We start from the raw sequence: 46,740 nt of genomic DNA, 5'->3' as shown, positions 1-46,740 counted from the left end.
GTGTTGGGCGTCGACCCAATCTTTAGCAGACGCAGGCAATACACTGGTACGGCGATGACTCCTTGCGGATTATTTAAAGCAATGTGCCGGGCGCAATTCTCAAAACACGCATGTTCGAAGATGAGCGCGTTCGGCGAAGGATTCAAGTGATTTAATTATGCAAACTTAAAAGCGCCCTCGGGCGCTTTTAAGTTTAGGAATTAGCTCCGTCTACAATCAACTTACGAGCCTTACTTTCTTCCTTATAGAATTCCAGAATATCTCCTTCTTCAATCTTGGTCTTACCGACATATTGCACGCCTCCCTCGGAGCCCTTGCGTAAATCTTTGACCACCGACTTTCCAACACGAATTTCTTTAATCCCTCCCTCTCCAATCAACTGCTCCTCACGCCATACGCGGACTTTGCATCCCGTCTCCACCACACCCTCGGTGACCTTTCCTCCCACAATCCATCCCTTCTCAATCTTATTAAAGACCGCGAGTACCTCCATCTTTCCAAGCTCTACGAGCATAATCTCGTCCGTGAGCATCTCTTGCAACCGATCCACCACTTCCTCAAACATCTTGTAGATGACATCAAATTTGAGTACCTCCACCTTCTTCTCACGCGCCTGCATCTCCACATTACTTGGAACCTGCACACCAAAAGCAATTATAACCGCGTCTGTTCCTTCCGCACGACTCACGTCTGCCTCGGTAACATTACCAAGGGCTTTAGACACCACGTGCAATCCAACGCCTTCATGTTTTACTTTTTCAAAGAGTCCCAAAATAGCTTCCACAGATCCAAGCACATCGGCCTTTAAGATGACATTAAGAATCTTCTTTCCGCTGTCCTCGCCTTCTTTCTCAACTTGTCGTACCGTCGCACCCACATTCTGCAATGACCCCGTACGCATTTTTGATTTAGTGGTCTTAGCAAGGTCGAGAGCATTGGCAACTTCCATTACATCTCCAACAAACGGTGCCACCTTCCATCCCAACACACGTACCGGAACTGAGGGACCCGCCGACTCCAAATTGTCTGCATTCCAATCCTGCATGGCACGCACGCGACCATAGTTCTCTCCACGCACACCTAGCGTATCTCCCGAATGGAGGGTTCCACTTTGAATCAACACGGTTGCCACAGGACCTGCACCCTTGTCGATATGAGATTCAATGATCGTTCCCATAGCCGTACGATTTGGATTGGCCGTAATGTGCTCCTTCTCCATTTCATACATCAACAACACTGCATCCAATAACTGATCGATGTTCTGTTCTTGTTTTGCACTGATAGGCACCATAATCACCTTGCCGCCCCAATCCTCTGGCAGCACATTCAACTCGGACAGCTCACGTTTAACACGCTCTGGGTCCGCACCTTCTTTGTCGATTTTATTAATCGCGACAACCATGGGAATCTCCGCGGCCTTAATGATCTCCACCGCTTCGCGCGTCTGCGGTTGTACACCATCGTCAGCGGCTACCACAAGAATCGCAATGTCTGCTACCTTGGCACCACGCGATCGCATAACCGTAAACGCCTCATGCCCTGGCGTGTCGATGAACGTCATTTGTTGATCATGTCGAATCGCCTGGTACGCACCAATGTGCTGTGTGATTCCACCAGCTTCCGTGTCAATCACGTGTGTGTTGCGGATTGCATCCAACAAACGCGTTTTTCCGTGATCCACATGTCCCATTACCACAATCACCGGCGGACGTGTGTCGCCCTTGTCGTCACGCAAGACTTCTTCCAATCGTGAAAGTTCTTCTTCCTGTTTAACATCTCCCATCTCATCCACGTTGGTCACGTGGAATCCAAGGTCCCCTGCCACAATCGCAGCTGTCTCAAAATCCAAGCGCTCATTCATGCTCGCAAAAATACCGGCACGCATGAGCTCGCGCATCACTTCAGAGATTGGCAGATCCAACAACTCGGCAAACACACGCACGGTGAGCACACTTGGCAACTCAATGGCATTGTCCTTTGTAGCTTCCAATCGCGCCTTGCGGCGCTCTTCCAACTCCTTTTGCTCGGCATGACGTTTTCGCACGGCCTCCTGACGCTTAAATTCACGCCATGCACGCATGATGTCGCTCGCCTCACGATCGTTCACTTTAATGGCACGTTTTCCCAAGCTAAAACCAAGCTCTGGGAGCTTTTCGAGTAAAACCGTGGTAGGAACACGGAGACGACGAGCGAGTTCGGTGACGTTCATGGATGTAAAAGGAGAGTTATGTGGCCTTAAGATAGCGGTTTTTACCAGTTTCGTCAATGCGTGTGTTACTATTTTGTGTATGGAGAACAAAACGACAGGATTTTTACTTGTAGACAAGCCCGCCGGATGGACCAGTTTTGACGTGGTTGCCAAGCTCCGATCCATTACAGGAATCAGGAAAATCGGCCATGCGGGTACCTTGGACCCCTTTGCCACGGGATTATTGGTGGTAGCCATTGGACGCGAGGCAACAAAGCGGATTGACCAATTTGTAAAACAGAGCAAAACCTACGAGACGCAATTTAAAATTGGAGAAACCAGCACCACAGGAGACCCAGAGGGTGAAATAAAACCGGTAGATGACGGTGGCAAGTACGACGCCTGGCCCAATCAAGAGCGTATAGAACAGGCGATTCAGAAAGCATTTTTGGGAGAGATTCAACAAAAGCCGCCCATGCACTCGGCGATTAAAATTGGTGGACAAAAATTGTATACGCTCGCACGGCAAGGCAAAGAAATTGATCGGCCATATCGCACGGTGACGATTCATCGATTTGATGTGATCAGCTACAAAGACGCCATCCTCACGGCTGTGATCGATGTCTCCAGCGGCACCTACGTCCGCGTGATTGCGCAAGATCTTGGAGAATACTTTGGTCTGGGTGCGTACTGTTTGCAATTGCGCAGAACACGCATCGGCGACTTTTTTGTAAAAGACGCCCACGCGATTGATCAGATCTCAAAAGACAACTGGCAGTCGTTTTTGATCAACACCGACGTTCTTGTCAATTAATAACTGTTTTTGTAAAAAGCGTTTAAAAAAAATGAGCGAGCCCAGGACGGGCTCGTTTTCGTTCAGACGAATCTACCAGATCACGCACAGACCCAGAGGCGCTACCACGGTCCGACGCCGAAGAGGAGCTGCTCGGAAGGCACCGACTGCGTCGATGCGGAGTCGTCATCATCTCCCGTGTCGGAGTTCATCACGGTGCTCACCCAGAGCCAAGTGATTGCCGATATCGTGGCGATCAGGAATACCACGACCACGAGCCGGCTCGAACCGTCATCATTGCGTCCATCCGGCAAATACACCGCCGCGCGCGGAGTAATCGCCGGCGCGTTCCTGGGAACAGGCTGCGATGGCTTGCGAGACTGGTACCTATGACGCTTCCGCCGGCGTGCTTCCTCGAGCATCTTCTTCCACTCATCGGTACCCTCCTTGGGCAGCACAGGTTGAGGGCCCCGCCAACGACTCGTCGACTCCTTCCATATCCGTGTGCTGCGTTCGTATTCCTCCCTCACCATGCGCTTTTCAGACCGGCTCGGCCTAAAAGCCTTGCGCTTCTTTCCATTTCCCGAACCGTAATTTTGTGCCATGTGGCCTCCTTCCGCGCCATAGAACCACAAACCCCCGCAAGATCAAGAAGAGGACCTTCTTACCATTGCCGTTCAACCACCCAAAACACATTGACATTTGCCCTTTCTGGCAGTACGCTTAGAGCAGTTATTACTATTGCACCTGCTGGTATGGATGTTCTGCAAATGGATTTCTCTTTCTACTTGGAGTATTTAGCGAAGGTTAGCCGCTCACATTGGGCAAAACGGTAGGATTTTAGATCCGTTTCTTGACGTTTATCCAGAAGGTTTACTACACCTATGGATTTTACTTTTATTTATGTCATCTTAGGAATATTGGCCGGAAGTGCCGGTGGATTCCTTGTTCGGGCACGATTGGCAACGTACCGAACCGGTCAGGCAGAGGGACAGGCCGAAAAAATCATTGCAGACGCCAAAAGCAAACAGCAAGAATTATTGCTAGATGCCAAGCAAAAATCGGTTCAAGTGATTAACGACGCGACAGCCGAGGCCAAGGAATTGCGCCAAGAGGTCAAAAAGCTTCAGGAACGCGTAGAGCAACGAGAGAATACGTTCGATCAAAAACTCCTCGATTTGGAGGGAAAATACGATCGATTAGAGGAAGAAAAGGAGCGTTTACGTAAAATCAAGGCACGCTTGGAGGTATTGGACACAGAGGCTATGGAAAAGCTTCAGACCATCGCCGGCATGACACGTGAGCAAGCGTTGGAGGAGTTAATGAAGGAAATCGAGGCCGACGAGGCAGAGGCGTTAGAGAGCCGTCTGCGAAAACTCGATCAATCCGTGGAGGAAGAACTTGGGCGCAAGGCCAATAAAATGCTCGCCCTTGTGATTGAACGTTACGCGTCGGGCCATGCAACGGAGACCACCACGTCTACTGTGCAATTGCCGTCCGACGAGATGAAGGGACGCATTATTGGAAAAGAAGGTCGCAATATTCGCACGCTTGAGACCATTACCGGAACGGAGATTATTGTGGATGACACACCAATGGCCGTCACAGTAAGCTCCTTCTCCCCTGTTCGCAGACAAGTCGCCAAGCGCGCCATTGAGATGTTAGTCAAGGATGGTCGTGTACAACCAGCCCGCATTGAGGAGGCCGTAAAACTTGCCAAAAAGGAATTAGCTGTTGAGATGAAGAAGGCCGGAGAGGATGCGTTGTCTGAGTTAGCCATCCCAGTGTCTTCCGTGGATCCAAAACTCGTGCAGATTCTTGGACGGCTCAAGTTCCGCACCAGCTACGGACAAAATCAATTGCAACACGCCATGGAGGTTGCAACCATCGCCCGCATGTTGGCCGAGGAGCTGGGCGCCGACGTGCACGTGTGTACCAAGGGCGGGCTCTTCCATGATATTGGAAAAGCTGTGGACCATGACATGCAAGGTAGTCACCCGGAGATTGGCTACAATATCATGAAGAAATTTGGATTCCCCGAGGAGATCGCTTATCAATCCATTGGTCACCACGTGGACAAACCAAAGACGTTAGAGGCAGTGATTGTAAAGGCGGCCGACGCCATCTCAGGTGCACGTCCCGGCGCGCGTAAGAATACCTTTGAACAATACATTCAACGATTAGAAGAGTTGGAGCGAACCGCCACAAGTTTTGAGGAAGTGGAAAAGGCGTATGCCATCCAAGCCGGTCGTGAGGTGCGTGTGTTTGTGAACCCAACCAACATCGACGATTTACAGTCCTATCAACTCGCCAAGAACATCGCCAAGAAGATTGAAAGCGAGCTCCGCTATCCGGGAGAAGTTAAGGTGACGTTGATTCGAGAGACACGCATTACCGAGTACGCACGTTAAGTGCCCAAGCAAAACCCCCGCCAAACAGGCAGGGGTTTTTGGTTTACAAGGTAGACGAGGGAGCAGGTGAAGAAGCATTGCTTGGCGCCGGTGGTTTTTGTGCCGCTTTCAATGCATCTTTAAGCGCCTTTCCCGCTTTAAACTTGGGAACAAGCACTTCTGGGATGCGAATGCGCTCTGACGGTTTTTGTGGATTGACGCCCATGCGCGCAGAACGAATCCGTGAGGAAAAGGTTCCAAACCCTGCGATTGTCACTTCATCCTGCCGCGCAAGCGACTCTGTAACCAATGATTGAAAGGTATCAACCACATCCTCTCCTTGTTTTTTGGTAAGTCCGAGCCGGTCCGCAATACGTCCGGCGAGATCCGCTTTGTTCATAGGCATGAGTTCGTTATAGAAAAAGTATAGACCGAGTGCAAAAAAGCCGCAAGGTTGGCCACAAGTTTGATCTCATTCCCCCATGCGCCTGTTGACAGTTTCCCTGGGAATGATAGGTTGAGATTGGATTGCGAATAAACCCGCTCGTAGAGTTTCTCTCGAGCAATTGGAGGGCCCCCATAATGGGATACCTGCTGGCATTGTTGATGGGTATTGGTTTGATGTTCGCGTGGCAGCGCTGGGGACAACCCCAGTTCATGGGGCGCACGGCCGCGGCTGGCCGCCGCACGCCGAGCAATCAGGTCGAAGAACGCAGGCTGGACTTCTCCAGCGGGAACGAGGTGGAGGATCCCAACGAGCCCATGGGCCTCGCGCTCAAGCTGGGACAGGGTCCTCACACCGTTCGTGGGCAAGGAACACGACTTGTCGAGCACATCCCGGCGTTCGTGGGACGTGTCGACAGTTCGGCAGGCATGGCGACCAGCGCCGCTGGTCTGGAGCACGTCGTGCTCATCTTCACGGGAGACGTGGAGCGTGATCTGCGGAATCGTCTCCAAGGCAACGCGGGTCGCACGGATCCGGCCATGTTCCTGTTCATCATCGGTCTTTTTCTCTCGGAAGCCTACCTCTACTTGCAGAGCAGTGGAGCGGGTGTCTGGGGAAAGGTTTTGTACAACGCGAACGGTCAGTTGGATTGGAACCGATTCACGGCCAACCTGCTCTCCGCCTTGCAGCACAAGGCCTATGGCGAACGGCTGGCGTGGGAGGCATCTGCTCACTCACTGGCCCCCGAGATGGCCAGGGCATGGCTTGAGATGAGCGCCGGCGTCACCTACATGATCCAGCACGGCGTAGAGAGGCACTTTCTCGGCAACGCCCTTCAGAACGTGATCGAGCCCCTGCAGGTTGCTCTGGGAGATCAGGCAGCCCTCGTGTCCGGCATGCGAGCGCACTCCTCCGGACTCGGCCAAGGTCATCGCACGTCCTTCCTCGGCACGGTTCGCTCGGCTCAGCTCGGACGGCACGGCTCCAACGACGACGACGCCGCCTGACCACCACGATCGCTCCATGACGCTCGCCCTTCCTCCATCCTGGAGGCTCTGGGGCGGGCGCACATTTTTTTAAATATTGTTTTATCTCTCCTTTTTAGCAAAACAAAAAGAAGGAAGAAAACCATGCTATACTCCCCTATATGACAGATTTCCTCACCGGCATTCGCCCAACCAACCTTTTACACATCGGAAACTACTTTGGCTCGGTCAAGCAGCTTGTCGATTTTCAGGTCAATTATAACGGTGTTGTGATGATCGTGGATTATCATGCCATGGACACCGAGTCCGACCCCGCCCTCCTGCGTAAAAATATTCTCGCGCTTGCGGCCACCTATCTCGCCGCTGGAATCAACGTGGAACAAAATATTTTGTTCCAACAATCCGCCGTCTCAGAGCACACAGAACTCGCATGGATTTTTTCTACCCTCATGCGCATGAGCGAGATTGAGCGTATGACACAATACAAAGATAAAGCCATCATGCAGGGCGAGAACGTCCCCGTGGCACTGTTTACGTATCCGATTCTCATGGCGGCCGACATCCTTCTCTACGACGCACGTATGGTGCCCGTGGGTTACGATCAAAAGCAGCACGTGGAATTAGCACGCACGATTGCCGAACGATTTAATCGTATTTACGGCGAGACATTTCATGTACCCGAGGTAAAACTCAAAGAAGTTGGCGCCAAGATTCTCGGCCTCGACGATCCCACAAAAAAAATGAGCAAGAGTGCAAACAGCGAGAAAAATTACATCTCGCTCATGGATAGCTCCGACGTGATTCACAAAAAAATCATGTCTGCAGTGACGGATGACAAAGGCGCCATCAACTATTCAGACGACCAGCCAGGGATTAAAAACTTGATCGACATTTACAGCTTAGCGAGCGATCAAACCACGGAGCAGATACTGCAGGCCTACCAAGGTAAGGGCTATGGCGATCTTAAAAAGGATACGGCCGCAGCGCTTATTGGCTACCTAAGTCCCCTACAGAAAAGAATCGGTGAGTATTTGGCAGACGAGGCGGAGCTTATTCGTGTGTTAGACGCCGGTGCGGCGCGGGCGCGAGAGATTGCCGCCGCAAAGATGGCGATCGTCAGAAAGAAGGTTGGCGTTTCCCTAAAGTAACTAAACACCTCCCTGGCGGAGGTGTTTTAAAAAGACCACGACCCCGGTGCAGAAAGTGCACACGGGGCCGTAGAGATCGTTCACTCCGTTTCGGTGGAGTCTACCGTGGTGGAACGGGGGCGGAACACACGAGACGGGTGACGGAGCTTGCGCAACGCCATCGCCTCGATCTGCCGGATACGCTCACGCGTTCTGGATTCCTCCGACGCCGGAACACCGTCGCTGCTGCCTGCATTGATTCCGAACCGGATCCGCAGGACGCACTGCTGCGGCTCAGTGAGCGAGACCAGAACCCCAAGGGCCAGCTCGCTCGGACTACGATCGACGACCGGATCGCGCCGCGCCGCAGTACGCACGTCCGGCGCCGACTGACCCTCGATGTCCGCATAGAACATCCGCACAGCACCATCAACTCCGCTAGGCAGTTCCTTGGGCATGACCACGGGGCCCTGCTCCATATCCGCTACCTGTGACGCGAGGAGCTCCCTGAGCTCATCTTCTCGATTTGCCTTCTTTGCCATGTTCTCTCCCGAGATAGAGTGGCGTCTCTCATGAGGCGTCGTCTTTCGACCCTTAGCTTATAGTATAAAAACAGCCTGCTGTCAAGACAAATAGCGGATATACAGCTAATACTAGCCTACTGAGGCCTCAATACGGTTGACAAAAGCTTACTTTTCCTGTATCTTTATCCCGTTCTTATCCTTTACAGGAGCACCGGACCGCGGCCCAGGTTACTGGGAGGAAAGTCCGAACACCTCTGCGACAGCAATGTCCAGAACAAGGGATGTCGTTAACGGCGACCGGGTATACGTGGATCGTTCACTCATTGGATTCCTGTGAGTGAGAGATGCACAAAGCCTAGGGAAAGTGCCACAGAGACAATACGGCCGCTCACGGCTTAAGGTGAAAAGTGCTGCGATACGGTGTGCGACTTCGGTTGTACATCACGCAACTCGTCCTCTGGTGACAGAGTGACGTGGTAAACCCATCCCGGTGCAAGTGCAAATTTGGTAGCACGCTCGAGCCCAACAGCAATGTTGTGCCCAGATAGATCGCGGTCTCCCACGTAGCTCCTTGGAGCTTTACGTGGCTAGACAGAATTCGGCTTACAGGTGTCCCAAGGCTTATACCTTTGGGAAGAACACAGACAACCCCCTTGGGGGTTTTTTGTTTGCGTTATACATCGCGTGTTCTGTCATCCTTGTGGGCGAGCTGGTATAATCCAATCACATGAAACGACTTGACTTGTTTTTTGCTGGAATCCGCGTTCCGATTGATGCTGCCATGATTGTTCTTGCCGGCTGGACTGCATATTGGATTCGTATTCACCCACGCGTCGCCGAAGTCCTCCCGGTTCGATTCAACATCGACGTCAACGAACTTTTGCGCGTGGTCCTGGGCGTGGCCGTATTTTGGATTCTTATTTTTGCTGCCAATCGTCTCTACAGCATTAAGCGCAGGTCTGTCCGAGAAGAAATCGGCCGCGTGATCTACGCTGTCTCCACAGGCATGATGCTGGTATTTACGGTCATCTTTTTTAGCCGCGAAATTTTTGATTCACGTTTTATTGTATTGGTCGCATGGGTGCTCGCCATGTGTTTTGTGATTCTGGCGCGTTTACTCTTGCGACTCGCGCAACGCTCCTTGTTGGCGCGCGGATACGGTCAACGCCACGTGGTATTAATCGGTCCAAAAGAAGAAACGCTCCCGCTTATGAACGCGTTCCGCACAAACCCAGGATTGGGATTCCACGTCATTGGCACCCGCACACAGTTTAATCAGGAGACGCAGAGTTGGATTATCCGCAAAAAATCACGCGGAGCGGTAGACGAGGTCATGTTTGCCAATCCAGACGCCAGCAGAAAAGAAGCGCTCACACTGCTCGCTTTCTGCGAACAACAACACATCAATTTTTACTATACGGCAGACTTATTAGAGGCGTCGACATCCAAGTTAGAACCACATACCTTTGCCGGCATCCCACTTTTTGAAGTCAAACAAACCCCATTGGATGGCTGGGGACGTATCTATAAACGTGCGTTTGATTTAATTGTCTCGCTCCTGTTAATTCTTCTCAGTTCCCCAATTCAGCTGATCGTTGCCATTGTCCTCCTCGTCGAACGGCAAGGCGGGATTCTTTTCCGTAAACTGCCAAACGGAAAACCTGTGCAACGCGTGGGAGAAGGTGGCAAGCCGTTTACGTTTATTAAATTCCGTTCCATGGTTAAAGATGCGCACAAGTTGCGATTTGATAAAGACTTTCTCGCCGAGCATGGAAATGATCGCGCAGGGACTCCCCTCTTTAAGTTAGAACACGACCCACGTATTACGCGGTTTGGGCAGTTTATGCGACGCACAAGTATTGATGAGATTCCTCAGCTCTACCTCGCGTTGTTTGGAAAAATGAGTCTTGTGGGACCGCGACCGCATTTTCCAGAAGAAGTCGCACAGTACAAACCAGAGCATTTAAAAGTGCTCACGATCAAGCCCGGGATCACCGGCATGGCGCAGGTCTCCGGCCGCGCTGATCTGGATTTTAACGACGAAGTTCGACTGGACACCTACTATATTGAAAACTGGAGCCCTTTGCTGGATCTCCAAATTCTCGCAAAAACCGCATGGGTTGTTCTCCTCTCCCGCGGCGCAAAATAGACAGAGAATTGCTTTTGTGTGCCTTCCGAATTTTTCAAATATACGACGATCGTCGGTGTTTTGAAAAATATCTCTCCAACGCCCACGTACCTACCAATCCATTTGCCGAAGGGTCTTCTAAAGTGCTAAGATCAGCACATGCAAGATTCCGAGCCAAAAATTGCTCTCGTTCACGATCACCTCACCCAAGACGGAGGCGCAGAGCGCGTACTCCGTGTTTTATCTTCACTCTACCCAAACGCGCCCATTTATACGCTTGCCTATAAACCGGAGCGCTTTGATCCGCCTATTCTGGGCACCGTCCGCACCTCTTTTTTAAATCGTTTTCCCTTTACGCTCCTCCCCTTCCAATGGCTCCTTCCACTCATGCCACATGCTACGGAGCAATACGATCTACGCGAGTATGACATTGTAATTTCCAGCGTCAGCTCGCTCGCTAAGGGAATCATTACACGACAAGACGCGGTGCACCTTTGCTACTGTCACACGCCCACACGCTACCTTTGGACAGAGATGCATGAGTACGTGGACAACCTTAACGTGCCCGTGATGGTAAAAAAACTGTTGCCGCTTTATCTTTCTCGCCTGCGCGAATGGGACAGGCACGCGGCGGATCGCGTGGATCAATTTTTGGCAAACTCGGCCACGGTACGACAACGTATTCTTAAATATTACCGATCCGACGCGCGCGTGGTGTTCCCGCCCGTAGACACAGAAGCGTTTTCTCTCTCCGACGCACCCAAGACCTACTTCCTCGCAGGCGGTCGGATCATGGCATACAAAAAATTTGATCTCATTGTAGAGACGTTTAATCGACTCCGTTTGCCGCTCAAGATTTTTGGCAGCGGCCCGATGGTGGACGAGCTTAAAGCCATCGCAAAAGACAACATCCAATTCTTGGGACGCGTGAGCGACGAGGAAAAAGCGCGACTTTACCAAGACTGTATTGCCTATCTTAATCCACAAGAGGAGGACTTTGGAATTACGGTTGTGGAGGCTATGGCGTGCGGTCGACCGGTGATTGCCTACAACAAAGGCGGAGCCACGGAGACGATTATCGATGGTAAAACAGGAGCGTTTTTTGACGAGCAAACCTGGGAGAGTCTCGCCGACGCGTTGATTCGATTTGACCACACACAGTTTGATCCGCAGGCGATTAGGGCGCACAGCGAACAGTTTTCACACAAAGCGTTTACGAATCAAATACAAGAAATGGTCTCTATGATTCATAGCGCCAATACAGACACCCATGAAGATCGCGATTGATATTCAAAGTCTCTATGGCACCACACCAAGCGGCGTGGGTCATTATGTGTTGGAAACAATACAAGCCATGCACCCCGACGAGCACACACAACTCGTCTTTTTTTCGCGCGGATGGAAACCGCTTGCACTCCCCTCTTCCCTCCAGTTGCTTCCCCACGTTCGTCATATTCATCGCCGCATTCCCAATAAACTCATCAACTCGGCAATTGCTCTTGGATTCGTTTCGCTCGAGCATCTGCTGGGCGAGTCGGTAGATGTTGTTTGGTATCCTAACACCGGGTACTTGCCGCGCACGCAGATTCCAACCGTGGTGACCGTGCATGATCTTGCCTGGGTTTTGCTCTCAGAAACCTATAATCAGCTCCACCACGTGCGGTATAGGATCACGCGTGCGCGCACAACGCTGCAACATGCCACCAAGGTCATCGCCGTGTCCGACCATAGCCAGCACGATCTCTTTACCGCATTTGGTCGATCACCCCAAAACTGCAAAACTATTTTACACGGGCTAGACCACACACAATTTCAAGAACGAAAACGGCCGGATGATACAACACGTAAACAACGACTTGGCATTACACACCCCTATCTCCTCTCACTCGCCACGTGCGAACCACGCAAAAATCTTGTGTCCCTTGTGGAAAGCTATAATCAGCTCCGCACGCAGGGACACACAGAGCACCTTGTCCTCGCGGGCGGCCGTGGATGGAAACGTCGCGCACTTGATTCTGCTATCAACCGCTCCCCCTACAAACAAGATATTCATGTACTTGGGTTTGTAGACGATACGGATAGACCTGCGCTGCTCCGTGGGGCAACGGCGCTTGTGTTGCCATCGCGCTACGAAGGATTTGGGATGCAGATTACCGAGGCCATGGCTTGCGGAACGCCTGTGATTACCGCACGCAACAGTAGTTTATTAGAGGTAGGGTCCGATGCGGTCCTCTCGGTACGCGCGATGAATGCAAATGAGCTCACGCAAACGATTGATCAACTTCTACGCGATCCGCAACTACAGGCCGAGCTACGCACACGCGGGATTGAGCAAGCCAAACAATTTACCTGGAACCTCTGCGCGCAAGAGACGTTGAATTATTTAAAACAAGAACCGCCCACCAAGTGACCGCCACCTCCTTTCGAAGTGGATGGTTCTTGCTGGGCGGCACGTTGCGCTACCGCCGGTTGTGGTTCTCGAACCCCTTCGGGATGGCGAGTTCATCGTAGAGGACCCATCCCCCACGCTCGAGCTCGTCGAGCACGACTACCACGTCCTCGTCCCGATCTGCGAGGCAGGCCGGGCACGGGACAGACGGCAGGTAGTGCTTCTCGCACACCCCAAGTCGCTCATCCCAATACGGGCTTTCCAATCGAGCCATTACTCCTCCGAATGGTTGCCGCTTACGGCGGTAGCGGTCTTTATGACACGCCCTAAATACCATAAAATCGGCACTTTGTCAAGGATGTGGGGAGGAATGTTAGAAGGAAGTACCTGACCCCCTTTTTATAAAATAATTGAGCCGCCCCAGAGATAGAGCGGTTCATGCGTTCGTGTAGACGTAGTCCGACCAGGCGGCCTTGATGGGCGAGGCGACGCTCGGACCAAAGGCCGCGACCAACTTGTTGTAGCCTCCAACGCGCGTACGTAGACGTCCGTTAGAATCCTTCACGCGGATGCGGAACCGCGCCGTCCGGAACTTCTGTTCCTCGGGTGACGATTCCTTATGCATCACCACACTCACCAACTCAACCTGACACGTGGGTACGTCGTTCATCACGCACCTCCTTTCCCCTCCATGCTATACTAAATGTATGCGAATAGGAATCGACGCCCGGATGTACGGGCCAAAAATAGGAGGAGCGGGCGTTGGGCGCTACGTAGAAGAAATCGTCACGCATTTGCAACAACTCGACACAGAAAACGAGTATGTGCTTTTTTTGCGTCGAGCAAATTTTGACGATTGTGCCATTCCTCCGGCACTCAAATCCCGTTGGACAAAGGTCGTGGCCGACATTCCCTGGTATTCCCTCGCCGAGCAGCTCTACATGCCACGGATCATCTACAAACAGAAGTTGGACCTCATCCATTACCCCCACTTTAACGTTCCCTTACGTGCAAAAACACCTTTCGTGTGTACGATTCATGACCTCATCATGCTCGATCAAACGTGGGCGTCCAGAGCCACCACCCTTGCCCCGTGGAAGTATCAACTTAAACAGTTCGGGCAACAAAAAATCCTCGCCCACATTGCACAACACGCGCGCAACATCATCACGGTGAGCGATTATGCAAAAGGACAAATCATCCACAGGTTAAACATCTCCCCAGACCGGGTACATGTGGTGTATAATGGTGTTGAAAGCGCAGCAATCTTAGCGCAAAAACAAAACAAACAGACCGCGCGCTCCTTGCCATTACCGCCAGGCGTTCAAACACCGTTTTTTCTCAACGTCGGCAACCCGTATCCTCATAAAAATATCGAAACGCTACTCCATGCGTTTAGCTTTTTTGTGAAGGAACACCCCGAAGCGCATCTCGTCCTCGTTGGACCTCGCAACTCCTTTACGCAACAATTAGAAGCCGAGGCACGAGAAATAGAGATTCCAAGCAACCGTGTGCATTTTCTCGGTTTTGTCGACGACACCATGCTCTCCAACCTGTATTCGCAGGCGAGCGTGTACGTGATCCCTTCAAAACTCGAAGGATTCGGCATCCCTCCCCTGGAGGCACTGAGTCACGGAACACCTGTAGCAGCGTCTCGTGCAAGTTCGATCCCAGAAATCTTGGGACCGGCAGCCACCTATTTTGATCCAAACGATATCGAAGATTTGTTTGCAGCCATGGAGACATTGCTCACAAACAAGCAAGAGCGCATTCGCGTTCTCAGTGCCAGTCATGACGTGCTCAAGAAATATTCTTGGGACGATCACGCTCGCGCCCTTATGGATCTCTACACCATCTCAAGATCCTGAAAACACAGATCCACATGCCAAAACAGACTCCCCGATCGTATCCATCACTGAATCCGATCGCCCACACCTATTTTGAAGACCCAACCGTGCAAGACGAGCAGGTTCTTTCTGTTTTGGAGACAGGCGCTGTGCAATACCCCGTTATTACAACCAACGTCTCACATCCAACGTCCGAATATGTAATCAGGCTTGAGCTCGAGGAATCAGAGGACGCACCAGCCATTGTGGGGTCCAACCTCCTCACCGCGCAATCGCTAAAGCCCGAAATTGCGCAGGACACAACCGGTCACTTAATCATGCACACATCTGAGGCGCTTACACAGGTCGGTGAATCTGCGATTGTGTCTCTCCCCTCCCACGCGCCTCGTACGTTTAATGCTGCGCCCGTTACCGACATCGCGGTAGACGATTTGATTCAGCAATTTGAATATTTTACAGACGCCGAGTCAGACCAGCCCATAGAGGTAGAACTTATTGGGCAGGAACCGCTTGTTACATTTGACGAGTTGATCGACGACATTGCTCTCGCGGAAGCGCTTGCCGACCTCCCCGCCGAGCCTGCCGCACGAGCCTCAAAAACTCGCAAGGCCAAACAAACCACACGTCGTATATTGCCGGTTGGATGGACCAAGACTCTTGCGGTGTTTGTGGGCCTTTCCTTTGCTGTTGTGTTGCCAATTCACGCCGTTACCACCATTCACACCGTGGAGAATACGCAGGGATCAATCGTTGCGCGTGGTCTTGCGGCAGTAGAGGCAATCGGAAGCGGTGCATCTGCCACGGCAGATCAAGATTTTCAGGGTGCGGCCGTCTCCTTTTCTCAAGCAGCCGATTCTCTTGAACAGGCACAGAAAGAATTGAGCCACGCAGAAACGCAGCTCTTCGGAATTGCCGACATGCTCCCTTCCACAGGAGGAGAGATTAAACTCGCACAACGTATGCTCTCGGCTGGCGAGTCTCTTTCTCGGTCCGCTGCCACGCTTAGCAACGGAATGCAGGCTGTTGCCAATCGAACTACAGAAAGCCCCGCGGCAGCTGTGGGACTGTTTGATGTCTATGCAGAAGATGCGCTCCCAGATCTTTGGGAAGCAAACGATACCCTTAACTCAATCAAAATCACCTCTGTCCCCGCAGAACATCGCGGCACCGTGCGTGATATTCAACAGCTCATCTCAGGAACCGCACAGTCTTTGCAAACGTTTCACGATTCATCGAACGCCATCGCCACCCTATTGGGTGACAAGCACCGTCAACGTTACCTCGTGCTTTTTCAAAACAATACCGAGCTCCGACCAACGGGTGGCTTTTGGGGGTCCTTTGCAGAGATCGACATCTTAGACGGTAAATTAGATCAAATCACCATCCCCGGCGGTGGAACCTACGACGTCCAAGGTCAGCTCCTCAAACATGTAGCCGCGCCTGAGCCGCTTCAACTCTTGCGCGCACAATGGGAGCTCCAGGACGCTAACTGGTTCCCCGACTTCCCTACCAGTGCACAAAAGGCCATGTGGTTTTATGAGCAAAGCGGCGGTCCAACGGTAGACGGTGTGATTGCCGTTAACGCGAGTCTTGTTGCAGATCTTATAGATGCAACGGGCGAGATTAACATGCCTGCCTATAACATAGCCGTTGACGGAGAGACGTTCTTGTTCCGCACGCAAAAACAGGTGGAGTTAGATTACGATCAAGTTGCAAATCAACCAAAATCCTTTATTGGAGACTTGGCGCCCGTGCTCATGCAACACATTCTTGAGAGTCGCGGCGAAGATTTTTTGCATGTAGCCGAGATTATGAGTGCCGGTCTTAACGACCGAGACATTCAGATGTATCACAGCGATTTCGAGATTCAAAAGGCCATCACAACACTTGGATGGGATGGAGCGATCCTTGGAAACACAGGAGATTACCTCATGGTAAGCCATACAAATGTTGGCGGTGGTAAGACGGATGGGGTGATTGATGATGCGATCAGTGTGGAGAGTACCGTGCGCGACGATGGTCGTATTGAGAACTTAGTAACGATTGAGCGCACGCACCACGGTCTTAAAAGCTCCACGTTTTCTGGGCTCAACAACGTGAGTTTTACCCGGATCTTTGTTCCTCGCGGCAGTACTCTGTTGAGTGTAACCGGCGCACAACCGCCAGACACACGTTTGTTTGAATCCACAGAAGGTCTTACAGAGGATCAAGACTTAGTGCGCGTAGAAAAAAGCTCCGTGGACGCAAATACAGGAGCCTACATCGCCGAAAGTTTTGGGAAAACAAGCTTCGGTCATTGGATTCAGACGCGACCAGGCACAACGTCCTCTCTCAGCTTCCGCTATCTATTGCCCGAGGATATTTTGGACGAACCACAACAGGACTTCCTATCCTCCGCAAAACGATTTGTGGGAATTCCAGAAACCGTCCGACACAGCATCCTCTTCCAAAAACAGCCAGGTGTGAGTTCGCGCATCACACACTATTCCTTTGATCCCGGCATACCCTTCCGTCCCCTCTGGTCCACGGACGACAACGTCACGCAAATGGATCTCCCTACAAACACAGATGGATTCTTTGGCATGGTGCTCGAACGAAAATAGCTATGCGTCACGAATCATCGCACAAGAAAAATAAGAAACACTCCAAGAAGCACACAGAACACAAAACTGCTTCGCCTGTTTTACATACAGCAGAACACCACACATCACACACGCACGCGCATAAAGGACGCACACACACGGAAGAAGATGCCGTGGAACCTCGCAACGTCGAGCATGAGTTGCGAACCATCTACGCACTGGACCCAGAGGAAAAAGACCTTATGGACATGTCAAAATTGGACATCGTCAAACAGCCTTTTGTACGCAGGATCCTTATCGCCACCCTTCTCCTTCTTATTGCCATTGGAGCTGGTATTACCGGTGCGTTGTTGCTGAATAACCCTTTTGGGGCAGGACAAACACAGGTTCTCACCTTTGACATTACAACATCCAAGGAGCCTATTGTCTCGGGTCGAGAAACCGTGATCACAATCCCCTACGCAAATCCAAGCTCCGTGCCGATCGCGGAGCTCGAGGTAACGGTGCACGTACCAGACAGTTTTGTGCTCGCGCAAGCAACGCCAGAACCGATCAAGACAGCACCTCTTACCTGGGCCATTGGCTCTGTTGCTCCACACGCACAAGGAACCATCGAACTACACGGTACATTTTATGAGACGCCCGGAACGGCCATTACAATTCAAACGATTACGCGCTACGCGCCGGCAAACTTCAGCTCGCCGTTTGAGGATATCGAATCAGAAAGTATCTTAATTGAAGAAAGTATTTTCCAAACCTCCATCACGGGACCAGACCGTGCTGTTCCTGGAGAATCCGTTACCTATACCGTCGTGGTTGAACAATCGGAAGAGACACCGCAAACAAACGTTGAGTTACGACTTGCCCTTCCAAACGGATTTCATACCAACGAGAGTAGCGCCAAACCCGATATAGAAGGCATCTCCATCTGGACCATTTCGGAACTTATAAATACGGAACCTTACACGCTCACCCTTAAGGGAACATTCGCCTCCGACGCCGAGGGTGATCAGCCGCTCACCGCCACAGCCGGGGTACATCTACACGATCAATTTATTGCGCAACGCGAGGCTACTTTTACCTCACATGTACTCGCCAGTGATTTCGCCCTTTCTCTCATTGCCAATGGTCAGACAGGTAACAGTATCTTGCTCCCGGGCGACGATCTCACGCTCAACGTCTCGTTGGATAACCGTGGAGAGGAAATAGCTGAAGCGTTAACTATCGAGCTGTTTATTGATGCAGGCACAGACCGCGTGCGATTAGAAGATCGAAGCGGCATTCCAAATGGAGATGTGTACGGCAATAAGATCAATTGGGACAAGCGAGATATGAATCGGCTCGAGACATTACGCGGCGGAGAAAGTGCTTCGATCGACGTTGCTATTCCAACACGCGAAACGGGCGCCACTACAATCAAGTTGCACGCCGAGGCGCGTGTTACCACAGTGGGAGACATAGAGATTAATCGAACTATTGTCTCGAGCCCTATCACCATTCGCATTGCCTCAGACCTCTCGGGAAGTTCCAGCGCGCAGTATTACAACGCGCAAGGTGTGCCGATTGGGTACGGGCCCCTTCCCCCTCAGGTGGGCGAGGAGACGTCCTACCGCGTAACATGGACCGTCGTAAATGCGCTTAACGACGTAGAAGATGCGGTAATGGTTGCAGCAATTCCGTCGGATTCCGTCTGGGGAGGACTTGTCTCCGTAACACAGGGAACGGTCACCTACGACTCAGTAGGCAATCGCGTACGGTGGGCCATTGGAAATCTGCCAACAGGTACGCCGCCACCTGTCGCGATATTCGACATGCATGTTAAACCAACAAGCGCCGACCTCAACACCTTTCTCGATCTCTTGGGTGTGAGTTCTATAACGGCCGTCGATGTCACCACAGGATCCACCGTTAGTGCCACCGCGCCGGCACTCACATCAGAGATTGCAAACGACGCGCACGCAGAGAATAAAGGAATCGTTGTAGAATAGCACAAGACCCAGCCTAGCTGGGTCTTGACTTTTTGTTGTATACTGATATAACCATCACAGAAAGGGGGACCCACAATGGGCCACACGCAGTCGAGGTCGAGGGAAGCAGATCGTGGAACCTACACCATCCTGAAAGGGGGAGGAGGTAAGAGGGGCGTCGAGATCACCGAGGTGAAGATCATGGGTGACATCCAGACGATGCCGTACATGAGGAAGATGGTGCCGAGCTTCGGACTCACCTGCTTTCTGGTGGTGACGAGCAACGGAACGTCGGCGGGGACCAGGAGGTACGTGGACACCGGGATCAACCTGGTGCGCAGGCACGGTATCTCTCGAGCCGCCGTCTGCGAGATCATCAACTCTATGCGAAAGAGCAGGGGGGAGGAGCCGCTCGTCTGATTCGCAACATCAACGTACGCCCGGTCGACGAATCTGTCGGCCGGGCGTGCCTTTTTTATCTGAACCGTTTTACCAAAGAGTAGACACCGTACCAAAACGGATTCACCACCACATCTACCGTCTGCGGCATCTCTACCATCTCACCACCAAACCCCTGTTTAAATCGCGTCACACCCGCCCACGGATGGTCTACAGCACTCTCCGGCGCAACACCCCACCAATCGTAGGCAAAAGTTTCTTTAAATGACGCGTTTTGTAGCAACTTCCAATGCAACAAATAGGGAGCCATGAGTTGCTTATTATTGTCCGACGACGCGCCATGTAAATACGTGCGTGTGCCGTTCCAGTCGATCATCAAATTCGCCGCCAACACTTCCTCATCCAGCTTGGCCATGGCAATAAACGCCCGAGGCGCATCCCCCTCTCCATTAAGACAATCTAAAATCGCGCGATAATGGTCCTTGGCATGTGATCGAATCTTGTGTCGCTTGTAAGTCGCCTCTGTTAACGCTATAAACGCCTCAAATCCCTCTTCCCCAGCATCAAGGATCACCTCTACTCCCTTTCTCTCGGCAAGACGGATATTGTACCGTGTTTTGGTATGCATCTCCGCCAGCAGAGCTTGATCATCTGCGTGCACATGCGTAATCAGTGTATGAGCCGGCTGCACCTCTCCTGTTAGTCTTCCAACGATCGGTCTACACGCATCCACGCGTAAAAATACATCCTGTTCTCGAAGCTGTTTGAGGCGCGTTACAACATCCCGTTCCGCTTCATGCGATATTCCGAGCGGTCCCCGTCCAATATAGCCATACTGTTTTCCAAACGGAAGTGACATCGTTACAAGTTGGCATTGTGCCTCGTTTCCCTGGTATCGATCCACCGTCATTCCCTGGAACTGTTTGACCATTCCCCATTCCCACGATTGCAAAAACGCCCCACTTCTGGGTGCGTGTTCCATAACAAACAGGTTCCAATCTCCTTTTTCTTTAATTGTTTTCATACAAATAGGCAAAACGCATCAGCCTTGTCTCAATCATAACATGTTTAAAAAAAGATGGCGGCGCGCCACCCCTCTGAGATACGTTTGGACAATTTGTAAATTCCCGTGATCTTGTATCAATCACCCTATAGGAGCTCGCAAACAAAATAGCCAGCATCAATCAAATGCCGGCTATTTTGATAAATCCGTATGGTCTCTATCCAAGTCAATTAGGCTGTCTGTCGTTTATGATCATTTATGCGCATCCTTTATCGCATCGTGCGCTACAAAGAAATAGTCAGAGCCGCCTTCAACTTTTCTTCCATCGACACAAGCCCTTCCGGAAGACCATTCGCCATACTGCGCGCCTCCTGCGTAGCATAGCCTAAACTCATCAACGCGTCGATCAGTTCTTGATTTGTAGATGTCTGCTCCGTTGCATCCTCGTCCATCACAAGCGATCCCTTTAACTCCAATACAATCTTCTGCGCCGTCTTCTTCCCCACTCCCGGGATCCGTGTCAAAAAATCCACCGACCCCTCCATGACGTTGCGACGCACCTCCTCCGGCGTGCTCACACCCAAGATTTTTTGCGCGACTTTTGGGCCTACACCGTTCACCGCGATCAACTTCCAAAACAGTTCCAGTGCATCGCGACTTTCAAAGCCAAATAGTTGATGTGCGTCGTCGCGAATCACCTCGTGCGTCCAGATGGTCACCTCGTCTCCCAGTTGATAGCGCACCGATAAGGACAGCGATACACCCACGGCATATCCAACACCTTGGACATCGATCAACATCCAATCGATATTCGTATCCAGCACGGTTCCACGTAGTCGCATGATCATATTACAGCCCAATCATGGTTGTTCCCTCCGACATCTTTACTTCCGCCGTCTGCGTCGCATCTCCCAACCCACGCACGATTGCCTTTGCGTTCACACGTGTCGCAATCTCCTCAAAGGATGCCTCGAACGTCGCAATGACATCCGCGTTATCTGACTCCCAATAGAACGTAATTACGTCATCACGCTGCAATCCCGCGTCTTTTCGCAAGGCGTTTCCCTGTCGCTGCAACTCACGCACGATTCCTGCCTGGCGCAGCTCTGGCGTCAAAACGGTATCCAACGTCACGCTCGTCTCCCCCTGTTCCCAGGTAATCGACTGCACATTGACCTCGTCACGAATAATCTCCAAGCAGACTTCTGGCAATTCCTTCTCTGACCGCACCACAGCCGACTGCAGGATTTGTCGCACAGGAATTTTGGCCTCCGTCCGCTGATCCAACACGCGCGTCACCAACTCTCGCACCGTTTTCATGGTTCCCAAAATCTCCGTGTCCTGAAAATCAAGATCATCCGCCATCGGCCACAGCGCCAAATGCACGGAGTCCTCCTCAGGGCGATCCGCAATACCACGGTAAACCTCCTCAGCTATAAACGGCGTAAACGGAGCAATCAAACGCGCGAGCATCTCTAACACGCGATACAACACACGCGACGCCACACGAAAATCTTCGGACGATCCATCCTTAAACCGATCACGACTGCGACGCACATACCATTGTGACAATTCCGTGACAAAGTCCTGCAGCTCGCGCGCGGCTGGCGCAAGTTCATACGCATCCATCGAAGCCGTGACGCGCTCGCGTGTCTGTTGCAACAAGGCGAGGATCCATCTATCGAGTGGGTGTAACTCCTCTGGCTGCACAATCTCTGGGACTGCGTGCACAAAGAGTTGATAAAAACTCAAGACGTTATTCAACGTTCCAACAAACTTGTTGGAAACCTCTTTGACGCCCGATTCCTTAAACCGCAAGTTCTCTGCATTCACTACCGGCGAGCTCATCAAATATAATCTGAGCGCATCGGCGCCATAACGATTGACCACCTCCATAGGGTCTGGGTAGTTCTGCAAACGCTTACTCATCTTCTTCCCGTCTTCGGCCATTACGAGCCCGTTGACAATCACGTTCTTAAACGAAGGCTTCTCAAACAAAATTGCGGACAACACATGCAGAGAATAAAACCATCCGCGCGTTTGGTCCTGCCCTTCGGCAATAAAATCTGCAGGCAATCCTGCTTCAAACTTTTCTTGATTTTCAAACGGATAATGCAACCGTGCGTACGGCATAGAGCCCGACTCAAACCAACAGTCTAACACCTCGGGGATACGCGTGTAGCGTTTTCCGTCTTTCTCAAACGTAATTTTATCCACAATATGCTTGTGCAAATCCTCAACCTTTTGCCCAGACAACGCCTCAAGTTCTGCGACGGATCCAATCACCATCACCTCTCCATCTTCCGATTTCCAAACAGGCAACGGTGCGCCCCAGTAGCGACTTCGACTCACCGACCAATCACGCGCCCCTTCCAACCAGTTCCCAAAGCGACCGTTCTTCATGTTGTCCGGCACCCACGTGGTTTGTTGATTCAACGCGAGCAACTGATCTCGCATGGCCGACACGCGAATATACCAAGAATTAGTGGTGTAATTGAGCAACGGTGTATCACAACGCCAACAAAGCGGATAGCTGTGTCGCAATTGTTTTGTCATGTACACCGATCCATGCCCCGCCAAATATTCCAAAATATTTTTATCGCTTGGCTTGGCTTGCAACCCTGCAAACCCCGTCACGTCTTCCGTAAATGTTCCGTCGATATTTACATGACGAATAATATCGAGTTGCTCCGCCTGTCCCACATAAAAGTCGTCCTCTCCAAAGCCTGGAGCAATATGCACAATGCCAGTTCCCTCATCTGTGGTCACAAACTCGGCCGCAACAACACGAAACGCATTTTTACGATCGGCAAAATATGGAAACAATGGCTGATAGTGCTTTCCGATTAAATTTGCGGCCGACAATTCCTCAATCACCTCGTACTCACCATCCATCACCGCCTCCAATCGCTCCTTTGCCACGATCAAAAATTCGTGACGCTGTTTAACTTTTACATAGGCAATCTTTGCTCCAACGGCAAGCAACATATTCCCTGGCAACGTCCATGGTGTGGTGGTCCAAGCAAGCACAAACGTGTCCTCTTCATCCGTTAATTTAAACCGAACCGTCACGGACGTGTCTGTAATATCGGCGTAATTAGATCCAGATTCTGAAGAAGACAACGTGGTGGCACAGCGCGGGCAGATGTGAATCGGTCGATACCCTTCATACAACGCTTCTTTTTCCCAAAGCGTCTTAAATGCCCACCAAACGGACTCCATGTAATTTGTATCCATGGTGCGATAACAATGCTCCATGTCCACCCAACGACCGAGCCTATAAACCACCTGCTCCCACACATCCGCATATTCCAACACGCGTGCCCTACAAGACTCGTTGAATTTATCAATCCCAAACGCCTGAATTTTATCGCGCGAGCCCAAATCAAGATCTTTCTCAATTAAGTTCTCAATCGGTAATCCATGACAATCCCACCCCCACACACGCTCGACGCGTTTTCCGCGCATCGTCCAATAGCGCGGCACAACGTCTTTCATGGTTCCGGCAACAAGGTGGCCATAATGCGGCGTTCCCGTTGCAAACGGCGGCCCATCGTAAAACACAAATTGATTGTCCTCCGGTCGCTCTTCTACGGAACGTTCAAAGATTCGGTTCTTTTTCCAATATTCCAGCACATCCTGTTCGCGGGCGTCTGCTCCTTTGCGTTCTGCCATAACTCTGTAGGCGTTACGTATTAGTTCTTATAGATTAGCCTAGTTCTTGCATTATATCAATGGTTGATCCGAAAGAGCGAGTCTCATGTTATACTGCCCTTATATGACTATTTATCTTGGCGGAGATCATGCAGGCTTTGACCTGAAAGAACAGTTGGAGGCATGGCTGTTGGATTTAGAATATACGGTAAAAGACCTCGGAAACGTGGAGTACGACCCACAGGACGACTACCCTGATTTTGGGCACGCGGTAGCCGAGGCTGTCGCACAGAATCCTGAGTCCTGCGGCATCCTTTTGTGTGGCAATGCCGAGGGTGTGTGCATTGTGGCCAACAAAACCGACGGCATTCGTGCGGGCATTGGATATTCCGTAGAGGCAATCCAATCCGCGCGCACAGAAGACGATATCAATGTCCTCTGTCTCGCCGTTCGACTAATCGATTTACAACTCGACGAGGCGCAACTGCGTGTAAAGACCTTCCTCGCCACGCCATTTGAACCCGCCGAGCGCCGCGTGCGTCGCCTCAATAAAATTCAAGACATCGAGGAGCAAAACTAGCAAGTATGCAAAAGATGTTTTTTATTATCCCGGGATTTACCCATGAGATAACCAATCCGCAATACACGTGGCTAAAACGGCACCTCACATCTCTAGGTTACAGCGTAAAGATCGTTCCGATCAGATGGAAACGTCACGTGATGTCGGATCACCTACAAGAATTTCTTGCGTTTTTCGATACACACAAAACAGAAGAAAATCACGTGCTTGGATTCTCCTTTGGCGCCATGATTGCGTTTCTCTCAGCACCACAAACACAACCAAAACATCTTTATCTTTGTTCTCTAAGCCCCTACTTTGCAGAAGATCTCAAATTTCTCAAACCGTCATGGCAAGCCTACATCGGAACCAGAAGAATGATCGATTTCAAAAGATATCGATCCCTTTCCACAGCAAAATTGATCTCATCGGACACGTCTGTCTTTTGCGGTGAGCAAGAGGGTGAAAAATATCCGCAACTTCTTAAACGATGTCATCAAGTCGCCACGACTCTCCTGCATGGTTTATACACTCTTGTAGAGCGTGCACCACACCAACTTGATTTTCCAACCTATAAACAAACCCTCAAACAAGCGATTCACTAATCTATGGCCATTATCCTTCCTGCAATTCTTGTGCAGACCGCACAGGAATTTGAAGAACACATCAACCTTCTCCCAGAAGACGTGGATACCGTGAGCGTGGATATTATGGATGGAACGTTTGTGGAGACCTCCAGTTTCCGAGATGCAAATACCATCCGCAACATCGACACATTCATGCAGTACGAACTGGACCTTATGGTAGACGACCCCCTGCCAATTATTGAGGCTTGGGCGAAACTTCCACAAACCATCCGCGCGATTGTCCACGCAGAACTCAAAACAGACATGCGTGTGCTCCTTCAGGAGATTAAGAAACACAAATTAGAGGTTGGAATCGCCCTCTTACCACAGACCCGTATCGCCGACATTGAGCATCTCCTCAACGAGGTAGACATGGTCCTTATCCGTGGCAACGAACCTGGCTATTCTGGTAGAGCATTCAATCCGCTCATGTTAGAAAAGGTACGCGAGTTGGAACAAGACTATCCTCACCTGCTCATAAACGTCGATATTGGTGTGAATGCGGAGACGATTCCGGAGATTATAGAAGCCGGTGCCACCCATCTCTCGGTCAACAGTGCCATTTTTAAACAATCCGATCCGCTCGTCGCCTTGCGTGACCTACAAAGACTTGCACGACCGTAACCTGTGGAAAACCAGCCTCAAAAGAGCCCAAGTGGCTCTTTTCTGTTTATTTGCGGCATGCTATACTTTTGTTTACGTATAGAAATACACATAACCCACCTATGAAAAAAGTCCTTGCGACACTATCCATCCTGGGCGTGATCGGTGCCCTTCTCCTTTCCGGACAGCCACGTGCAAACGCAGAGGTTGCCCTTCAGCCAGGAGATTTGATCCGCGGCGAAACCTACACCGCCGTGTACTACTATGGAAACGATGGCTTCCGCTACGTCTTCCCAAACTTTGCAACGTATCAAACATGGTTTGGCAATGACTTTAGCAGCGTGGTCTGGATTACAGACGCACAGCTTGCCAACATCCAGATTGGTGGAAACGTCACCTACAAACCAGGCGGACGAATGATCAAGATCAACACGGATCCAAAGACCTACGCACCAGCATCTGACGGAACCCTTCGATGGGTTACCAGTGAGGCGGTGGCGATTGCACTCTATGGACCAACCTGGAACAAGCAAATCGATGACATCCCAGACGGATTCTTTACCAACTACCAGGTAGGAGATCCAATCAACGCAGCGAGCGATTTTAATCGAACAACGGCAGCCGCCGCGGCAACATCGATTAACGTCGACAAAGGTCTTCACCTCCCTGTTGATGTATCAATCACCGATGCAAACTACGCACCAAACAGTGTGACCATTGAGGCAGGACGCACCGTGCGCTTTACCAACAACGGAACAGAAGCACATACGGTCACAGGCGATGATCTTGGATGGGGAACCGGAACCATGCAGCCAGGGCAATCATACGTACAGCAGTTTGATACAGCAAAGACGTATACGTTCTTTGATAGCTACAACTCACAGTTGACGGGTGCAATCTTTGTTCAATAAGCTCTATAAACACCGCCTCCGGGCGGTGTTTTGGTTTACGATGTCTACAAGTATCGTTGTGAGTTACCCCTCCCTCCGCAGGCGGGCACGCGTAGGGAAGGATCTCTTCATGTCATCCTGAGCGGAGTGAGTTGTATGAACGGAGTCGAAGGACCCCGGCCGTGCTATAAAAGAGAGATGCTCGCGATCAGATCCAGCCCTTCGCCCCCAAGAACACGTGTGTTTTGAAAGATGGAGCCTATGCAGAGTCTCTTTAAAACGCATGTGTTTGAAGATGAGGATACTCGGCGAAGGAATCAAGAACATTTAGAGCAACACATCAGTCGTCCCCTACCATTACCCATTTTCCATTTCCTATAACCCACCATCTTCCCTATCTCCCAGCCCCCAATTTTGTTATACTCTACTTACTATGCTTACTATTCACGACGAGGAGGTTCGTGCAATCGAGGATCGCGCGCAGGAAATGCGACGTGACCTTATTAAAATGCTCACGCATGCCGGGTCCGGTCACTCTGCTGGCCCACTTGATTTGGCAGAAATTTTTGCAACGCTTTATTTTCATGTCATGAGTTACAAACGCACGATGCCAAACTGGAAACATCGTGACAGGTTGTATTTGAGTTGCGGACACGTAGTGCCCATTCAATACGTGGCCATGGCCCATGCTGGGTTTTTTCCTAAGAAAGAACTTATGTCTTTGCGTCGGTACGGAACGCGCCTGCAGGGTCACCCAGAGTACGGTGTTCTCCCTGGAATCGAGAACACAAGCGGTCCCCTTGGCAACGGATCCTCGCAATCCTGCGGTGCAGCCTATGCGCTTCGCATGAACAAATCACGCTCACACGTTTATTGCATCCTCTCCGACGGCGAGTTAGAAGAAGGCATTACCTGGGAATCTGCCATGTTTGCTGGCAAAGAAAAGCTACACAATATGACCTGGATTATTGATCGCAACAACATCCAGATTGACGGACCAACGGAAGTTGTAATGCCTCTCGAAGGATTACGCGCCAAGTTTGAAGCCTTCAACTTCCATGTTATGGAAATCGATGGTCACAACGTGCGAGAGATTGTGGACGCCATTGGCCAAGGTCACGCCGTTACTGAGAAACCTACCGTGATTATTGCACACACCATTCCAGGTAAGGGCGTTGATTTTATGGAGTACGATTATCACTGGCACGGGAAACCACCAAATCCACAAGAAGCACGTGCTGCATTGGCACAATTGCGAACGCTCGATGGAAAAATTGATAGCGAATGTAACTAATATGACAAAAAAAGAATGGATAATTGGTGCGTTAGTGCTCGTGGGAGCATGTGCGATCGCGCTTGTAAACGGGTCTCCTTCGCTATTTGATGCCGCCAGTGGCACGGAACTGACAAAGGCAAGTTTTGGTATGCCCTCTCCCATGATGGATGGTGCTCGATACGCCGAGAACGATATGATGTTGGCCTCAGATGGGTTCTATGGAGAACCACCAACCGCCGGTGAAACGGCTGCCACGGCAGATCAACGCGTCATTAAAACAGGGTACGTCACATTACAAGTGGAAAGCGTACAAACAAGCATCGACACGTTAAGCCAGCTCGCAGAAACACTTGGTGGGTTTGTACAAACATCCAATGCCGGGGAAAATTACGATGGAACGCGCTATGGATTTATTACCATGCGCTTCCCCGCCGATCAGTACACTGCCGCAATGCAACAGATCCGGTCCGCAGGAATCAAGGTTCTTGATGAGTCAACCGACGCGCAAGATGTCACGGAGCAGTTTACCGATCTCCAAGCACGATTAAACGTCGCACAGGGTGAAGAACAAGCGTATCTCGTATTATTAAATCGATCCGGTTCGGTCAGTGATTTGTTAAGTGTGCAACGCGAGCTCTCCAACGTTCGTGCACGTATCGAGAGCTTACAAGGACAAATCCAGTACTTGGACAATCACACCAGTTACTCAACCATCAGCGTCACCCTCCAAGAACGCGAACATGTTGCGCTTCCTACCAAGCCATTCCAACCCGGAGAAACGCTGTCTGTTGCACTGCAAAGTGTCGTGATCGTGTTCCAATTCCTTGTTGAGGCAATTATATGGATCGTAATCCTCGGCGTCGGCGTCGCCCTTCCGATCGGATTGGTCGCCTGGCTTGTAACACGCGCCGTCCAGCGAAAACAAAAATAGTACCTATGGCCGCTTCTCGAAAACCCGCTCTCTCCCCCGCTACGTATCGCAAGGACGTCAAACGCATCCCCACACGTTTTGGGTACGGTGATGGCGTGGTCGAGGCGGGCAAGAAGAACGAGAACGTGGTTGTGTTGTGTTGCGACCTTACCGAATCAACGCGCAGCCTCCAATTTAAGGAAGCGTTTCCGGAACGATTCATTCAAATGGGAATTGCCGAGCAAGCCATGGCAGCTATTGCGGGTGGGCTGGCGCTCGAGGGAAAAATTCCGTTTATTTCCAGTTACGCGGCCTTTTCTCCTGGTCGCAACTGGGAGCAAATTCGACTTTGCGCCGCGATTCAAAATCAGCCAATTAAAATTATGGGGGCTCATGCCGGTGTCTCGGTCGGTCCCGATGGCGCCACGCATCAGATGCTAGAGGACATTGCACTCATGCGTGTGCTTCCTAACCTCACTGTTATCTCTCCCTGCGATTATTTAGAGGCAAAGCGTGCCGTCGAGGCAAGTATTGCTATCAAAGGACCCGTTTATATTCGATTTGGACGTTCTGCAACACCCTCATTTACAACCACTAAGACCCCGTTTCAAATTGGGCGCGCAGAAATTTTTAGAGAAGGTTCGGACGTCGCTATTATTGCTACGGGTGCGCTTGTGCATCAGGCTCTCCTCGCGGCGAAGCAGCTGGAGGAGAAGCAGATTCATGCAACAGTCGTCAACTGTCACACGATCAAACCGCTCGACCACAAAACAATTGCTGCCGTGGCAAAAACTTGTGGCGCGGTCGTCACGGTTGAGGAGGCGCAGATTACAGGTGGGCTTGGAGGCGCTGTAGCCGAATGTCTCGCACGCTATCAACCAACACCTATGCGATTCGTTGGAATGCAGGATCAATTCGGAACCTCTGGGGACCCAGAGCAGCTCATCAAAGAATTTCATTTAGACCAGACGGAGATTGTAAAACAGGTTTTGTCCGTGCTTAACGACAAATAATAGAAATCTGCACAATCGTTATGCACAACTCAGCATACGTGGGTGTGGATTTTTTGTTATACTCTCTCTATCACTAAACTTTTTTATGAAGAAAACATTTCTTTCGTCCGAGTGGGTCTTACGTGTTGGCGTTTTTGGAACCTTTTTGGGACACGGCGTCTTTGCCTTACAGCAGAAAGCGGGGTGGTTTGAGTACTTCTCCGCCGTCGGCATTCAGTATGATTCTGCCGCGACGCTCTTAATTCTCATCGGATGTCTAGATCTTCTCATCGCGGCATTTGCGTTACTCAAGCCGGTAAAGATTGTACTTGTCTGGGCGGCATTCTGGGGATTGGTAACAGCGCTCATTCGTCCAATCGCCGGCGAACCCGTTTGGGATTTCATCGAGCGAACCGCAAACTGGGCCGCTCCCCTTGCCCTGCTTCTTATGCATGGACTTCCAAAAAAACCAAAAGACTGGTTTCGTTTGTAATAGATTCGTATATCATTTGAGCCTATTACTTCCAAACAAAACACCGACGATCGTCGGTGTTTTGTTTTGGTGATTCCTAGGTTCAACCAACGTCTAAGACATATTCCTATTTCAAGAATACGGCGATCATCGCACATGTGAAAAATAAGATACACACAGCAATTATTAAATCAGCGATCTGATCCCTATAGTTGCTCATGCACAGAGGCAACAGATACTGGCGAAACGGACACATTAATCGTTGCTAAAAACCCATACGTTTCATCACCAACACTACTTGTCATTTGGAATGCACGTGTGCTTCCTGTTGGGGATGTTACAATAACAGAGCATGTCCCTGCTCCAGTGACGATGGATCCTGGGTCATAGTTTGTATCAATTGCCAGCCAAATAAGCACCTCGTCTAGGCAGCTCTCTACTGCCCCTCTCGCAAGGCGACCATTTTGCTCATTCACCTGCAGCGCACTTCTGCGAATCGATATCACCGCAAGCGACACTGTTACAAACAACAGCACAAGACCAACAACAATCACCACAAGAAGTGCAACAAACCCATCTGGTTTTTTTGAGATCATAGTTCTGATGTTGAAGGCAACAAATGGTACGTCGCTTCGAACAATTGCGCTGGAGCGGTGTAGGCATTCACCACAACGGCCGCGTCCAAAATACCACGGATACGCACGTCCGTAAGCACCCCCGCCGAATCCCGCACCGGATCCACAACCCAGGAAGAAACGGTGATCGTGCGATCGGTCACCCACTCAGGATCTGCCGCCCCACGTGTAAGACGCAGTCGCTCCACCGTTACAGAAACCCCATTAAAAAGCACCGTGTCGTTTACCACCTCCAGGGTAACCTGGTTACCATCTGCATCTAGGTAAATTAAACGGCTTGGATCAACGCTAAGTGTGGATGCTGACACGCGGATTAATTGCGCCTCTGTCAATTCATGTCGTAGGGACCAATCAATCGTAGAACGTGTACGCGTGGAGTACACAACCGACCCTACTTGTCCCTGCGCACGCGACAATCGCACAACAATCCCAACAAAACTTCCCAGCAACAATGAGAGGATGCCAATATAAATGATAAGTTCCATCAACGTGAATCCGCGTTTATTCATATTACGGCGTAAACGGTCCTGAGCTCAACTCGGTACCATCAGTAAAAATCAACGTAATGGTTAGTGTCACGTTTTCCATCTCTTGCGAGAACTGCACCTTGTGCATTTGGTCGCGATTGCCCGGATCAATATTCACATCTACAATATCCAATTCCGCGATAGAATTTTGAACACCCAGTGGCGTTCCCGGCCCCCCAGAGGACCAGACCTTATCCAACTCCAAGAATACCTGATTGATCGTTGCAGAAGAATTCCATTCGAACCGAATTTTATCAATCGTTACCGATTGTGTCCCTGTATTCTCTATATAAACGTCACGTAGTTGCTTTTCTCCTTGCCATCCAGCAATCGTTAGGTCGATCGAGATATTCCCCGCCTGTGCCGGCAGAAAACAGGATCCTTGTGGATTATTCCAGCGTGTTCGATGCGACGTAGAGGTAACGGAACGATCGGCACCGCTAAGCGTCGTCCAAGATGTCTTGCTTTTGAGTAACAAGCTATCCGGATCCACTGTTCCGCCACTCGTTACAACCAAGCAGCTACCATCTCGATAAACAGGTTCAACACTAACAATACGAGTAAAATCATCAATTACCTCCGTTGTGCCAGGTACAACGTTCCACGAAGGGTTGGACCATTCAAGTGCACCCGTTGTTCCTGAGTTCAGATCATCAAAAGAGACACCTTGTAGCGCCGCCAGTCCCTCTTGCGCCAACATCGCCCCACGAGCCTCTACACTTGTCTGCTCAATCATACGTCGTACACGTACTGTTAACGACACAGCAGACACAACCAGCACGGCTGTCAGTCCAATTGCGATCAGTACTTCTACCACTATTGTTCCGCGAGGCCGCTTTTTATTCTCGAACCACATAGCCACTTGGACTAATAATAAGCTTTGTCTCAACACCACCAGCCTGAATAATCATGGATCCATAGTTTGCAGTACTTCCTCGCAAAACATCAAAAATAATTTCATGATCATACCCTGTCGAGACTCCCAAACCAGACAACATTGCCTCAAGGATCTCGACCCCTTCTGGCATGGTGACCGCACGATCTTGAACCGTATTTCGCCCGACAAATGTCTCCCCTGCAAACACCATTGCGTCTGTTAGAACGTGCGTCGTATTATCGTAATCTAGATACACACCCCACGCACTTCCGTCCGTTGCCGTTTGCGCATGTGTCTGTGCCTGACTTATTGCATCAAACAAAAGCTCCACTCCCTGACGTTCCTTTAATGACCGCGCGATGGAGGTCATCGCCATGAATGATGTTCCGATAATCAACACAAACACGCCAATAGAGATAATCATTTCAAGCAGGGTGAATCCTCGCATATGCATATTAAAAGGCACCGACCACCTGATAAATCGGCGAGATCACAGACAATGCCAAAACAGCCACCATGACACCAATAATCACAAGTAGGATTGGTTCAAGAAGGTTTGAGAGGTTACGCATCATGTCGTCCACTTCCTGCTCGTAAAAATCTGCCAAATACCCCATCATCTCTCCCAATAATCCAGATTCCTCTCCCACACGAGTCATACGCGTCATCATCGGCGGAAACGCGCGAGGATATTTTGCCATTTCACTCGCCATCACGCGCCCACGTTTTAACTCCCCTTCCAACTTAACCATGAGGCCACGGTAATAAGCATTCTTGAGCACAGTTGTCGCAATCGGAAGTGCGTCCCCCATCGTTGATCCACTTTGCAGCATTGTTCCAAGTAATCGCGTCATGCGTGTGAGGTTTACGTAGCGCACGATGGAACCAAACACAGGGATATACATTAACGCTTTATGAAAAAAAGGCTGCAGAGCACGAATCTTGCGAATCCCAAGAATTACCGCAACAAACCCAACAGACATGGCGAGTGTCAAAAAGCCATGTTCGTTAATAAACGATGCCAGTCCCAACAACACACGTGTTGTCCACGGCAACTGCACGTTCAACGTTTTAAAAACATCCACCACGTTTGGCAAAATAAAGACGACAATACCAATCGACAAAATAAACCCCCCAATCAATATAACGATCGGGTACATAAGCGCCCCTCGTACTTTCTGTACCAACTCATGCTCTTTTTGTTTTTGTTCCGTAAGGTGATCAAGGTTCTGTTGCAATGTTCCGGAGGCCTCGCCGGCAGCAATGAGGTTGACGTACACCGAGTCAAAGATCCATGGAAACTTTGCAAACCCCGAGGAAAGCGTGTTGCCATCTTGAATCGATTGTTCAATCGCATCCAACACCGTCTTTAACGGACCCGCTTTTGTTTGACCACCAATAATTTCCAGCGCGTCCCCTATTGGAATCCCAGAACGCAATAAAACAGCCAAATATTTTGTAAACATTAATCGATCCACATGCGACAAACGTACCGTAAAATGCTGCAACCAGAGCGGCTGCGGTTTTTTAATCTTTCCCACGTTGTCTGTGAGTTTTGTTTTGGACGATCGCATATTATTCACTCATCACACGCACCAACTCCTCTAGCGTCGTAAGCTGTAATCGAATTTTTCTGACACCGTCTTGTGCAATGGTCGTCATCCCCTCTTTTATGGCTGCCTGTTCAATCGTGTCCGCATCCGTATGATCGATGATGAGTTTTTGAATCGTCTTTGTATTTTCCAACACCTCGTAAATTCCGATACGCCCCTTGTACCCCGTATCATTACACGTCGCGCATCCAACGACTTCTGCGACCGCCACCGTTGTCTTGCCGTTTATGAGTTCGCCTGCAAGCGATTCTCCTAAAATCTTCACGACTTCTTCTCGAGAAAGCTCTTTTACTTTATGACAATCATCGCAGACGCGTCGAACCAAGCGCTGCGCAATAGCACAGATCAGCGTCGAAGAAATTAAGAATGGCTCCACATTCATATCAAGCAAGCGCAGGATGGTAGAAGCTGAGTTGTTGGTATGAATCGTTGAAAGCAGTTTATGACCCGTGAGCGCCGCATTCACCGCAATGCTTGCTGTCTCCTCGTCACGAATCTCACCCACCATAATAATATCTGGGTCCTGTCGCACAATGGAGCGTAGTCCTGCCGCGAACGTGAGTTTGGCAGCTGGATCCACCTGACTCTGGTTAACCCCCTCAATGTCGTACTCAACCGGATCCTCGATGGTTGCAATGTTCACCTCACGCGTATTCAAAATCTCCAAAATCGCGTAAATAGAGGTGGTTTTTCCGCTTCCAGTTGGACCGGTAGATAAAATCATTCCCCAAGGACGTCGAATCGCACGTTGGACACGCAATAAATCCTGTTCTGAGAAACCAAGCTCCTCCAGCCCAAGCGAATGAGATGTACTGGAAAGCAGTCGAAGTACGATCTTCTCTCCATTTGTCACTGCAATAACCGATGCACGCACATCTACCTCTCCATCAGAGGTCAAAAATGAATAACGCCCATCTTGAGGCGCACGATGTTCGTCCGTTCGCATGTGCGTCATCAACTTCAACACCGCGACAATTTGTTTATGTAATACCGGGGGTAATTGAAAAAGATCATGCAAGATACCGTCAATGCGAATACGGATAATGGCGAGTTTTTCTTCTGGCTCAAAATGAATATCAGAAGCACGAGCCCTATAGGCATACTGTGTAACAGCCGTAAAAACCTTTACTGCCGTATCGTGCGCAGTGTCATGCGCGGCGAGTAAAATAAGTTTCTCGATATCCTCCTTTGTTGGGACGAGCCCAACGGGTGCGAGCGGCGGCATCTTCTCCGGTTGTTGATTGTCCATTTTTAGTTCCATACACACAGTATACCCCAAATTTCTTCACCTAGAATCCTGACTTCGTCCACAGGCCCAGTGGTATTTGTAGCGATCACCACGTATACTAGGACCATAGTTCATAATTATTCGTATGCAAAAAACAACACATAAGTCTGGTTTTACCCTGGTCGAGCTGCTGATCGTTGTGGCTATTATCGCTATTTTAGCCGCAGCCGTCTTTATCGCATTAGACCCTGTAAAGCGATTTAAGGAATCCCGTGATTCAACGCGTTGGAACGACGTCTCCAGTATTGCAGGTGCCGCAACGTTAAACCAAGTAGACAACGGTGGCGCCTACACGGCCACAATCACTGCGTTGACCGATGATCTCTTCTACGTCATCGGAACAGACGCAACAGGTTGTAACACAACCTGTACCGCGCAGACCACGCAAGCAGCGTGTGTGGACCTCACCGCTCTTGTAACAGATGGATACCTTGGTAGCGTTCCAATGGACCCTAGCACCGGAACCGCCGCAAACACAGATTATTATCTCGCAAGGAATGCAAACGGAACAATAGAAGTTGGTAGCTGCGATCCAGAAGCAGCCGCAACGATTTCCCTCACACACTAAGTGGTTACAAACAGGCAGACACTGCCTGTTTTGTTTTACCTGGTATAATGAAGATACATGTACGACCTATTGACCATTGGGGATATTAAATTAGACGTCTTTATTGATCTTGGAGACGACGCAAAATTGTTGTGCGAAAAAGACACGCGCACATGCGAAATGCGTATCAAGTACGGACAAAAAATTCCGGTGGATTCTGCTGTCTCCATGATGGCAGGATCGGCTCCCAACGTAGCGATAGGTGCACGTCGGCTTGGACTCTCAACGAGCATTTTAAGCGTGGTTGGCAATGACACAACCGCAACACTTGCCCTCGATACGTTAAAAAAAGAAGGTATCTCTACGGATTACATTATGGTCGCAGAAGGAGAACAAAGTAGTTTCTCCGCTGTGCTCAATTTTCAGGGCGAGAGCACAATTCTCGCCGTCCATCATCCTCATACCTACACCATTCCAAGCACAGTTGAGACTCAGTGGATATTCGTGACAGAAATGGGGCCCAATTACCGTTCCCTTTTTAAGGATCTCGTTCGCCTCAAACAAGAAAAGAACCTCAAGCTCAGCATCAACCCTGGCGCAATCCAGTTAGAAGAATTAGACGCAAGCCTCTTTGACCTTATCCGCGTCTGCGATCTGTTGATTGTTAATAAGGAGGAGGCAATGTTATTACTTCATGTAGATTCTAACAATATCTCAGCTCTTCTGCGCGGATTACAGGCAATGGGACCACGCGTTGTTATCCTTACAGATGGTGAGAACGGAGCATTTGGGACGGAAAATGCGGTTATCTATCACGCACCCGTGTTTACAGGTACATGTGTAGAGGCGACCGGTGCAGGAGATGCCATGGCTACAGGCATTCTGGCAGCATTTATTTCCGATTTGGACCTTTCCACAGCACTTACCTGGGGTTCCATCAATGCAGCACAGGTCATTCAATTTGTCGGTCCACAAAAGGGATTACTCACGCGTCAGCAGATTCAGGAGCAGCTCACAACACACGCCTATTCCATTGAAACGCTAAAATCCTAACGACTTTTATGCTCGTCTCCCCAAACGTCATCCTTAAACAAGCAACCAAGAATCACTATGCCATTGGTGCCTTTAACATCAACAATTTGGAGGCGCTTCAAGGAATCGTCGAGGCAGCCGTAGAAGAAAATGCTCCTGTGATTATTCAGACGTCGCAGGGCGCTATTGAATACGCAGGAATGGATTTACTCGGCTCAATGGTTCATACAATAGCAAACGATGTCGATGTTCCTGTTGTCTTTCATCTTGATCACGGCACCAATGTCCGTCTTGTTAAAGAGGCTATTGCAAGCAGCTGGTACACAAGTGTGATGATCGATGGTTCGTCTCATCCTTACAAAGAAAACGTCGCTATTACAAAAGAGATCGTGGCACTGGCGCATGCAAAAAAAATCTGGGTCGAGGCAGAGTTGGGACCTATTCCGGGGAAGGAAGATGATTTGGACGTGCACGCTCGTGACGCGTTCATGACGGATCCTGCCCTGGTAAAACAGTTCGTTAAAGAGACCGGGTGTGACTCACTCGCTATCTCCATTGGCACCGCACATGGAGTGACCAAGTTTCTCGGTGGATCAAAACTCGACTACAAGCGACTCGCACTTATCCGTGCACAAACGTCAATTCCCCTCGTCCTTCACGGCGCAAGCGGAATCCCAGCAAATTTGGTCAACGTCGTTCAAACGTACGGTGCTCACCTTCCAACAGCAAAAGGAATTGCCCCCTCACAAATTCGAAAGCTTATTGCCGGCGGCATTGGAAAGGTCAACATAGACTCAGACCTTCGCCTCGCGTTTACGGGTGCCGTAGATAAGTACATGACGCTTCACCCCGATAATATGGACCCACGCAAGTACCTCGGTGCCGGTCGAGAGGCGATTAAAAAAGAGGTGATGCGTAAAATTCGACTTTTTGGAACTTCTAACACGTGTACATGAACTTCGACGTAATTACCATTGGTGCTGCTGTCCGCGATGTCTACGTACAGAGCAAGGATTTTATTGTCGAAGAACGCGGAACCAACACAATTCCCGAGGCCTGTTTTGTCTTGGGGGGAAAACTGGAGGTCGAGGCTCCCTACTTTTCCTCCGGTGGAGGAGCTACCAATGCCGCCGCAACATTCGCGCATTTAGGGCTTAAGACATCTTGCATCGCTAAAATCGGAGCAGACGATACAGGACGTGACATTATCAATGATCTTCGTACGCACGGGGTCCATACAAATCTTTTAATCTCAACCGACAAAGAACAGACAGGCTACTCGACACTCCTTACGACCAACGATGGACGACGCACGGCACTTGTTTATCGGGGAGCATCGGCAAGCGTACAGGCAAAAGAGCTTCCTTGGGAGAGGATGACCTGCAAGTGGCTGTATCTTAGTAGTCTCAACGGAGACCTTGGATTGCTCAAAAAGATTTTTGCGCATGCTGCCACAAACGACATCCACGTCACATGGAACCCAGGTTCGGCGAGTCTCAAGCAAGGTCTCAATAAACTCGCGCCTCTTCTCAGACGAACAGATATCCTCTCGCTGAATCGCGAGGAAGCCGCACAACTCACACGGCTCGCACCATCGGATTTACGCACGATCATCAAACGACTCAACGAGCATGTTGGTGGAGCAGTCGTTATTACAGATGGGAATCATGGTGCGTATGCATCCAACGGAGGAGAAACGTTCTTCGCCTTTCCAGGCAACATTGCTCCAACAAACACCACGGGTGCCGGTGATGCGTTCGGCTCTGCATTCACGGCAGGAATGATCGTCTTCCAAGATCCGATCATGGCAATACGACTTGCCACCATCAATGCGGAAAGCGTCATTCAAAAAGTCGGCGCAAAAAACGGCATCCTCGATCGTATGCCAGGATCGCGTCGACTTGGTCAAATCCGCGTTGAGCCGTATACTCTCTAAATGATTCGCTCACCGTTTCTTTCTCTACAATTAAGCAGGAATAACATGATCCTATGCCAGACGTACAGCAAACCGCCACGACACAGATTCCCCCACCCAAAGAGGTGATTACTCCTCCCATGCCAGGTCGTGGACCGATGCACAAGCATACAGGGTTTATTATCGCCATTGCACTCACGAGCCTTTTGTTGGTCGGTGCGGCCGTCATGGCATACCTATCCTGGGACACGGGAGCAAAGCTTGCAAAGCAAAATGCCGCGTTACAAACCTCGACGCTTACGCTACAGCAACAAAACAGCGATCTTCAGACCTCACTCGCAAAGGAAATGGATCGACCTGGGCCAATCCCTTTCTATTACACGCAACAAGATGAACCGTTCACAGGGTCTACCGACATTCATGAGGTAGATCAAATCACGGGAGAAGACACAGTTATTCTCACGATCCCGAAGGGAAATAGCCACTTTGAGATAGTCGCTCAACCGCGAACAAAGTGGGATGGACGCATTTTCCTCAACAGGATTGTTGAAGGTGACAATCCAGGATGGACGCTCTATGAATTCAATACCGAGGACGGAACAGAGCTTATTGCATCTTCCGTGCAATCACTTCTCCCCTTTTCTGCGTCTGCGATCTTACTTGCACCAGACCAACATTACGGCGCATTGATCTTTGACACAGCCGATCAATCAGAAGAACCGCATCTGCAGTTTATCGATCTTCTCACCGCAACAACATGGGACGTAAAAACCCTTGGGCGTGACCGATCGTTTGCAGATATGTACTATGAGTTTGGAGGAATTGGTAATTACGCCATGCGCTGGACATCAAATAACTGTATGCGTGTCAATATTTATCAACAAAATGAAGAAGGTAACCGTACGCTCGTAGAAACACCAGAATACTGCCTCTCAGATTTTATTCAGTAAACAGATAGCACACTCATGGTAGAATGGGTGTGCTGTTTTATTTCTTATTCTTTTCTGAATTGATCGAGTAAAGACGATTCGACCGATTCGACCGCCACCTATGCCAAAACGTATTTTTGTTACTCGGCCCATCCCAGACGAAGGTCTCAAACTTCTTAAAAAGAAGCGCTACGAGGTAGACGTTTATTCAAAAGATCAAGCCATTCCTCGCAAGGAATTACTCAAACACCTTAAAGCAAAACGCTACGATGCCGTCTTGTCGATTTTAACGGATAAGATTGATGAAGCAGTCTTTAAAGCAGCGGGAGATCAACTACAAGTCGTTGCAAACTACGCGGTTGGTTTTAACAACATAGATTTAGAAGCGGCAAAGAAGCATAACGTCATCATTACCAATACGCCTGGGCCAGAAATCAATGAATCCGTCGCCGAGCATGTGATTGCCCTTATGTTTGCCCTCGCTCACCGCGTGGTAGAAACAGACGACTATGCACGCGCAGGTTTGTATAAAGGCTGGGGGCCTCAGCTGCTCTTGGGAACCGATATCTCTGGAAAAACATTGGGAATTGTAGGTATGGGAAACATTGGTATGCAGCTAGCACACAGAATGCACGACGGGTTTAACATGAAAATCGTCTACGCCGACGTGGCACACAATACAGAAGCAGAGAAGAAATACGGAGCAACGTATCTAAGCCTCACACAACTTCTCAATACGGCCGATGTTATCTCTCTGCATGTTCCCCTCCTTGAATCGACGCATCATCTCATTGGGAAAAAAGAGCTTGGCCTCATGAAGAAAACGGCGTTCCTTATTAATACGTCGCGTGGCCCCGTGATCGATGAAGCTGCACTCGTGCAGGCGCTTAAGCAAAAATCTATTGGAGGTGCTGCGATCGACGTGTATGAGTTTGAGCCACGCATTCATCCAACGCTAAAAAAACTTAAAAACGTCATTACGACACCTCATACAGCCAGTGCAACAGTTGCGACACGTCAGGCTATGTCCAGGCGTGCTGCAGAAAATATTATTGCCGTTCTAAGCGGAAAACAACCCGCGAACCAAATCGATTAATATGGCACAAAGATCTGTAAACAAAACCTGGGTCATTATCAGCGCAGTTCTTCTTCTCGTCATCGTGACGTTAGTTCTCGTTCTACGTCATCCAAAAGAGCCCACACTTCCTACGGTACAAACAATTGAAGACGTATTAGAAAAGAAGCGTGAGGTGTCCACATATACATATCTCACTCCATCGGAGTGGGATCAAACAGCTTTTGCTGAGAAAGCCATTAATGAATCACAAGGAAAGGACGACGGACAAGAAAAGATTGAGTTCGGCATTGTGCAGAATCCTGACCAGCCTACACAGTACTATTTTGCGACATCGGAACGCGTCTCCGATACAGAATTATTTCTCGGGATCTATCAATACGATTCGGCAACGCGCGTATGGGAACGTTTATATAAGAAGACGGTAACAATTACAACGCCAATAGACGTCTATGCGTTTCATGTCCTTGGTCTTCATAACGGATCATTGATCGTACAACGAAATCAATCTAGTTACTCACCCGGCCCTTGCTACGATCCGCTTCTCTCGCTTGGAACAAAGATACAGACTCCAGAAGGTGAGCGAGAAGCTGTGAGTCCACTCTTAGAACTGAATTTGGAAGATCCTTATGGGCAGTGGGAACAACACACGCTCCCCGACACCATTCGCACGAAACAGGAAGAAGCGTCCGTCACCTGCGCCACAGAGCTCCAATAATATCCAAAGCGCAAGTAATCTGGTTTGAAATATCGAGTTTCGCGGTCCTCGCACAAATACCATCCACAAACGGATGGTATTTTGTTTATGTTCATAGTCATCGTTGACCTATCATTCTATTTGCCATACCTCCGCTTGTCTCAAATTCATCGTTTTTCAAACAAGCGACGATCGTCGGTGTTTTGAATGATTTAAGATCGCAAATTATTCGCCAACACCCCGCTAATACAGTCAATTCAGAAAGATGAAACAAATTCAGACGTATCAAATATACGACGATCGTCGCATATTTGAAACATCTCATAATCCATAAATAGCCATCATTTTTTACGAAGCATCCACCGATGTCGCCTCTTTTTCTCCGGAATCGACAGGTTCATGCCAACGCGCAAGCTCCCGCTTTAGGACACGCAGCAACTCATTGCTCTTTGGAGCGATAGGCCGATCAGCAATTTTAAGACGACGGTCCGAGCCAGTTGCTATCGCGAGTGCATTTACAAATCGCGTATAGGCAACAGTGTTGAGTATGGTGTTTTCTTGCTCAGGATCCGAGGCACCTCCATCTAAAAGCGTCTCAATGCCCATTCTCCCGCGTGAGACCGATTCGCGTGCTGGATATTTTACATCCGGCAACAAGTAATCCCAAACCATCTCGCCCTTCTCGTTTTCTTTTTTAAAAACGACAACGTTCCAATCGCCCGCAATATCTAACAATTCCCCACTGTCCTCTGTGTACTGAATTGCGCGTTCAGTAAAATCACGCAATATGTCTCGCAATGCAGGATCTCCATCCATAGCATCAAGTATTGTATGGGGGAGACATTCATCCAACAGTCCCGTGTCATCCAATGAAGCTCCGTCCAAGAGTATAGAAATATTTTCCCTGTACTCTTCTAGTCCATCATCGAATATGCTCTCTTCCAGATAGGGCGTTGCAAGAGATATCGCTCCTCCTTCCTTTGTCGCTTCAACAGGAAGACGTTTTTGCACGCGGATCGTTGTCCAAAGCTGGTGTACACCGTCCGGCAATGGATCAAATGTGGACCAGCGATCCTGTATCGCGGTTTGCAATTGACGTGTTACGGGGAGTTGTTGAACGTACTGACGCTCAGGAAGTGTGTGCTCAGAAAAATGCTTCGCGAGCAACCATTGTGATTCCCTATCCCTTGCGAGTCGCAATTCGAGATAACTGCGTGCTTCCGGTGATAAAACATGATCTAAAATTCCTTCTGTTCGATTGTAGTTCAATACCTGTCCGAAGGTATGTTTATGCACTTTTATCACCGAATTCGGATGCCCCTCAATACCAAAAACGACTTGTTCCCCACCCATACCCAAATAGGTTGGTTGGTAGCGACTAATCAATTCTTGATCCTTGATCGCCTCTATTCCATGACCAATTTCTGCTTCTGTAATCTGACGTCCCGAATGTTCTGACATATCGATTCTGTCTTTATGGTTATTTCTGTTGACGCATGTCATCCAGTACCTCCTGCGCGTGTTTGGCCGGGTTTACCTTCTCGTAATGCTTTGCAATCACGCCTTTTGGATCAATGAGGAATGAATCTCGCAGTATTCCCATGTATTTCTTTCCAAACATCGACTTCTCCCCTTCTGCCCCATACGATCGAATGACCGTTCGGTCCACATCGGACAAAAGAGGGAAATTGAGTTTATGTGCGTCCGCAAATTTTTTATGAGACGCTACCGTATCTGCACTCACGCCAAGCACTTGAATACCCACCGCTTTAAAATCGTTAAGCGAATCCCTAAAACACACGGCCTCGATGGTACAACCAGGCGTCATATCTTTCGGATAAAAATACAAGAGAACATACTGACCTTTGTAGTCATTTAATGTTCGAACAACACCGTTTTGATCGACGAGAGAAAAATCTTTAGCTTTCATAATAATAATGTTCTTGAATCCATCTTATCACATCCTGTCCTCCCATTTCTCTTAGACAATAACCGTCAATTTTATAAACACTTCTTCTCAACAAAAAACACGCACTTACGTGAGTGATTCTTGGCGGACCTTGAGGGAATCTCACGTCGCTTAGCTCTTTAAAACCCTGCGGTTTTAATGTTTCCGCCACGGGGGAACACCCAGTTCCCCCGTGGCCCCCTCTGGTTCGAATCCAACAAAAAACACTCACTTACGTGAGTGATTCTTGGTGGACCTTGAGGGATTCGAACCCTCGACCCCCTGCTTGCAAAGCAGGTGCTCTAGCCAGCTGAGCTAAAGGCCCATGTAAAACCGAGAAGACTATAACATGGCGCCTTTTTATGGTCAAGTATGCACAGAAGTACACAACGTAATCTCACGAGCTTGGTATACTGAGGGCCTATGCACATTCGAAAGTCCGATGGAACAATGCAGCCGTTTGATCGTCGGAAACTCGAGCGGGCACTTACGCGTGCGCTCGTTTCCCCCGCGGCAAAACAAGAAGTTCTAACGACCATCCCACGTATGGTGCGTCCCGGAACTTCCACACAGCAAATCCACACGCGTGTTTTGCATCTATTGGAATCCATTGACCCTGTTGGCGCTGCACGTTTTAATCTCAAACATGCAATGTTTCAACTGGGGCCATCCGGATTTCCATTTGAACAGTATATTGCCCGTATCCTTTCCGCCTACGGGTGGCAAACCGAGACAGGCAAATTCGTACAAGGGAAATGTGTCCAACATGAGATTGATGTGTACGCCAAACGTGAAGGAGAGATACGAGCAATCGAGGCTAAGTATCGCAACACGGCCGGAGGGAGGGTCGATATTAAAGTCGCCCTCTACGTGCATGCCCGACATCTCGATTTGTCTGCACGCGACCCGTCTGTCGTCGGCGCGCTCTTTACCAACACAGAACTGACAGAAACCGCACGTATTTACAGTGAATGTGTTGGCATGAAGGTCATGGCGTGGAACTATCCGGTTGATGATGGTCTTGCAAAGTTTATCGAACAAAAACACCTCTACCCACTGACCGTGTTCTCCCGCATTCCCATGCATGTGGTGAGCAAGCTTACACGAGATGGGATTGTCCTAGCAAATCAACTTTGCGAGCTAGAGGCCTCCCAATTTAGTAAATATGGTCTTCGTAAGGAAGATACTCAAAACCTTCAAAACGACTCACGAGATCTATGCGCACTCCACTTGTAATCGCCTTCCTTCTCTTTTTTCTCTTCCCTTCCGTTGCATTCGCAGATTCATTTTCGGTTGCAAATATCGCAGAAGGTGTACAGTCTCCGCTAACACTCGAGATTCCGTTTGAGGAAGTTGGCATGCTAGTACGGGCAGATCTAGGGGGTGACGGAATTGATGAGCTCATTGTTTCTTCTGGACGCAATCAGGTGCCGACCGTGGCTATTTTACGTTTGGACGGATCGCTGATCCGTACATTTGCTCCCTATGCGGACACGATGACCAGCGGGGTAACAGTAACCGCGGGTGATATCACTGGTGACGGTATCGCGGAGGTTGTTACAGGAACCATGATCGGAGCAGGTCCACACGTACGTGTCTTTAGTGGGTACGGTGAGTTACAAAATCAATTTTTTGCTTACGATGAATTGTTTACAGGCGGTGTAAACGTCGCTACGGCAGATATCGACGGTGACGGGACACGAGAAATTGTGACGGCTGCGGGATTAACAGGCGGCCCGCACATTCGTTTGTTCACACATAAAGGAACACTTGTCACAGATTTTTTTGCCTTCGATGCGTCTGATCGATCCGGTATGTCTGTTACACGCATCGATCAAACTTCCGACGGCCGCGACGAACTCGTGATTGCACGTTATGGGTATGGAGTACCCGAGGCTCGCATTGCCACGTTCGATCAAGACAACAGTGTTGCGCTCAGTGAACCAATTCGTCTCTACGCAAACTATCCCTACGGCGTTACGTTGTTCCCGGTAAGCGACGAACTCTTCGGTGTTGCGCCTAACGGTCACGGCGGTCCCCATGTGCGGATGATTCGCTCAGACGGTCAACCTGTATTTGATCATTTTGCCTTTAATGCACAATTAACCGATCGCGTTCTTATTGCCTCTACAGGTCCCGACACGCTTCTCTCAGTTACAACATCTCCCGTGCTCGCAGAACGTTTGGACAAACATATCATGGTTGATATAAGTGAACAGCGACTTTATGCTTATGAACAGGGCGTTTTACGTAATTCATTCCTTATTTCTGCAGGAAAGTGGCCATTTAAAACTCCGCTCGGTGAGTTTGCTGTGATGCGGAAATTGCGATGGCACGACTATCGATCATTTGATCGCGCGGGGAACCTTCTCTATAATCTTCCGAACGTAGAATTTAATTTAGAGTTTTCGCGACACTTTTATATTCACTACGCATACTGGCACAACAACTGGGGGCACCCTATGTCGCACGGTTGTGTGAACGCGCCTTACGACGGCGTTGCCTGGGTTTATAACTGGGCCGAAGTTGGAACACCTGTCATTGTTCAAGAATAATTTCTTTAACAGACTTCGCAACAAGCGTTCAGCGTAAATAAACGTGCGCAAAATAAATTATCGTTTTGTTGTTATCCACATCTTTGCGACGTAACGTGTTGTATTGCCTACTGTGCACGCTATAATGTAGGAGTCGTTACGCAACACGTAACACCGCGAGTCGATCATCGTTAAGATGCACACGCGAGCTTGCACATCGTGCAACACATGAAAGGAGGTGAACACCATGCCAGTAAAAAAATCTGTTAAGAAAGCTGCTCCTAAGCGAAAGGTCGCTAAGCGAAAACCAGCTGCAAAGAAAGTTGTAAAGAAAGCTGCTCCTAAGCGAAAGCCTGCTGCGAAGAAGGCTGCT

Annotated in this window: 45 protein-coding genes, 1 tRNA gene and 1 other RNA gene; 29 read left to right on the top strand and 18 right to left on the bottom strand. The window is 49.7% G+C overall.

Annotation, left to right across the window (positions count from 1 at the left end; genetic code table 11):
* Positions 1-193 precede the first annotated feature (193 nt).
* Positions 194-2,446 (bottom strand): translation initiation factor IF-2, encoded by a 2,253-nt coding sequence (locus COV06_03705; GenBank protein ID PIR47528.1) that lies wholly within the window; start codon positions 2,444-2,446, stop codon positions 194-196.
* On the opposite strand from COV06_03705, the gene truB reads away from it, so the two are divergent.
* Positions 2,112-3,002 (top strand): tRNA pseudouridine(55) synthase TruB, encoded by an 891-nt coding sequence (gene truB / locus COV06_03700; protein PIR47531.1) that lies wholly within the window; start codon positions 2,112-2,114, stop codon positions 3,000-3,002. The two genes, COV06_03705 and truB, sit on opposite strands and share 335 nt — an antisense overlap.
* A 101-nt stretch (positions 3,003-3,103) precedes the next feature.
* Here the strand turns inward: truB and COV06_03695 are convergent, their stop codons facing one another.
* Complete coding sequence (locus COV06_03695) at positions 3,104-3,586, bottom strand: hypothetical protein (protein ID PIR47527.1); 483 nt, start codon at positions 3,584-3,586, stop codon at positions 3,104-3,106.
* 279 nt (positions 3,587-3,865) lie between these two features.
* Between COV06_03695 and rny the strand changes: the two genes are divergently transcribed.
* Positions 3,866-5,392, top strand: coding sequence for a ribonuclease Y (rny, locus tag COV06_03690; GenBank protein ID PIR47526.1), 1,527 nt, complete (start codon positions 3,866-3,868; stop codon positions 5,390-5,392).
* A gap of 43 nt (positions 5,393-5,435) precedes the next feature.
* On the opposite strand, the gene COV06_03685 is transcribed toward rny, so the two are convergent.
* Positions 5,436-5,771: a DNA-binding protein gene (locus COV06_03685; GenBank protein ID PIR47525.1), complete on the bottom strand. Its 336-nt coding sequence runs from the start codon at positions 5,769-5,771 to the stop codon at positions 5,436-5,438.
* Positions 5,772-5,977: 206 nt separating this feature from the next.
* On the opposite strand from COV06_03685, the gene COV06_03680 reads away from it, so the two are divergent.
* Positions 5,978-6,823 (top strand): hypothetical protein, encoded by an 846-nt coding sequence (locus COV06_03680; GenBank protein PIR47524.1) that lies wholly within the window; start codon positions 5,978-5,980, stop codon positions 6,821-6,823.
* A gap of 140 nt (positions 6,824-6,963) precedes the next feature.
* Entirely contained in the window at positions 6,964-7,950 is a 987-nt protein-coding gene (trpS, locus tag COV06_03675) for a tryptophan--tRNA ligase (protein ID PIR47523.1), read from the top strand.
* 80 nt (positions 7,951-8,030) lie between these two features.
* Here the strand turns inward: trpS and COV06_03670 are convergent, their stop codons facing one another.
* Complete coding sequence (locus COV06_03670) at positions 8,031-8,471, bottom strand: hypothetical protein (protein ID PIR47522.1); 441 nt, start codon at positions 8,469-8,471, stop codon at positions 8,031-8,033.
* Positions 8,472-8,656: 185 nt separating this feature from the next.
* Here COV06_03670 and rnpB point away from each other — a divergent pair.
* The 4 genes from rnpB (at position 8,657) to COV06_03650 (ending at position 12,991) form a co-directional block, all read left to right on the top strand.
* An RNA gene (rnpB, locus tag COV06_03665) (RNase P RNA component class A) lies at positions 8,657-9,075 on the top strand.
* A gap of 105 nt (positions 9,076-9,180) precedes the next feature.
* Complete coding sequence (locus COV06_03660; GenBank protein ID PIR47521.1) at positions 9,181-10,602, top strand: hypothetical protein; 1,422 nt, start codon at positions 9,181-9,183, stop codon at positions 10,600-10,602.
* Between the two features lie 138 nt (positions 10,603-10,740).
* Positions 10,741-11,868, top strand: coding sequence for a glycosyl transferase (locus COV06_03655; protein PIR47520.1), 1,128 nt, complete (start codon positions 10,741-10,743; stop codon positions 11,866-11,868).
* Complete coding sequence (locus COV06_03650) at positions 11,852-12,991, top strand: hypothetical protein (protein ID PIR47519.1); 1,140 nt, start codon at positions 11,852-11,854, stop codon at positions 12,989-12,991. The genes COV06_03655 and COV06_03650 overlap by 17 nt, the downstream gene beginning before the upstream one ends.
* Positions 12,992-13,040: 49 nt before the next feature.
* Here the strand turns inward: COV06_03650 and COV06_03645 are convergent, their stop codons facing one another.
* Positions 13,041-13,307, bottom strand: coding sequence for a hypothetical protein (locus COV06_03645; protein ID PIR47518.1), 267 nt, complete (start codon positions 13,305-13,307; stop codon positions 13,041-13,043).
* 99 nt (positions 13,308-13,406) lie between these two features.
* Positions 13,407-13,640: a hypothetical protein gene (locus COV06_03640; protein PIR47517.1), complete on the bottom strand. Its 234-nt coding sequence runs from the start codon at positions 13,638-13,640 to the stop codon at positions 13,407-13,409.
* A 37-nt stretch (positions 13,641-13,677) separates the two neighbouring features.
* Between COV06_03640 and COV06_03635 the strand changes: the two genes are divergently transcribed.
* The 4 genes from COV06_03635 (at position 13,678) to COV06_03620 (ending at position 19,786) form a co-directional block, all read left to right on the top strand.
* Positions 13,678-14,838, top strand: a complete 1,161-nt coding sequence (locus COV06_03635; GenBank protein ID PIR47516.1) for a hypothetical protein — start codon at positions 13,678-13,680, stop codon at positions 14,836-14,838.
* Between the two features lie 14 nt (positions 14,839-14,852).
* Positions 14,853-17,420, top strand: coding sequence for a hypothetical protein (locus COV06_03630; GenBank protein PIR47515.1), 2,568 nt, complete (start codon positions 14,853-14,855; stop codon positions 17,418-17,420).
* Between the two features lie 2 nt (positions 17,421-17,422).
* Complete coding sequence (locus COV06_03625) at positions 17,423-19,387, top strand: hypothetical protein (GenBank protein PIR47514.1); 1,965 nt, start codon at positions 17,423-17,425, stop codon at positions 19,385-19,387.
* A 75-nt stretch (positions 19,388-19,462) separates the two neighbouring features.
* On the top strand, positions 19,463-19,786 hold the full coding sequence (locus COV06_03620) for a hypothetical protein (GenBank protein ID PIR47513.1): 324 nt from the start codon (positions 19,463-19,465) through the stop codon (positions 19,784-19,786).
* A gap of 55 nt (positions 19,787-19,841) precedes the next feature.
* Here the strand turns inward: COV06_03620 and COV06_03615 are convergent, their stop codons facing one another.
* The 3 genes from COV06_03615 to COV06_03605 form a co-directional block, all read right to left on the bottom strand.
* Positions 19,842-20,789 (bottom strand): hypothetical protein, encoded by a 948-nt coding sequence (locus tag COV06_03615; protein ID PIR47512.1) that lies wholly within the window; start codon positions 20,787-20,789, stop codon positions 19,842-19,844.
* Between the two features lie 263 nt (positions 20,790-21,052).
* The gene (ruvA, locus tag COV06_03610) at positions 21,053-21,616 is read right to left on the bottom strand and encodes a Holliday junction branch migration protein RuvA (GenBank protein PIR47511.1); all 564 of its coding nucleotides are present in this window, start codon (positions 21,614-21,616) and stop codon (positions 21,053-21,055) included.
* Position 21,617: 1 nt separating this feature from the next.
* Positions 21,618-24,443, bottom strand: coding sequence for an isoleucine--tRNA ligase (locus COV06_03605; protein ID PIR47510.1), 2,826 nt, complete (start codon positions 24,441-24,443; stop codon positions 21,618-21,620).
* A gap of 85 nt (positions 24,444-24,528) precedes the next feature.
* On the opposite strand from COV06_03605, the gene COV06_03600 reads away from it, so the two are divergent.
* From COV06_03600 to COV06_03565, 8 genes are all read left to right on the top strand, one after another.
* Positions 24,529-25,002: a ribose-5-phosphate isomerase gene (locus tag COV06_03600; protein PIR47509.1), complete on the top strand. Its 474-nt coding sequence runs from the start codon at positions 24,529-24,531 to the stop codon at positions 25,000-25,002.
* A gap of 5 nt (positions 25,003-25,007) precedes the next feature.
* A complete protein-coding gene (locus tag COV06_03595; GenBank protein ID PIR47508.1) occupies positions 25,008-25,586 on the top strand; it encodes a hypothetical protein in 579 nt (192 codons plus the stop codon).
* Positions 25,587-25,589: 3 nt separating this feature from the next.
* Entirely contained in the window at positions 25,590-26,231 is a 642-nt protein-coding gene (locus COV06_03590) for a hypothetical protein (protein ID PIR47507.1), read from the top strand.
* Positions 26,232-26,332: 101 nt separating this feature from the next.
* A complete protein-coding gene (locus tag COV06_03585; protein ID PIR47506.1) occupies positions 26,333-27,121 on the top strand; it encodes a hypothetical protein in 789 nt (262 codons plus the stop codon).
* 412 nt (positions 27,122-27,533) lie between these two features.
* On the top strand, positions 27,534-28,394 hold the full coding sequence (locus COV06_03580) for a transketolase (protein ID PIR47505.1): 861 nt from the start codon (positions 27,534-27,536) through the stop codon (positions 28,392-28,394).
* A complete protein-coding gene (locus COV06_03575; protein PIR47504.1) occupies positions 28,366-29,307 on the top strand; it encodes a hypothetical protein in 942 nt (313 codons plus the stop codon). Before COV06_03580 ends, COV06_03575 begins: the two co-directional genes overlap by 29 nt.
* A 5-nt stretch (positions 29,308-29,312) precedes the next feature.
* Positions 29,313-30,299 carry a transketolase gene (locus COV06_03570; protein PIR47503.1) on the top strand — a complete coding sequence of 329 codons (987 nt, stop codon included), beginning with the start codon at positions 29,313-29,315 and terminating at the stop codon, positions 30,297-30,299.
* Between the two features lie 85 nt (positions 30,300-30,384).
* Positions 30,385-30,771: a hypothetical protein gene (locus tag COV06_03565; protein ID PIR47502.1), complete on the top strand. Its 387-nt coding sequence runs from the start codon at positions 30,385-30,387 to the stop codon at positions 30,769-30,771.
* A gap of 185 nt (positions 30,772-30,956) precedes the next feature.
* On the opposite strand, the gene COV06_03560 is transcribed toward COV06_03565, so the two are convergent.
* The 6 genes from COV06_03560 to COV06_03535 are packed head-to-tail and all read right to left on the bottom strand — an operon-like array spanning position 30,957 to position 35,663.
* The gene (locus tag COV06_03560) at positions 30,957-31,346 is read right to left on the bottom strand and encodes a hypothetical protein (protein ID PIR47501.1); all 390 of its coding nucleotides are present in this window, start codon (positions 31,344-31,346) and stop codon (positions 30,957-30,959) included.
* Positions 31,343-31,894, bottom strand: coding sequence for a hypothetical protein (locus COV06_03555; GenBank protein ID PIR47500.1), 552 nt, complete (start codon positions 31,892-31,894; stop codon positions 31,343-31,345). Before COV06_03555 ends, COV06_03560 begins: the two co-directional genes overlap by 4 nt.
* 1 nt (position 31,895) lies before the next feature.
* The gene (locus COV06_03550) at positions 31,896-32,768 is read right to left on the bottom strand and encodes a hypothetical protein (protein PIR47499.1); all 873 of its coding nucleotides are present in this window, start codon (positions 32,766-32,768) and stop codon (positions 31,896-31,898) included.
* Positions 32,752-33,243: a hypothetical protein gene (locus COV06_03545; protein ID PIR47498.1), complete on the bottom strand. Its 492-nt coding sequence runs from the start codon at positions 33,241-33,243 to the stop codon at positions 32,752-32,754. The genes COV06_03550 and COV06_03545 overlap by 17 nt, the downstream gene beginning before the upstream one ends.
* Position 33,244: 1 nt before the next feature.
* Positions 33,245-34,363: a hypothetical protein gene (locus tag COV06_03540; GenBank protein PIR47497.1), complete on the bottom strand. Its 1,119-nt coding sequence runs from the start codon at positions 34,361-34,363 to the stop codon at positions 33,245-33,247.
* 1 nt (position 34,364) lies between these two features.
* Complete coding sequence (locus tag COV06_03535) at positions 34,365-35,663, bottom strand: type II secretion system protein GspE (GenBank protein ID PIR47496.1); 1,299 nt, start codon at positions 35,661-35,663, stop codon at positions 34,365-34,367.
* A gap of 112 nt (positions 35,664-35,775) precedes the next feature.
* Here COV06_03535 and COV06_03530 point away from each other — a divergent pair, with 112 nt between their 5' ends.
* From COV06_03530 to COV06_03500, 7 genes are all read left to right on the top strand, one after another.
* Positions 35,776-36,258, top strand: coding sequence for a hypothetical protein (locus tag COV06_03530; GenBank protein ID PIR47495.1), 483 nt, complete (start codon positions 35,776-35,778; stop codon positions 36,256-36,258).
* 57 nt (positions 36,259-36,315) lie between these two features.
* Entirely contained in the window at positions 36,316-37,290 is a 975-nt protein-coding gene (locus COV06_03525; GenBank protein PIR47494.1) for a hypothetical protein, read from the top strand.
* Between the two features lie 8 nt (positions 37,291-37,298).
* Positions 37,299-38,225 (top strand): fructose-bisphosphate aldolase, encoded by a 927-nt coding sequence (locus COV06_03520; GenBank protein ID PIR47493.1) that lies wholly within the window; start codon positions 37,299-37,301, stop codon positions 38,223-38,225.
* The gene (locus tag COV06_03515; GenBank protein ID PIR47492.1) at positions 38,222-39,205 is read left to right on the top strand and encodes a hypothetical protein; all 984 of its coding nucleotides are present in this window, start codon (positions 38,222-38,224) and stop codon (positions 39,203-39,205) included. The genes COV06_03520 and COV06_03515 overlap by 4 nt, the downstream gene beginning before the upstream one ends.
* 53 nt (positions 39,206-39,258) lie before the next feature.
* Positions 39,259-40,134, top strand: coding sequence for a hypothetical protein (locus COV06_03510; GenBank protein PIR47491.1), 876 nt, complete (start codon positions 39,259-39,261; stop codon positions 40,132-40,134).
* Positions 40,135-40,234: 100 nt separating this feature from the next.
* Positions 40,235-41,209 carry a D-glycerate dehydrogenase gene (locus COV06_03505; GenBank protein PIR47490.1) on the top strand — a complete coding sequence of 325 codons (975 nt, stop codon included), beginning with the start codon at positions 40,235-40,237 and terminating at the stop codon, positions 41,207-41,209.
* A gap of 1 nt (position 41,210) precedes the next feature.
* Positions 41,211-41,906, top strand: a complete 696-nt coding sequence (locus tag COV06_03500) for a hypothetical protein (protein PIR47489.1) — start codon at positions 41,211-41,213, stop codon at positions 41,904-41,906.
* Between the two features lie 327 nt (positions 41,907-42,233).
* Here COV06_03500 and COV06_03495 read toward each other — a convergent pair whose 3' ends face one another.
* From COV06_03495 to COV06_03485, 3 genes are all read right to left on the bottom strand, one after another.
* Positions 42,234-43,346, bottom strand: coding sequence for a hypothetical protein (locus tag COV06_03495; protein ID PIR47488.1), 1,113 nt, complete (start codon positions 43,344-43,346; stop codon positions 42,234-42,236).
* Positions 43,347-43,365: 19 nt separating this feature from the next.
* Complete coding sequence (locus COV06_03490) at positions 43,366-43,815, bottom strand: thioredoxin-dependent thiol peroxidase (GenBank protein PIR47487.1); 450 nt, start codon at positions 43,813-43,815, stop codon at positions 43,366-43,368.
* Positions 43,816-44,081: 266 nt separating this feature from the next.
* A tRNA-Ala gene (locus COV06_03485) sits at positions 44,082-44,158 on the bottom strand.
* A gap of 98 nt (positions 44,159-44,256) precedes the next feature.
* On the opposite strand from COV06_03485, the gene COV06_03480 reads away from it, so the two are divergent.
* Both COV06_03480 and COV06_03475 read left to right on the top strand, forming a co-directional pair.
* Entirely contained in the window at positions 44,257-45,069 is an 813-nt protein-coding gene (locus COV06_03480; protein ID PIR47486.1) for a hypothetical protein, read from the top strand.
* Positions 45,051-46,388: a hypothetical protein gene (locus tag COV06_03475; protein ID PIR47485.1), complete on the top strand. Its 1,338-nt coding sequence runs from the start codon at positions 45,051-45,053 to the stop codon at positions 46,386-46,388. Before COV06_03480 ends, COV06_03475 begins: the two co-directional genes overlap by 19 nt.
* Positions 46,389-46,740 lie beyond the last annotated feature (352 nt).

This window comes from Candidatus Uhrbacteria bacterium CG10_big_fil_rev_8_21_14_0_10_50_16, from assembly GCA_002774875.1.
Classification (GTDB): domain Bacteria; phylum Patescibacteriota; class Patescibacteriia; order UBA9934; family UBA11717; genus UBA11717.
Note: the sequence above shows the minus strand (reverse complement) of the source record. Positions and strands in the feature narration are given on the sequence as shown.

Bases quoted from the DNA above. Each gene is read 5' to 3' on its own strand.
- COV06_03685 (PIR47525.1), bottom strand. From the start codon at position 5,771: ATGAACAAAGCGGATCTCGCCGGACGTATTGCGGACCGGCTCGGACTT.
- COV06_03540 (PIR47497.1), bottom strand. From the start codon at position 34,363: ATGCGATCGTCCAAAACAAAACTCACAGACAACGTGGGAAAGATTAAA.
- COV06_03695 (PIR47527.1), bottom strand. From the start codon at position 3,586: ATGGCACAAAATTACGGTTCGGGAAATGGAAAGAAGCGCAAGGCTTTT.
- COV06_03555 (PIR47500.1), bottom strand. From the start codon at position 31,894: ATGAATAAACGCGGATTCACGTTGATGGAACTTATCATTTATATTGGC.
- COV06_03515 (PIR47492.1), top strand. From the start codon at position 38,222: ATGAACTTCGACGTAATTACCATTGGTGCTGCTGTCCGCGATGTCTAC.
- COV06_03560 (PIR47501.1), bottom strand. From the start codon at position 31,346: ATGATCTCAAAAAAACCAGATGGGTTTGTTGCACTTCTTGTGGTGATT.
- COV06_03535 (PIR47496.1), bottom strand. From the start codon at position 35,663: ATGGAACTAAAAATGGACAATCAACAACCGGAGAAGATGCCGCCGCTC.
- COV06_03525 (PIR47494.1), top strand. From the start codon at position 36,316: ATGTACGACCTATTGACCATTGGGGATATTAAATTAGACGTCTTTATT.
- COV06_03520 (PIR47493.1), top strand. From the start codon at position 37,299: ATGCTCGTCTCCCCAAACGTCATCCTTAAACAAGCAACCAAGAATCAC.
- COV06_03475 (PIR47485.1), top strand. From the start codon at position 45,051: ATGCGCACTCCACTTGTAATCGCCTTCCTTCTCTTTTTTCTCTTCCCT.
- COV06_03615 (PIR47512.1), bottom strand. From the start codon at position 20,789: ATGAAAACAATTAAAGAAAAAGGAGATTGGAACCTGTTTGTTATGGAA.
- rny (PIR47526.1), top strand. From the start codon at position 3,866: ATGGATTTTACTTTTATTTATGTCATCTTAGGAATATTGGCCGGAAGT.
- COV06_03510 (PIR47491.1), top strand. From the start codon at position 39,259: ATGCCAGACGTACAGCAAACCGCCACGACACAGATTCCCCCACCCAAA.
- COV06_03645 (PIR47518.1), bottom strand. From the start codon at position 13,307: ATGGTATTTAGGGCGTGTCATAAAGACCGCTACCGCCGTAAGCGGCAA.
- COV06_03630 (PIR47515.1), top strand. From the start codon at position 14,853: ATGCCAAAACAGACTCCCCGATCGTATCCATCACTGAATCCGATCGCC.
- COV06_03550 (PIR47499.1), bottom strand. From the start codon at position 32,768: ATGTGGTTCGAGAATAAAAAGCGGCCTCGCGGAACAATAGTGGTAGAA.
- COV06_03590 (PIR47507.1), top strand. From the start codon at position 25,590: ATGGCCATTATCCTTCCTGCAATTCTTGTGCAGACCGCACAGGAATTT.
- trpS (PIR47523.1), top strand. From the start codon at position 6,964: ATGACAGATTTCCTCACCGGCATTCGCCCAACCAACCTTTTACACATC.
- COV06_03680 (PIR47524.1), top strand. From the start codon at position 5,978: ATGGGTATTGGTTTGATGTTCGCGTGGCAGCGCTGGGGACAACCCCAG.
- COV06_03600 (PIR47509.1), top strand. From the start codon at position 24,529: ATGTTATACTGCCCTTATATGACTATTTATCTTGGCGGAGATCATGCA.
- COV06_03655 (PIR47520.1), top strand. From the start codon at position 10,741: ATGCAAGATTCCGAGCCAAAAATTGCTCTCGTTCACGATCACCTCACC.
- COV06_03500 (PIR47489.1), top strand. From the start codon at position 41,211: ATGGCACAAAGATCTGTAAACAAAACCTGGGTCATTATCAGCGCAGTT.
- COV06_03570 (PIR47503.1), top strand. From the start codon at position 29,313: ATGGCCGCTTCTCGAAAACCCGCTCTCTCCCCCGCTACGTATCGCAAG.
- COV06_03625 (PIR47514.1), top strand. From the start codon at position 17,423: ATGCGTCACGAATCATCGCACAAGAAAAATAAGAAACACTCCAAGAAG.
- COV06_03705 (PIR47528.1), bottom strand. From the start codon at position 2,446: ATGGCTACCACCAATAATCCCGTGGCAAAGGGGTCCAAGGTACCCGCA.
- ruvA (PIR47511.1), bottom strand. From the start codon at position 21,616: ATGATCATGCGACTACGTGGAACCGTGCTGGATACGAATATCGATTGG.
- COV06_03670 (PIR47522.1), bottom strand. From the start codon at position 8,471: ATGGCAAAGAAGGCAAATCGAGAAGATGAGCTCAGGGAGCTCCTCGCG.
- COV06_03530 (PIR47495.1), top strand. From the start codon at position 35,776: ATGCAAAAAACAACACATAAGTCTGGTTTTACCCTGGTCGAGCTGCTG.
- COV06_03595 (PIR47508.1), top strand. From the start codon at position 25,008: ATGCAAAAGATGTTTTTTATTATCCCGGGATTTACCCATGAGATAACC.
- COV06_03565 (PIR47502.1), top strand. From the start codon at position 30,385: ATGAAGAAAACATTTCTTTCGTCCGAGTGGGTCTTACGTGTTGGCGTT.
- COV06_03575 (PIR47504.1), top strand. From the start codon at position 28,366: ATGGAAAAATTGATAGCGAATGTAACTAATATGACAAAAAAAGAATGG.
- COV06_03620 (PIR47513.1), top strand. From the start codon at position 19,463: ATGGGCCACACGCAGTCGAGGTCGAGGGAAGCAGATCGTGGAACCTAC.
- COV06_03580 (PIR47505.1), top strand. From the start codon at position 27,534: ATGCTTACTATTCACGACGAGGAGGTTCGTGCAATCGAGGATCGCGCG.
- COV06_03635 (PIR47516.1), top strand. From the start codon at position 13,678: ATGCGAATAGGAATCGACGCCCGGATGTACGGGCCAAAAATAGGAGGA.
- COV06_03495 (PIR47488.1), bottom strand. From the start codon at position 43,346: ATGTCAGAACATTCGGGACGTCAGATTACAGAAGCAGAAATTGGTCAT.
- truB (PIR47531.1), top strand. From the start codon at position 2,112: ATGGCACGTTTTCCCAAGCTAAAACCAAGCTCTGGGAGCTTTTCGAGT.
- COV06_03640 (PIR47517.1), bottom strand. From the start codon at position 13,640: ATGAACGACGTACCCACGTGTCAGGTTGAGTTGGTGAGTGTGGTGATG.
- COV06_03505 (PIR47490.1), top strand. From the start codon at position 40,235: ATGCCAAAACGTATTTTTGTTACTCGGCCCATCCCAGACGAAGGTCTC.
- COV06_03650 (PIR47519.1), top strand. From the start codon at position 11,852: ATGAAGATCGCGATTGATATTCAAAGTCTCTATGGCACCACACCAAGC.
- COV06_03585 (PIR47506.1), top strand. From the start codon at position 26,333: ATGAAAAAAGTCCTTGCGACACTATCCATCCTGGGCGTGATCGGTGCC.
- COV06_03605 (PIR47510.1), bottom strand. From the start codon at position 24,443: ATGGCAGAACGCAAAGGAGCAGACGCCCGCGAACAGGATGTGCTGGAA.
- COV06_03545 (PIR47498.1), bottom strand. From the start codon at position 33,243: ATGCATATGCGAGGATTCACCCTGCTTGAAATGATTATCTCTATTGGC.
- COV06_03660 (PIR47521.1), top strand. From the start codon at position 9,181: ATGAAACGACTTGACTTGTTTTTTGCTGGAATCCGCGTTCCGATTGAT.
- COV06_03480 (PIR47486.1), top strand. From the start codon at position 44,257: ATGCACATTCGAAAGTCCGATGGAACAATGCAGCCGTTTGATCGTCGG.
- COV06_03490 (PIR47487.1), bottom strand. From the start codon at position 43,815: ATGAAAGCTAAAGATTTTTCTCTCGTCGATCAAAACGGTGTTGTTCGA.